51 protein-coding genes and 1 pseudogene (2 of these 52 cut by a window edge) are annotated in these 55,884 nt (G+C 71.4%); 29 read left to right on the top strand and 23 right to left on the bottom strand.

What is annotated here, in order from left to right:
* From ACWEF6_RS13465 to ACWEF6_RS13455, 3 genes and pseudogenes are all read right to left on the bottom strand, one after another.
* Positions 1-123: the 5' portion of an ABC-F family ATP-binding cassette domain-containing protein gene (locus tag ACWEF6_RS13465; protein WP_310977090.1), read on the bottom strand. Its footprint begins 1,506 nt before the window's first position; the window shows 123 of its 1,629 coding nt (coding positions 1-123); it begins with the start codon at positions 121-123; its stop codon lies beyond the left edge, outside the window.
* A gap of 138 nt (positions 124-261) precedes the next feature.
* Positions 262-798: pseudogene (locus tag ACWEF6_RS13460) on the bottom strand (acVLRF1 family peptidyl-tRNA hydrolase); the annotation flags it as partial.
* Positions 799-888: 90 nt separating this feature from the next.
* The gene (locus tag ACWEF6_RS13455; protein WP_449683170.1) at positions 889-1,188 is read right to left on the bottom strand and encodes an ArsR/SmtB family transcription factor; all 300 of its coding nucleotides are present in this window, start codon (positions 1,186-1,188) and stop codon (positions 889-891) included.
* 157 nt (positions 1,189-1,345) lie between these two features.
* On the opposite strand from ACWEF6_RS13455, the gene ACWEF6_RS13450 reads away from it, so the two are divergent.
* Positions 1,346-2,569 carry a glycoside hydrolase family 18 protein gene (locus ACWEF6_RS13450; RefSeq protein WP_449683169.1) on the top strand — a complete coding sequence of 408 codons (1,224 nt, stop codon included), beginning with the start codon at positions 1,346-1,348 and terminating at the stop codon, positions 2,567-2,569.
* Between the two features lie 38 nt (positions 2,570-2,607).
* On the opposite strand, the gene ACWEF6_RS13445 is transcribed toward ACWEF6_RS13450, so the two are convergent.
* A complete protein-coding gene (locus ACWEF6_RS13445) occupies positions 2,608-2,865 on the bottom strand; it encodes a hypothetical protein (protein ID WP_449683168.1) in 258 nt (85 codons plus the stop codon).
* Positions 2,866-2,962: 97 nt separating this feature from the next.
* On the opposite strand from ACWEF6_RS13445, the gene ACWEF6_RS13440 reads away from it, so the two are divergent.
* The 7 genes from ACWEF6_RS13440 to ACWEF6_RS13410 all read left to right on the top strand — a co-directional run bounded on the left by ACWEF6_RS13440 (position 2,963) and on the right by ACWEF6_RS13410 (position 10,985).
* Positions 2,963-3,628, top strand: a complete 666-nt coding sequence (locus ACWEF6_RS13440; RefSeq protein ID WP_310976319.1) for a DUF2461 domain-containing protein — start codon at positions 2,963-2,965, stop codon at positions 3,626-3,628.
* 90 nt (positions 3,629-3,718) lie between these two features.
* Complete coding sequence (pyk, locus tag ACWEF6_RS13435; RefSeq protein WP_449683167.1) at positions 3,719-5,143, top strand: pyruvate kinase; 1,425 nt, start codon at positions 3,719-3,721, stop codon at positions 5,141-5,143.
* A gap of 36 nt (positions 5,144-5,179) precedes the next feature.
* The gene (gene tesB, locus ACWEF6_RS13430) at positions 5,180-6,076 is read left to right on the top strand and encodes an acyl-CoA thioesterase II (protein ID WP_449683166.1); all 897 of its coding nucleotides are present in this window, start codon (positions 5,180-5,182) and stop codon (positions 6,074-6,076) included.
* 349 nt (positions 6,077-6,425) lie between these two features.
* The gene (locus tag ACWEF6_RS13425; RefSeq protein WP_449683165.1) at positions 6,426-7,328 is read left to right on the top strand and encodes a helix-turn-helix domain-containing protein; all 903 of its coding nucleotides are present in this window, start codon (positions 6,426-6,428) and stop codon (positions 7,326-7,328) included.
* A 13-nt stretch (positions 7,329-7,341) separates the two neighbouring features.
* Positions 7,342-7,545, top strand: coding sequence for a DUF397 domain-containing protein (locus tag ACWEF6_RS13420; RefSeq protein WP_310976315.1), 204 nt, complete (start codon positions 7,342-7,344; stop codon positions 7,543-7,545).
* 153 nt (positions 7,546-7,698) lie between these two features.
* Positions 7,699-7,899 carry a hypothetical protein gene (locus ACWEF6_RS13415; RefSeq protein WP_449683164.1) on the top strand — a complete coding sequence of 67 codons (201 nt, stop codon included), beginning with the start codon at positions 7,699-7,701 and terminating at the stop codon, positions 7,897-7,899.
* Between the two features lie 62 nt (positions 7,900-7,961).
* A complete protein-coding gene (locus ACWEF6_RS13410) occupies positions 7,962-10,985 on the top strand; it encodes a helix-turn-helix transcriptional regulator (protein ID WP_449683163.1) in 3,024 nt (1,007 codons plus the stop codon).
* Between the two features lie 121 nt (positions 10,986-11,106).
* Here the strand turns inward: ACWEF6_RS13410 and ACWEF6_RS13405 are convergent, their stop codons facing one another.
* The 3 genes from ACWEF6_RS13405 to ACWEF6_RS13395 form a co-directional block, all read right to left on the bottom strand.
* Positions 11,107-12,717: a succinic semialdehyde dehydrogenase gene (locus ACWEF6_RS13405; RefSeq protein WP_449683162.1), complete on the bottom strand. Its 1,611-nt coding sequence runs from the start codon at positions 12,715-12,717 to the stop codon at positions 11,107-11,109.
* Positions 12,718-12,819: 102 nt separating this feature from the next.
* Complete coding sequence (locus ACWEF6_RS13400; protein ID WP_449683161.1) at positions 12,820-13,704, bottom strand: hypothetical protein; 885 nt, start codon at positions 13,702-13,704, stop codon at positions 12,820-12,822.
* Positions 13,705-13,788: 84 nt separating this feature from the next.
* On the bottom strand, positions 13,789-14,406 hold the full coding sequence (locus ACWEF6_RS13395) for a TetR/AcrR family transcriptional regulator (protein WP_449683160.1): 618 nt from the start codon (positions 14,404-14,406) through the stop codon (positions 13,789-13,791).
* A 94-nt stretch (positions 14,407-14,500) separates the two neighbouring features.
* Here ACWEF6_RS13395 and ACWEF6_RS13390 point away from each other — a divergent pair, with 94 nt between their 5' ends.
* Together ACWEF6_RS13390 and ACWEF6_RS13385 are read left to right on the top strand one after the other, a co-directional pair.
* Entirely contained in the window at positions 14,501-15,652 is a 1,152-nt protein-coding gene (locus ACWEF6_RS13390; RefSeq protein WP_449683159.1) for an acyl-CoA dehydrogenase family protein, read from the top strand.
* A gap of 13 nt (positions 15,653-15,665) precedes the next feature.
* Positions 15,666-16,802: a CaiB/BaiF CoA transferase family protein gene (locus tag ACWEF6_RS13385; protein ID WP_449683158.1), complete on the top strand. Its 1,137-nt coding sequence runs from the start codon at positions 15,666-15,668 to the stop codon at positions 16,800-16,802.
* On the opposite strand, the gene ACWEF6_RS13380 is transcribed toward ACWEF6_RS13385, so the two are convergent.
* On the bottom strand, positions 16,799-17,329 hold the full coding sequence (locus ACWEF6_RS13380; protein WP_449683157.1) for a GNAT family N-acetyltransferase: 531 nt from the start codon (positions 17,327-17,329) through the stop codon (positions 16,799-16,801). The two genes, ACWEF6_RS13385 and ACWEF6_RS13380, sit on opposite strands and share 4 nt — an antisense overlap.
* 150 nt (positions 17,330-17,479) lie before the next feature.
* Positions 17,480-18,253, bottom strand: a complete 774-nt coding sequence (locus ACWEF6_RS13375; RefSeq protein ID WP_449683156.1) for a crotonase/enoyl-CoA hydratase family protein — start codon at positions 18,251-18,253, stop codon at positions 17,480-17,482.
* A 101-nt stretch (positions 18,254-18,354) separates the two neighbouring features.
* Between ACWEF6_RS13375 and ACWEF6_RS13370 the strand changes: the two genes are divergently transcribed.
* From ACWEF6_RS13370 to ACWEF6_RS13350, 5 genes are all read left to right on the top strand, one after another.
* Entirely contained in the window at positions 18,355-18,522 is a 168-nt protein-coding gene (locus tag ACWEF6_RS13370) for a hypothetical protein (RefSeq protein WP_014466828.1), read from the top strand.
* Between the two features lie 360 nt (positions 18,523-18,882).
* Positions 18,883-19,365 carry a hypothetical protein gene (locus ACWEF6_RS13365; RefSeq protein ID WP_013224355.1) on the top strand — a complete coding sequence of 161 codons (483 nt, stop codon included), beginning with the start codon at positions 18,883-18,885 and terminating at the stop codon, positions 19,363-19,365.
* A 123-nt stretch (positions 19,366-19,488) separates the two neighbouring features.
* A complete protein-coding gene (locus ACWEF6_RS13360) occupies positions 19,489-20,397 on the top strand; it encodes a lytic transglycosylase domain-containing protein (RefSeq protein WP_449683155.1) in 909 nt (302 codons plus the stop codon).
* A 64-nt stretch (positions 20,398-20,461) separates the two neighbouring features.
* Positions 20,462-20,854, top strand: a complete 393-nt coding sequence (locus ACWEF6_RS13355; protein WP_449683154.1) for a hypothetical protein — start codon at positions 20,462-20,464, stop codon at positions 20,852-20,854.
* A gap of 11 nt (positions 20,855-20,865) precedes the next feature.
* The gene (locus tag ACWEF6_RS13350; protein ID WP_043783479.1) at positions 20,866-21,207 is read left to right on the top strand and encodes a DUF3817 domain-containing protein; all 342 of its coding nucleotides are present in this window, start codon (positions 20,866-20,868) and stop codon (positions 21,205-21,207) included.
* Here the strand turns inward: ACWEF6_RS13350 and ACWEF6_RS13345 are convergent.
* The gene (locus tag ACWEF6_RS13345) at positions 21,185-22,609 is read right to left on the bottom strand and encodes an MFS transporter (protein ID WP_449683153.1); all 1,425 of its coding nucleotides are present in this window, start codon (positions 22,607-22,609) and stop codon (positions 21,185-21,187) included. The genes ACWEF6_RS13350 and ACWEF6_RS13345 overlap by 23 nt on opposite strands.
* Before the next feature lie 135 nt (positions 22,610-22,744).
* Between ACWEF6_RS13345 and ACWEF6_RS13340 the strand changes: the two genes are divergently transcribed.
* Positions 22,745-23,308: a TetR/AcrR family transcriptional regulator gene (locus tag ACWEF6_RS13340; RefSeq protein ID WP_310974780.1), complete on the top strand. Its 564-nt coding sequence runs from the start codon at positions 22,745-22,747 to the stop codon at positions 23,306-23,308.
* 18 nt (positions 23,309-23,326) lie between these two features.
* On the opposite strand, the gene ACWEF6_RS13335 is transcribed toward ACWEF6_RS13340, so the two are convergent.
* Together ACWEF6_RS13335 and ACWEF6_RS13330 are read right to left on the bottom strand one after the other, a co-directional pair.
* Positions 23,327-24,919: a solute symporter family protein gene (locus ACWEF6_RS13335; RefSeq protein WP_449683152.1), complete on the bottom strand. Its 1,593-nt coding sequence runs from the start codon at positions 24,917-24,919 to the stop codon at positions 23,327-23,329.
* Complete coding sequence (locus ACWEF6_RS13330) at positions 24,916-25,353, bottom strand: DUF485 domain-containing protein (RefSeq protein ID WP_449683151.1); 438 nt, start codon at positions 25,351-25,353, stop codon at positions 24,916-24,918. Before ACWEF6_RS13330 ends, ACWEF6_RS13335 begins: the two co-directional genes overlap by 4 nt.
* A 1,006-nt stretch (positions 25,354-26,359) precedes the next feature.
* Here ACWEF6_RS13330 and ACWEF6_RS13325 point away from each other — a divergent pair.
* The 4 genes from ACWEF6_RS13325 to ACWEF6_RS13310 are packed head-to-tail and all read left to right on the top strand — an operon-like array spanning position 26,360 to position 32,204.
* Entirely contained in the window at positions 26,360-30,439 is a 4,080-nt protein-coding gene (locus tag ACWEF6_RS13325) for a nitrate- and nitrite sensing domain-containing protein (RefSeq protein ID WP_449683187.1), read from the top strand.
* Positions 30,436-30,888 carry a roadblock/LC7 domain-containing protein gene (locus ACWEF6_RS13320; RefSeq protein WP_004561253.1) on the top strand — a complete coding sequence of 151 codons (453 nt, stop codon included), beginning with the start codon at positions 30,436-30,438 and terminating at the stop codon, positions 30,886-30,888. Before ACWEF6_RS13325 ends, ACWEF6_RS13320 begins: the two co-directional genes overlap by 4 nt.
* Before the next feature lie 7 nt (positions 30,889-30,895).
* The gene (locus tag ACWEF6_RS13315; protein WP_449683150.1) at positions 30,896-31,612 is read left to right on the top strand and encodes a DUF742 domain-containing protein; all 717 of its coding nucleotides are present in this window, start codon (positions 30,896-30,898) and stop codon (positions 31,610-31,612) included.
* Positions 31,593-32,204 carry a GTP-binding protein gene (locus ACWEF6_RS13310; RefSeq protein WP_033261921.1) on the top strand — a complete coding sequence of 204 codons (612 nt, stop codon included), beginning with the start codon at positions 31,593-31,595 and terminating at the stop codon, positions 32,202-32,204. The genes ACWEF6_RS13315 and ACWEF6_RS13310 overlap by 20 nt, the downstream gene beginning before the upstream one ends.
* A 39-nt stretch (positions 32,205-32,243) precedes the next feature.
* Here ACWEF6_RS13310 and ACWEF6_RS13305 read toward each other — a convergent pair whose 3' ends face one another.
* From ACWEF6_RS13305 to ACWEF6_RS13290, 4 genes are all read right to left on the bottom strand, one after another.
* Positions 32,244-32,804, bottom strand: a complete 561-nt coding sequence (locus ACWEF6_RS13305; RefSeq protein ID WP_449683149.1) for a dihydrofolate reductase family protein — start codon at positions 32,802-32,804, stop codon at positions 32,244-32,246.
* Between the two features lie 426 nt (positions 32,805-33,230).
* A complete protein-coding gene (locus tag ACWEF6_RS13300; RefSeq protein WP_449683148.1) occupies positions 33,231-33,881 on the bottom strand; it encodes a DUF899 domain-containing protein in 651 nt (216 codons plus the stop codon).
* Positions 33,878-34,318: an SRPBCC domain-containing protein gene (locus ACWEF6_RS13295; RefSeq protein ID WP_449683147.1), complete on the bottom strand. Its 441-nt coding sequence runs from the start codon at positions 34,316-34,318 to the stop codon at positions 33,878-33,880. The genes ACWEF6_RS13300 and ACWEF6_RS13295 overlap by 4 nt, the downstream gene beginning before the upstream one ends.
* Entirely contained in the window at positions 34,311-34,637 is a 327-nt protein-coding gene (locus ACWEF6_RS13290; RefSeq protein ID WP_310974788.1) for an ArsR/SmtB family transcription factor, read from the bottom strand. The genes ACWEF6_RS13295 and ACWEF6_RS13290 overlap by 8 nt, the downstream gene beginning before the upstream one ends.
* A 138-nt stretch (positions 34,638-34,775) precedes the next feature.
* Here ACWEF6_RS13290 and icmF point away from each other — a divergent pair, with 138 nt between their 5' ends.
* Positions 34,776-38,006 carry a fused isobutyryl-CoA mutase/GTPase IcmF gene (gene icmF / locus ACWEF6_RS13285; protein WP_449683146.1) on the top strand — a complete coding sequence of 1,077 codons (3,231 nt, stop codon included), beginning with the start codon at positions 34,776-34,778 and terminating at the stop codon, positions 38,004-38,006.
* Here the strand turns inward: icmF and ACWEF6_RS13280 are convergent.
* Positions 38,003-38,377: a CPCC family cysteine-rich protein gene (locus tag ACWEF6_RS13280; RefSeq protein WP_449683145.1), complete on the bottom strand. Its 375-nt coding sequence runs from the start codon at positions 38,375-38,377 to the stop codon at positions 38,003-38,005. The genes icmF and ACWEF6_RS13280 overlap by 4 nt on opposite strands.
* 34 nt (positions 38,378-38,411) lie before the next feature.
* Positions 38,412-39,101, bottom strand: coding sequence for a class I SAM-dependent methyltransferase (locus ACWEF6_RS13275; RefSeq protein WP_449683144.1), 690 nt, complete (start codon positions 39,099-39,101; stop codon positions 38,412-38,414).
* 77 nt (positions 39,102-39,178) lie between these two features.
* Between ACWEF6_RS13275 and ACWEF6_RS13270 the strand changes: the two genes are divergently transcribed.
* Positions 39,179-40,009: an LLM class F420-dependent oxidoreductase gene (locus ACWEF6_RS13270; RefSeq protein ID WP_449683143.1), complete on the top strand. Its 831-nt coding sequence runs from the start codon at positions 39,179-39,181 to the stop codon at positions 40,007-40,009.
* 208 nt (positions 40,010-40,217) lie between these two features.
* Here ACWEF6_RS13270 and kstR read toward each other — a convergent pair whose 3' ends face one another.
* Positions 40,218-40,844, bottom strand: coding sequence for a cholesterol catabolism transcriptional regulator KstR (gene kstR, locus ACWEF6_RS13265; RefSeq protein WP_103342918.1), 627 nt, complete (start codon positions 40,842-40,844; stop codon positions 40,218-40,220).
* A 141-nt stretch (positions 40,845-40,985) separates the two neighbouring features.
* Here kstR and ACWEF6_RS13260 point away from each other — a divergent pair, with 141 nt between their 5' ends.
* From ACWEF6_RS13260 to ACWEF6_RS13250, 3 genes are all read left to right on the top strand, one after another.
* Positions 40,986-43,040, top strand: a complete 2,055-nt coding sequence (locus ACWEF6_RS13260) for an acyl-CoA dehydrogenase family protein (protein WP_449683142.1) — start codon at positions 40,986-40,988, stop codon at positions 43,038-43,040.
* Positions 43,041-43,142: 102 nt separating this feature from the next.
* Entirely contained in the window at positions 43,143-46,085 is a 2,943-nt protein-coding gene (locus ACWEF6_RS13255) for a DEAD/DEAH box helicase (RefSeq protein ID WP_449683141.1), read from the top strand.
* Positions 46,085-47,245 carry an SWIM zinc finger family protein gene (locus ACWEF6_RS13250; protein ID WP_449683140.1) on the top strand — a complete coding sequence of 387 codons (1,161 nt, stop codon included), beginning with the start codon at positions 46,085-46,087 and terminating at the stop codon, positions 47,243-47,245. Before ACWEF6_RS13255 ends, ACWEF6_RS13250 begins: the two co-directional genes overlap by 1 nt.
* 47 nt (positions 47,246-47,292) lie before the next feature.
* On the opposite strand, the gene ACWEF6_RS13245 is transcribed toward ACWEF6_RS13250, so the two are convergent.
* Positions 47,293-47,976: a hypothetical protein gene (locus ACWEF6_RS13245; protein ID WP_449683139.1), complete on the bottom strand. Its 684-nt coding sequence runs from the start codon at positions 47,974-47,976 to the stop codon at positions 47,293-47,295.
* A gap of 1,114 nt (positions 47,977-49,090) precedes the next feature.
* The gene (locus ACWEF6_RS13240) at positions 49,091-50,329 is read right to left on the bottom strand and encodes an alpha/beta hydrolase (RefSeq protein WP_449683138.1); all 1,239 of its coding nucleotides are present in this window, start codon (positions 50,327-50,329) and stop codon (positions 49,091-49,093) included.
* A gap of 64 nt (positions 50,330-50,393) precedes the next feature.
* On the opposite strand from ACWEF6_RS13240, the gene ACWEF6_RS13235 reads away from it, so the two are divergent.
* On the top strand, positions 50,394-51,779 hold the full coding sequence (locus ACWEF6_RS13235; RefSeq protein ID WP_310974797.1) for a WS/DGAT/MGAT family O-acyltransferase: 1,386 nt from the start codon (positions 50,394-50,396) through the stop codon (positions 51,777-51,779).
* Here ACWEF6_RS13235 and ACWEF6_RS13230 read toward each other — a convergent pair.
* On the bottom strand, positions 51,763-52,260 hold the full coding sequence (locus tag ACWEF6_RS13230) for a nitroreductase family deazaflavin-dependent oxidoreductase (protein WP_449683137.1): 498 nt from the start codon (positions 52,258-52,260) through the stop codon (positions 51,763-51,765). The genes ACWEF6_RS13235 and ACWEF6_RS13230 overlap by 17 nt on opposite strands.
* A complete protein-coding gene (locus tag ACWEF6_RS13225; protein WP_449683136.1) occupies positions 52,260-53,111 on the bottom strand; it encodes an alpha/beta fold hydrolase in 852 nt (283 codons plus the stop codon). The genes ACWEF6_RS13230 and ACWEF6_RS13225 overlap by 1 nt, the downstream gene beginning before the upstream one ends.
* Positions 53,112-53,198: 87 nt before the next feature.
* On the opposite strand from ACWEF6_RS13225, the gene ACWEF6_RS13220 reads away from it, so the two are divergent.
* The 3 genes in view from ACWEF6_RS13220 to ACWEF6_RS13210 are tightly spaced (at most 5 nt apart) and all read left to right on the top strand, a layout consistent with a single transcriptional unit that may run on beyond the window.
* A complete protein-coding gene (locus tag ACWEF6_RS13220) occupies positions 53,199-54,248 on the top strand; it encodes an acyl-CoA dehydrogenase family protein (RefSeq protein ID WP_449683135.1) in 1,050 nt (349 codons plus the stop codon).
* A 5-nt stretch (positions 54,249-54,253) separates the two neighbouring features.
* Positions 54,254-55,408 carry an acyl-CoA dehydrogenase family protein gene (locus ACWEF6_RS13215; RefSeq protein ID WP_449683134.1) on the top strand — a complete coding sequence of 385 codons (1,155 nt, stop codon included), beginning with the start codon at positions 54,254-54,256 and terminating at the stop codon, positions 55,406-55,408.
* Positions 55,405-55,884, top strand: the 5' portion of a protein-coding gene (locus tag ACWEF6_RS13210; RefSeq protein WP_449683133.1) for a bifunctional MaoC family dehydratase N-terminal/OB-fold nucleic acid binding domain-containing protein. 429 nt of this gene lie beyond the right edge of the window; only the first 480 of its 909 coding nucleotides appear in the window; its start codon is at positions 55,405-55,407; the stop codon falls past the right edge of the window. The genes ACWEF6_RS13215 and ACWEF6_RS13210 overlap by 4 nt, the downstream gene beginning before the upstream one ends.

Here is a 55,884-nt window from a genome sequence, read left to right as displayed (position 1 = left end):
GGTCTTGCCCGCGCCGTTGCGGCCGACGAGACCGATGCGGTCGCCGGGCTGGATGCGGAGGGTGACGCCGTTGAGCAGGATGCGCGAACCCGCGCGCAGCTCAAGGCCGGTGGCCGTGATCAAGGGAAACTCCCGTGGAAAAGGGGCGTACGGAGGACAGCGTCAAGCGGCCGCTCGGGCCGCGGCGTCACTCCAGCTGAATATCCACGAAGCCCAGTGTACGGGGCAGCGTCGAGCACTTTTCCCCGGACGTGCGCAGGCTCACCCGTCGTGCAGCGTGATCAGCACGGACAGTGCCCGCACCGCGGCTTCGTCGAGGACGGCCCGGCTGGGCTCGCCGACGTCCAGGACCCGGGGCTCGGCGCGGGCGAACAGCGGCGCCAGCCGGCGGTCCTCCCGCAGCTCGTCGAGGGCCCGCCGGTCGCCGCCTAGCACCACGGCGTCCACTTCGGACAACCGCGGGACCAGCACCTCGAAGGCGTCTTTCGCCGCGTCCTGCAGCGCCTGCCGGACCTGCCCCGCGCGACGCCGGGCGAAGCGCTGCTGCGACCAGCCACCGGCCGCCGAGCGGCCCTGGACGAGGTGGCGGTCGGTGCGGGAGACCTCGATCCGGCCGTCGCGCGCGATGCCGACGCTGTGGCTTCTGCGCCGCACCACCACGAGCGCGAGGCGTCGCGGCACCAGCGCGTGGGCGACGAGCCCGGCCACCGACGGTTCTCCGAGGGGGCCGAACGGGACAGTGGCGGTCGCGGAGCTGCCGTCGGCCGCGATCACCCGGACGTGTGGCGTTCGGTGCGTCCAACGCACCCAATGTGGCGTTCGGTGCGTCCAACGCACCGAACGCCACATTGGGTGCGTTCAACGCAACCAACGCCACATTGGGGCGCTTCAGGTCTCGTCCAGCCGGCTTTCCAGCGCGTCCAGCCGGTCCGACCAGAACCGGCGGTAGGGCGCCAGCCAGGCGTCGACCTCGGCCAGGGGCTCCGGGCGCAGGGCGTAGCACCGCTTCTGCGCCGCGACCCGGACCGTCACCAGCCCGGCTTCGCGCAGCACCCGCAGGTGCTTGGACACCGCGGGCTGGCTGAGCGCCAGCTCGTCGACCAGCTCGCCGACCGAGCGCTCGCCGTCGCGCAGCAGGTCGAGGATGGTCCGGCGCCGGGGTTCGGCGAGGACGTCGAAAGTCTGCATCACCCCTGAAATGTGCTCCGCCGGGCATATTCCTGTCAAGGAATGTGGATCTGCCATGGTCTGAACCATTGACCTAGTGGTCTAGTCCACTTACGGTGAGTGTGGTCCCCACCACTCCGGCACCGTCGCCGTGAGTAATTCCCGGGAGGGAGAACGCATGTCCCGTTTGCGCAGGAAGAGCTTCTCGGCCCTGCTGGCCGTGGCGGCCGCCGCGGGCCTCGTCGCGGGCGGCGCGACCGCCCCGGTGGCCGCCGCCGCGACCGAGAACGCCCAAGCCTCCGTCGGCAAGGTGGTCGGCTACTTCACCGAATGGGGGGTTTACGACCGCAACTACCACGTCAAGAACATCGAGACGTCGGGTTCGGCGAGCAAGCTGACCCACATCAACTACGCGTTCGGCAACGTGACGAACGGCGGCTGCGCGATCGGCGACGCCTACGCCGACTACCAGAAGACCTACGACGCTGCGGGCAGCGTCGACGGCGTCGCCGACACCTGGGACCAGCCCCTGGCCGGCAGCTTCAACCAGCTCAAGAAGCTCAAGGCCAAGCACCCCGGCCTGAAGGTCCTCTGGTCCTTCGGCGGCTGGACCTGGTCGGGCGGCTTCGCGCAGGCCGCGAAGAACCCGGCCGCGTTCGCGAACTCCTGCTACAACCTGGTCAACGACCCGCGCTGGGCCGGCGTCTTCGACGGCATCGACATCGACTGGGAGTACCCCAACGCCTGCGGCCTGAGCTGCGACACCAGCGGCGCGGCGGCGTTCAAGAACCTCCTGGCGGCCCTGCGCGCGAAGTTCGGCTCGAAGCTGGTCACCGCGGCGATCACTGCCGACGGCACCAGCGGCGGCAAGATCGACGCGGCCGACTACGGCGGCGCGGCGCAGTACGTCAATTGGTACAACGTGATGACCTACGACTACTTCGGCGCCTGGGCCGCGCAGGGCCCGACGGCTCCGCACTCGCCGCTCACCAGCTACGCGGGCATCCCGACCGCCGGTTTCTACTCCGACGCGGCGATCCAGAAGCTCAAGAGCAAGGGTGTCCCGGCGAGCAAGCTGCTGCTGGGCATCGGGTTCTACGGCCGCGGCTGGACGGGCGTCACGCAGAGCGCCCCGGGCGGCACCGCGACCGGCCCGGCGCCGGGCAAGTACGAGCAGGGCATCGAGGACTACAAGGTGCTCAAGACGTCCTGCCCGGCGACCGGCACGGTCGCGGGGACCGCGTACGCCAAGTGCGGCAGCAACTGGTGGAGCTACGACACCCCGGCGACCATCGCGGGCAAGATCTCCTACGCGAAGACCCAGGGCCTGGGCGGCGCGATGTTCTGGGAGCTCTCGGGCGACACCACGAACGGCGAACTGATCACCGCCGTCGCGAAGTGACGACCCCCGGTGCGGCCGGCCGCCGGCCGCACCGGGGCTCATACCGCCCCCGCGGGTGGGTGCTCCGCCGTCGCGCGCAGCAGTTCGCCGAGCACCCCGATGTCCACATCGGACAGCCGCTTGAACCGGACGCAGCTCTTCCCGACCGAAACCTTCGGGCGGCCTCGCCCTAGGTTTCGGGGGCACGAGCCGACGTTCCGGCTGACCGGCGGCCGGACGGTCGCGTCCGCCGTCTTCGCGCCGGTCCCGCTCGAGCCCCGGACGTGCCGGACCCCGACGAGGCCGGAGTGGCGCACGCTGCGGGATCGGTGCGAGCAGGACGATCATCTCGTCGTGTCCGGCGCGGTGGTCCTCGTGCGGGAGTCGCCGGTGCCCCCGTTTATCGTCGTCGGCGTGAAGTTCAGCGGATTCGGCGAGTACGCCGTCGACTTCTTCGACGGCCTCGTGGAGGACAACTCCAAGCCCTACTGGGACGACCACGTCGAGACCTACAAGTCCGACGTCCGCGCGCCGATGGAAGCGCTGCTGGCCGAGCTCGCCCCCGAGTTCTCCGACGGCTTCGGCGAGCCCAAGGTGTTCCGCCCCTACCGCGACGTCCGCTTCGCCAAGGACAAGACGCCGTACAAGACCCACTGCGGCGGGGTGATCGAGCAGGGCCGCGGCGGCGGCGCCTACTACGTCGAGGTGGGTCCCGAGGGCCTGCGCGTCGGCGGCGGCTGCTTCTACCTCGCTTCCGACCAGATCGCCCGGTTCCGCAAGGCGGTCGACACGGAGCTGCACGGCGAAGCGCTGCGGAAGATCCTCGCCAAGCTGGAGCGCACGGGCTGGGAGGTCAAGGGCGACCGCCTGAAGTCGAAGCCGCGCGGGTTCGCCGAGGACCACCCGCGCCTCGACCTGCTGCGCTACCGCTCGGTGTACGCCGTGCGCGGCTGGGAGCCCGACGACGTCCTACACGAGCGAGGTGCCTTCGACCGCGTCCGCAAGGCCTGGCGGCAGCTGCGCGAGTTCAACGAGTGGGCCCGCGACCGGGTCGGCCCGAGTGAGCGGCCGCGTCGCTAGCGTGATCTGACGAGGCAGGTTCTGAACATCTTCTTGAACATTCGGGATCGGTACAGACGAACGCGCGAAGAGGGTCTACGCTATGTGGACGTGAGCCGACGCGCGAAGATCGTTTGTACCCTGGGCCCTGCCACCGCGACCCCGGAGAAGATGCGGGCCCTGGTGGATGCCGGCATGGACGTGGCCAGAATGAACTTCAGCCACGGCAGCCACAGCGACCACAAGCAGGTCTACGACCTGATCCGGGCCGCCGCCGCGGAGAGCGGGCGGGCGGTCGGCATCCTCGCCGACCTGCAGGGTCCGAAGATCCGCCTGGGCACCTTCGCCGGCGGGCCGGTCGAGTGGCACAACGGCGACATCGTCCGGATCACCGTCGAGGACGTCGCCGGCACCCACGACCGCGTCTCGACCACCTACAAGGGCCTGGCGAAGGACGCCAAGCCCGGCGACCGCCTGCTCGTCGACGACGGCAAGGTCGGCCTGGTGGTCAAGGGCGTCGAGGGCCCGGACGTCGTGTGCGAGGTCACCGAGGGCGGCCCGGTCAGCAACAACAAGGGCGTCTCGCTGCCCGGCATGGACGTCTCGGTGCCGGCGCTGTCCGACAAGGACATCGAGGACCTCGAGTTCGCGCTCGAGCTGGGCGTCGACTTCATCGCCCTGTCCTTCGTCCGCTCGCCGGCCGACATCGACCTGGTCCACCAGGTGATGGACCGGGTCGGCAAGGGCCGGCTGCCGGTCGTGGCCAAGATCGAGAAGCCCGAAGCCGTCTACAACCTCGAAGCCATCGTGCTGGCCTTCGACGCGGTGATGGTCGCCCGCGGCGACCTCGGCGTCGAGCTGCCGCTGGAGCAGGTCCCGCTGGTGCAGAAGCGCGCCATCCAGATCTGCCGCGAGAACGCGAAGCCGGTCATCGTCGCGACGCAGATGCTCGAGTCGATGATCAACAACTCCCGCCCGACCCGCGCGGAGGCGTCCGACGTCGCGAACGCGGTGCTCGACGGCACCGACGCGGTGATGCTGTCCGGCGAGACCAGCGTCGGCCGCTACCCGATCGAGACCGTGCAGACGATGGGCCGGATCATCGAGGCGGTCGAGACCGACTCGCCGATCGTGCCGCCGTTGTCGCACGTCCCGCGCACCAAGCGCGGCGTCATCTCCTACGCCGCCCGCGACATCGGCGAGCGGCTCAACGCGAAGGCCCTGGTCGCGTTCACCCAGTCCGGTGACACCGTGCGCCGCCTCGCGCGGCTGCACACCCGGCTGCCGCTGCTGGCGTTCACCCCCGAGGAGTGCGTGCGCAGCCAGCTGTCGATGACCTGGGGCACCAACACCCGGATCGTCCCGCAGGTCAGCTCCACCGACCAGATGATCCAGCAGGTCGACCACGCGATGCTGGAGATGGGCAAGTACCAGAAGGGCGACCTGGTCGTCATCGTGGCCGGTTCCCCGCCGGGCACCGTCGGGTCGACCAACCTGATCCGCGTGCACCGGCTCGGTGAAGACGACCACGCTTGAGAGACCGACCGCTCAGTATGCACGTATGGTCCTGACATGACTGAAATGGCCAGGACGGCCGCCACCGAACTGGAGCTTCCCGGTGGCGGCCAGCCGGTGCTCGACCGCCTGATCGCGCTGCTCGACCTCGAAAAGATCGAAGAGAACATCTTCCGCGGGGTCTCGCCGGCCCACTCGCCGGTGCGGGTGTTCGGCGGCCAGGTCGCCGGCCAGGCGCTGGTCGCGGCCGGGCGCACGGTCCCCGAGGAACGCCGGGTGCACTCGCTGCACGCGTACTTCATCCGCGGCGGCGACCCGAGCGTGCCGATCGTCTACGAGGTCGACCGGATCCGCGACGGCCGGTCGTTCACCACCCGCCGGGTGGTGGCGATCCAGCACGGCAAGGCGATCTTCTCGCTCTCGGCGTCGTTCCAGAAGGACGAACCGGGCATCGAGCACTCCGAGGTCATGCCGGAGGGCGTGCCGGCGCCGGAGACGCTGCCGACGCTGATGGAGCGCGCCGAAGGGTACGCGATCGGCGCGCACGCCCGGCCGCGGCCGATCGACCTGCGGTACGTCAACGAGCCGCCGTGGGTCACCCGGGAGACCGGCGAGCGGCCCGCGCGCAACCAGGTGTGGATGCGCGCCGACGGCAAACTGCCGGACCAGCAGCTGCTGCACGTCTGCGTGCTGACCTACGCCTCGGACATGACGCTGCTGGACTCGGTGCTCGCCCGCCACGGCGTCTACTGGGACACCGACAAGGTGCTCGGCGCCAGCCTCGACCACGCACTGTGGTTCCACCGGCCGTTCCGCGCGGACGAGTGGTTTCTCTACGACAGCGCCTCCCCGACGGCGTCCGGCGCCCGCGGCCTGGCCGCCGGCCGGTTCTTCGCCCAGGACGGCACGCTGATCGCCACGGTCGTCCAAGAAGGACTCCTGCGCGTGTTGTGAGGTTCGCCGGGAAATCACCCTCACGGGCGACCAATTGCCCGAATATCCGTCCCCGGAATAGGGCATTCGACCCGGGTGAGGAGCCCGGGACCGATCGGGGGACAGCCCCGGACTCCTCCGTCCGATGATCGCGCGGCACTCCGCGCGGTCATCGTCTACCCTGCTCAGAGGCCGGTCTAAGCCACGGCTGGCCGACTGACAGGCGCCCGACGCAGTGCAGGGTGCGAGGATACAAGAGCATTCTGCAAATTGCAGATCCGGCGCCGGAATCGACTCGTTGTTAATGCTCCACCGACTCCGCGCCCGGATGGTTGGATACAGGTAGCACTCGACATCCGGAGGTGCCGCGATGGCAAGGGGACAGAGCCCCACGGTCCGCCGCCGGCGGCTGGCGGGGGAGTTGCGCCGGCTCCGCGAGGCCGCCGACCTCACCATCGACGAGGTGGGCGAGAAGCTCGAGTGCTCGGCGTCGAAGATCAGCCGCATCGAGACCGGCCACGTCGGCGTCACCCCGCGTGACGCCCGGGACATGCTCGCCCTCTACGGCATCACCGGCGACGAGCAGGAGGCGCTCGTCCAGCTGGCCAGGGAGGCCCGCAAGCGCGGCTGGTGGCACGCCTACAACGAGGTGTTCACCGGCACCTTCGTCGGGCTCGAAGCCGACGCCAGCTCGCTGCGCGCGTTCCAGGCCCTGCTGGTGCCCGGGCTGCTGCAGACCGAGCGGTACGCCCGCGCGGTGATCCGCGCGCTGCGGCCGGACGCCGAGGACGCCGAGATCCGCCGCCGCGTCGCCGCCCGGATGGCCCGGCAGGAGCTGCTGTCCGAGACCCCGCCGCCGGAGTACTGGGCGGTGATGGACGAAGCCGTGCTCCGCCGCGTGGTCGACAGCCCCGAAGTGATGGCCGAGCAGCTCTACCGGATGGTCGCCGTCGCCGAGAAGCCGAACGTGACCATCCAGGTCGTGCCGTTCGGGGCCGGCGCGCACCCCGGCATGGAAGGCCCTTTCCTCATCATGGGCTTTCCCGAGCAGGCCGACCCGGACGTCGTCTACGTCGACGACAGCACGTCCAGCGGTCTTTACCTGGAGGAACCCACAGACGTGCGGCGCTACGGGCTGATGTTCGACCATCTGCGCGCCGCCGCACTGAAACCGGACGACTCGGTGAACCTGATCGCCGAGGCGGCCGGACGGTTCGCCGAACAGGCGGCCGTACCGGGTCCGGTGCACCATCCGGAACCGAGGACACAGTAAGGGAGTGGGGACCATGGAAGCAGAACTCTCCGGGGCGCGGTGGCGCAAGAGCAGCCACAGCGGCGGCGGCAACGACTGCGTCGAGGTCGCGTTCGTCGAAGGCGGAGCCGCGGTGCGCGACTCGAAGGACCCCGAAGGGGGTGCGTTCCGCCTGCCCGCGTCGGGCTGGCGGGGGCTGCTGGCCGCGGTGCGGACCGGCGGCCCAGCACGCGACTGAGCCCTCTGAAGAAGACCCCTTACCCCCGCCGAGCTGGGCTCGACCGGGAGTAAGGGGTCTTTTCGCGGCCAGGCGTACGTGATCACCCGATGCCCGGGGCGGCACCTCAGGACGAATCTGAGTGCTACCAACCGCCAGGGACAGGGGAACACGATGCACAGCGATCTGATGCTCGACGCAGTCCGGGCCGAAGCGGCCTACCGGGCCGAGGAACTGCGGAAGGCCGGGCGCAGCGCCTGGGCCGCCCGCGCCCGCCGCGTCGTCCGCCACGTGCGGGCCACGCGCACCGACGTCGACGTACCGAAGCAGGAGCGCCGGGAAGCCGCGCGGGCGACCGCCGAAACCGCCCGGTAAGGGGCGGCGAGATGGTGTCGATGGCGATAAGCGGTCGGAAACTGTCGGTGGGGTGAGCAACAATGCTCCTCGTGCCCCGACTCGGCTCCGGAATCCCGCTCGTCGCCCGTACCCACGAGATGCGGCGGCTCCGCGCCGCCTTCGCCAGGGCCGAACGTGGCGAAGCCGGCGCGGTGCTGCTCTCGGGGGACGCCGGGGTCGGCAAGACCCGGCTGCTGACCGCGCTCGCCGAGCACGTCGCCGGCGGCAGTGGGCTCGTGCTCACCGGCCGCTGCATCGACGTCCGCGAAGGCGGTCTTCCTTATCTTCCGTTCGCCGAGGCGCTCGCCCCGCTGGGCAGCGCGACGGATCCGGCGGTCGCCGCCGCGGTGCGGGCCCGGCCCGCCCTCGGGCGGCTGCTGCCGCAGGGGCAGGGCCTCGAGGAGCCCCGGGCGGCCGAACACCCGCCGATGACCTCCAACGACCGGGAAACCATGGTGCGGCCCCGGCCGGAGCAGGATCTCGGTCAGCTGCAGTTGTTCGACGCGGTACTGGGGGTGCTGACCGAGATAGCGCAGGCGCGCCCGGTGGTGATCCTCCTGGAGGATCTCCACTGGGCCGACGCCTCGACCCACAACCTGCTGTCCTTCCTGCTCAGCCGCCTGCGGGCGCAGCGGCTGCTGGTCGTGGGCAGCTACCGCGAGGAAGACGTCCACCGGCGGCACCCGCTGCGCGGCCTCCTCTCCGAACTGGTCCGGCTCGCCACGGTCGAGCGCGTCGACCTGCAGCCCTTCGGCGCGGCCGACGCCCGCCGGTTCGTCGAGGCGCTGGCGGACGAGCCGCTGCCGCCGGACGTCGTGGCCGACATCGTCAGCCGCTCCGAGGGCAACCCGTTCTTCGCCGAGGAGCTGCTCGCCACCAAGACCGAGTGCAACGACCTGCCCGCCGGGCTGGCCGAGGTACTGCTGTCCCGGCTCGAGCGGCTCTCGCCGGACGCCCGGCGGGTCGCGCGGGTGATCTCGGTGGCCAACGAGCCGGTCATGCACGGCGCGCTCGCCGAAGTCTCCGCGCTGGGGGAACTCGAACTCGACGAGGCACTGCGCGAAGCCGTCCAGCACCACGTGCTGGTCGTGCTCTCGGACGGCTCGTACACGTTCCGGCACGCGTTGCTGCAGGAAGCGGTGTACGGCGACCTGCTGCCCGGGGAGCGGTCACGCACGCATGCGGCGTACGCGGCGCGGATCAAGGCGCGTCCTCAAGGGCGCGGCCATGACGCGAAGCTGGCCTACCACTCGATGCAGAGCAGCGATCTCGCCACCGCGTTGCCGGCGTTGCTGCGCGCGATGGACGAAGCCGAGAAGCTCGGCGCGCCCGGGTCGGCGCTTCAGCACGTCGAACAGGCGCTGTCCATCTGGGACGCCGTCACGCCGGCGGACCGGCCCGAAGGGGTCGACGAGCTGCAGCTGCTGTACGAAGCGTCGTACTTCGCGGGGACGTCCGGGGAGCCCGAGCGGGCCGCCGCGTTCGCCCGCTCCGCCACCCAGGCGCTGACCGGCGAGATCCCGAACGACCGGGCCGCGAAGGTGTGGCGGCGGCTGGCGGACGCACTGCTGGCGTTGGAAGGCACCCTGGACGAGGCGGTCGCCGCCATCGACCGGGCCTGGGACCTGGTCAAGGACACCGAGCCCAGCTCCGCGCGCGCCTGGGTGCTCGCCAGCCGGGCCGGCTTCCTCCGGATCCTCGACCAGCCCGAGGCGGCGCTGGACAGCGCGCTCACCGCGGTCGCCGACGGGCAGGCCGTGGGCGCGACCGGAGCCGAGGCGTCCGCGCTGGTCACCCTGGGCACGCTGGCCGACTCGCGCGGCGATGCCGCCGAGGCCCGGGAGCGGCTGCGCCAGGCCCAGCGCAAGGCGCGTGAGGTCGGCGCGTACAACACCGAGATCCGCGCGACCTACTTCCTGGCGCTGAGCCACGACGACCAGGGCGACTTCGCCGCGGCGCTGGAGCACGCCTCCCACGGCGTCGCGCGGGCCGAGGAAGCCGGGCTGAGCTGGAGCGTCTACGGGCTCGAGCTGCGGGCGCGGCAGCTGATGCTGCGCTACCTGATGGGCGACTGGCCGGACGAGAGCGCCGGCCGCGCCGGGCGCGGGGTGTCCAGCGCGGTCGCCGCGCGGATCCTGGCCATCTGGTCGCTGTTCGTCGTCGCGCGCGGCCGGTTCGGCGAGGCCGAGAAGCTGCTGTCCGGGCTGCGGCAGCACTGGACGGCGGACATGCAGATCCCGCTGTCGGCCGGGGGCGCCGGCATCGAGCTGGCGTACTGGCGCGGTGACCACGCCGGCGCCGTGCGCCAGGCCGAAGACCTGATCGGCTGGCTGGAGCGGATCGAACCCGCCCTGCTGGCCGGCATCCGGGTCGCCGCGCTCGGCGTGTCCGCCGCGGCGAGGGTGGCCGCCGACGCCCGGCTCCACGGCGACCAGGCCGCCGCCGGAGCCGCGGTGGCGGCCGGCGAACGGCTGCTGGCGCACGGCCGGATGTGCTCGGTCGCCGGCCAGCCGCGCTCGGGGACGCTCGGGCCGGAGGGCCGCGCCTGGCTGGCCCGCCTGGAGGCGGCGGCGACCTGCCTGTCCGGTCGGGGCGACGCGGACAGGTGGGCGGCCGCGGCGGAGGCGTTCGGCTACGGCGCCGTCTACGAGCAGGCGATCTGCCGCTGGCACGAGGCGGAAGCCCGGCTGGCGGCCGACTCCGACGCCGGCACGGCCCTGGAGGCGGCCCACGCGGTGGCGGTCCGGCTCGGCGCGATCCCGCTGCGCGACGCGGTCCGCGACCTGGCCCACCGCGCCCGCATCGAGCTGGACGGCGTCGAACCGGCACCCCCGGCCCGCACGGTCACCGACCCCCTGACCGACCGCGAGCGCGACGTCCTCGAGCGCGTCGCCCTCGGCCGCACGAACCGCCAGGTCGGCGAAGAGCTCTACATCAGCGAAAAAACGGTGAGCGTCCACCTGTCCCGCGTGATGGCCAAGCTCGGCGCCAGTCGCCGCGCGGAAGCCGTCGCCATCGCCTACGACCGAGGCCTCCTCACCGCCCCCACCGCCGAACACGCGTGACGGAAGCCGGAACTCACGTGATTGGAGCCGGAACTCACGTGATTGAGGCCGGATCTCGCGTGATTCGGGCCGTTACGGCTTCAATCACGCGAGTTCCGGCTCGGATCACGCGAGTTACGGGTCAGCGGGGGAGGCGGCGGAGGGCCTTGAGGCCGAACGTCATGCCTCGGGACCACAGCGAACCCGGGACAGCGCGGGGCGGGCGGAGGGCGAGGCCGCGCTGGAGCGCGATCGACTGGGACTCCGTGTACTTCAGCAGGCCCTCGGCGCCGTTGCGGCGGCCGACGCCGGAGTCCTTCATCCCGCCCATCGGGACGCCGACGCTGCCGAACGTCGCCGCGTAGCCTTCGTTCACGTTGACCGTCCCGGCCTTCAGCCGCGCCGCGACCTCCCAGCCCGCGCGGCCGTTGCGGGACCACACGCTGGCGTTGAGCCCGAACGGCGTGTCGTTGGCCCGCTCGATCGCGTCCGTGACGTCGGTGTAGCCGTAGATCGACACCACCGGCCCGAACGTCTCCTCCGCGAACGGCAGCATGTCCGGGGTGACGTCCGAGAGCACCGTCGGCTCGTAGAACAGCGGGCCGAGGTCGGGTCGCGCGCGGCCGCCGGTGAGCACCGACGCGCCCTTCGCGCGGGCGTCCTCGACGTGCGCCGACACCGCCGCGAGCTGGTCTTCCGACGTCAGCGAGCCCATCTGGGCGTGGTAGTCCAGCGCGCCGCCGAGCCGCACCGCCGCGGTCCGGGCGACGAACGCGCGGGTGAACTCGTCGCGGATGTCCTCGTGGACGTAGATCCGCTCGACCGACACGCACAGCTGCCCGGCCGAGGAGAAGCACGCCGTCACCGCGCCCGTCGCGGCCTTCGCGACATCGGCGTCGGGCAGCACGACCATCGGGTTCTTGCCGCCGAGCTCCAGCGAGTACGACGTCAGCCGCTTCGCCACCTGCCCGGCCAGCTCCTTGCCGGTCGGCGTGGACCCGGTGAAGCAGAGGTAGTCCGATTCCTCGACCAGCGCGGTGCCGATCTTCGAGCCCCGGCCGAGCACGATCTGCCAGGTCCCGGCGGGCAGCCCGGCCTCCTCGGCGAGCTCGTGCAGCCACAGCGCCGAAAGCGCGGTCTGGTTGTCCGGCTTCTGCACGACGGCGTTGCCCGCGGCCAGCGCCGGCAGGACGTCCATCGCGGTCAGGGCCAGGGGGTAGTTCCACGGCGAGATGATCCCGACGACGCCCTTGGGGTGCCGGACCTCGCCCGCGCGGGTCAGGCCGGGGATGACGCCGGCGACCCGGCGGGGCGCGAGGATCTTCGCCGCGTGCTTGCCGTAGTAGGCCGCCACCAGCGCGGTCGCGCTGACCTCGTCGAACGCGTCGAGCCGCGCCTTGCCGGCTTCGACCTGGACCAGGTCGAGCGCTTCGTCCTGCCGCGCGAGGACGAGGTCGTGCAGCCGGGTGAGGACGCGGGCGCGTTCGGCGGGGGAGCGGTCCGCCCACGGCCGCTGGGCCGCCCGGGCACCGTCGAACACCGCGCGGACGTCGGCGTCGGTGGCCTGCGGGAGGGTGGCGATCGGCAGCCCGGTGAAGGGCGCCCGCATCCGGATCGGCGCCGAGTCCGCGCCGCCCCGGACGCGGGCGACGAGCTCAGCCGCCCGCTTCGAGCTCGGCGCTCCGGCGACGCCGCCGATCGTCGGCGGCAGCGAGGTGTCTTCGACCGCGTTCGCGGGGGTCGTGCTGGTCATGACGTCTCCGTTCCGCGGAGTCCGCGCGACGTCGCGCGGAGGTTACCGACGAGTACACCATACCGTCGGTACGTCAGCTGTCCAGCGTGATGTGAATAAAATTCACGTATTGGGTGGGTTCAGTGGCGGCAGCTGGTAGTTCGGCTCGGTCGGTTCCTGCCGGTCCGGGTGCGGCTGCGCCTGGGTGACGCCGCCGTAGGGATCGTCGGGCTGCGGCGAGGGAGACGCCGTGCTGCCGTACGAGGGCGGTGGCTGCGGGCCGGTCTGCGGCGGGGCCTGCGCGGGGAACGGCTGCGACGGCGGATATCCCTGGTACGGCTGTGCGAACTGCGGCGGCGCCGGGTACGGCCTCGACGGCTGCTGGTACGGCCCCGGTGGCGGCCCGGCGGGAGCCGCGGCGGGGGCCTGCCGCCCGGCCAGTGCCGCGGACACCAGCGCCAGCAGGGCGACGATCCCGCCGCCGACCAGCAGCCAGAACCCGATCCCGGTCAGATAGTGGGACTTGACCGTCCCTTCGTCGGACTCGTAGCTCAACGTCGCCGAGACGTCCATGCCGAGCATCCACACCGCCGCGGTCACCCCGGCGGCGCCCGCCACCAGGGCCGTCCGCGCGGCCGAGCGCACACCGGGTTTCGCGGAGCGGCGCGCGCCGGCGAACGCCAGCCCGGCCCCGGCCAGCAGCACGACCGAGGCGGCGGTCAGCGGGATGCCGTACCGGGCGACGTGCGTCTGCTCGTAGAACTTCTTCGCCTCCTCGCCGGGTTCGACGGCGAACGAGCGCGACCAGGCGCTGATCGTCTGGCTGCTCTCGGTCTTGCCGTCCACCACCTGCTCGAACGACGTCTGCGGCAGGAACGACCCGGTGATCACCAGCGCCGCGGCGAGGATGCCGAGGATCGCGGCGAACAGCCGGAAGACGGCACCCGGATCGGCCGGCGGCTGCGCGGGCGGCGGGCCGTAGGGGTACGGGTACGGGGCGGCGGTCATCGGAACTCCCCTCGTTCGGAGGGGATTGGACCACGAAATCGCCTGCGGGATAAGGGGCAAAGCGCCCTGGTGGGGCCGCGCTGGTCAGCTCGGCGCAGCGGTGGCGTCCTGGTAGAGCAGGACGGCGATGCGCTTCCACTCGTCCAGGAGCTGCCGGCGCCGGTTCGGGTCGCCGCCGAGCTCGGCGTCCAGCGCCAGCCCGCGGGTGAGGTTCACGGTGAGCCAGAACAGCATTTCCGCGCGTTCCGGCGGGAGTTCGCCGGCGACCTGCGTGACGTGCTCGAGCGTGGCGCGGCCGAGCGCGCGGTCGACCGGGCGGATGGCCGCGCGCAGCTCGGGATCGGTGCGGGCGGCGACCCAGAGCTCGGTGACGGCGGTCGAGAGCGTGCCGGAGTAGCCGGCCCACAGCAGGTCGATGGCCGCGGCGACCCCGTTGCCGCCGCCGGGCAGCTCGTCCAGCGACGCCGCGAGCTGGCGGCGCAGCTTCGTCGTCAGGTGCTCGACCGCGGCCGCCATCAGCTCGGCCTTCGCGGTGAAGTGGTGCTGCACCGCGCCCTTCGACACACCCGCGCGGGCGCAGATCTCCGGCACCGATGTGCGCGCGTAGCCGACCTCGACCAGGCAGTCGATGGTCGCGTCGAGCAGGGCGGTGCGGGTCTGCTCGCGCCGCTGCGCCTGGGTGCGGTGCGTCGTCTCGGTCACCGCGGCCTCCCACCTTTACCTACGGGCCGGTACGGATGTACATTCCGATCAGAACTTACATGCTGATCGGAATGTTTTCCAGCAGGAGGGTCCCGTGCCACTGCAACTGCCGAAGAGCTCGTGGAGCACGACCGAGCTCGACGACCTCCGCGAACTCGCGCGGTCCTTCCTGCAGAAGGAAGCCGTTCCGCACCAGGAGCGCTGGGCGGCGGAGAAGAAGGTCGACCGCGAGCTCTGGACGAAAGCGGGCGAGGTCGGCCTGCTCTGCCTGTCCATCCCCGAGGAGTACGGCGGCGGTGGCGGCACCTTCGCGCACGAAGCCGTCCTCTACGAAGAGCAGGCGCGGGCCGGGGACAGCGCGTGGGGCGTCACCGTCCACAACGGAATCGTCGCGCACTACCTGCTCGCCTACGCCTCGGACGAGAAGAAGCGCGCGTGGCTGCCGAAGCTGGCCAGCGGCGAGATGGTCGGCGCGATCGCGATGACCGAGCCCGGCACCGGCTCCGACCTGCAGGGCATCAAGACGCGCGCGGTCCGCGACGGTGACCACTACGTCATCAACGGCGCCAAGACCTTCATCACCAACGGCCTGCACGCCGACCTCGTCGTCGTCGCGGTGAAGACCGACCCGGACGCGGGCGCGCAGGGCGTCTCGCTGATCGTGGTCGAGACGGACACGCCGGGCTTCCGTCGCGGCCGCGTCCTCGACAAGGTGGGGCTCAAGGGCCAGGACACCGCGGAGCTGTTCTTCGACGACGTCCGCGTGCCGGCCGCCAACCTGCTCGGCGACGCCGAGGGCCAGGGCTTCTTCCAGCTGATGCTGCAGCTGCCCCAGGAACGGCTGATCATCGCCGTCACCGCGGTGGCCGGGCTGGAGGCGGCGGTCGACCTCACGCTCGAGTACACCAAGGAGCGCACCGCGTTCGGCCGGCCGATCTTCTCCTTCCAGAACACCAAGTTCACCCTCGCCGAGGCGGCGACCGAGGCCGCGGTGGCGCGCGCGTTCCTCGACCAGTGCATCGAACGCCACCTGCGCGGTGAGCTCGACGTCCAGGGCGCGGCGATGGCGAAGCTGTGGACCACCGAGCGCGTCAACAAGGTGATCGACGACTGCGTGCAGCTCTTCGGCGGCTACGGCTACATGACGGAGTACCCGATCGCACGTGCCTGGGCCGACGTCCGGATCTCCCGGATCTTCGGCGGCACCAGCGAAATCATGAAGGAAATCATCTCCCGCTCGCTCTGAAAGGGTCCCGCTCATGAAGGCAGGTCCGCTCGGCGGCCTGAAGGTGGTGGAGCTCGCGGGTCTCGCGCCCGGGCCCTTCGCCACGATGATCCTCGCCGACCTCGGCGCCGACGTCGTCCGCGTCGACCGCGCGCAGCCGGGGGAGGACGTGCTCGGCATCGGCACCGATCCGCTCGCCCGCGGCCGCCGGTCCGTCGGCATCAACACCAAGACGCCCGAAGGCGTCGAACTGGTGCTGAAGCTGTGCGACACGGCCGACGTCCTCATCGAGGGCTTCCGACCCGGTGTCGCCGAACGCATCGGGCTGGGCCCCGACGTCGTGCACGCCCGGAACCCGCGGCTGGTCTACGGCCGGATGACCGGCTGGGGTCAGGACGGGCCGCTGGCCACGGCGGCCGGGCACGACATCAACTACATCGGCATCGCCGGTGCGCTGGAGCCGATCGGGCGCGCGGGGGAGCGGCCGGTGCCGCCGCTCAACCTCGTCGGCGACTTCGGCGGCGGTGGCCTCGTGCTGGCGATGGGTGTCCTGGCCGCGCTGTACGAGCGGAACACGTCCGGCCGCGGCCAGGTCGTCGACGCGTCGATGGTCGACGGCGCGGCGCTGCTCACCACCAGCCTGCACGGCATCAAGGCGGCCGGGCTCTGGTCGGAGGAGCGTGGCGAGAACATGCTCGACGGCGGCGCGCCGTTCTACGACACGTACGAGACCGCGGACGGCAAGTACGTCGCCGTCGGCGCGATCGAGATGCGGTTCTGGGGCGAGCTGGTCAAGGTCCTGGAACTGGACCCGGCGGAGCTGCCGCTGCACATCGACAAGACGCAGTGGCCGCGGCTGCGCGAGATCGTCGCGGGCGCGATCGCCAAGCACACGCGCGACGAGCTCGTGGCGCGCGCGTCCGGCACCGACGCGTGCCTGACACCGGTGCTGTCGCCGTCGGAAGCGGCGTCGCACCCGCACAACGCGGCGCGCGGCACGTTCGTCGAGATCGGCGGCATGGTCCAGCCGGCGCCGGCCCCGCGGTTCGACCGGACCCCGCCGTCGACGCCGGAAGCCCCGCGCGCCAAGGGATCCGACACCGAAGCCGTGCTCGCCGAGCTGGGCGTCACCGACCTGGACGCCCTGCGTGCGGCGGGGGTGATCGCCTAGGTCTTCGCCAGGTCGGAGCGCACGACCGCGTAGACGACGTGGTCGCGCCACTCGCCCTCCCGGAAGCCGTAGCCGCGAAGCACGCCTTCGCGGGTGAAGCCGGCTTTCTCGAGCGAGCGCTGTTCGGCGCGGTTGCCGGTCTCGGTCGTCGCTTCGACCCGGTTGAGCTGGGTGTGGGCGAAGAGGTAGTCGACGAGCAGGCGCTGGGCCTCGGTGCCGTAGCCGTGGCCGCGTGCTTCCGGCGCCAGGACGAGGCCCATGTTCCAGCAGTAGGACGTCGGCCCGGTGCGGGTCCGGTGCCAGGAGACGAGCCCGAGGACGCGGCCGCCGAGCGTCGGCACGAGCATCCCGGTCTCGGCGGTGAGCATCCCGGTCTCCAGCCACCGGCGGCGCAGGTAGCCGGGATCGTGCCAGCCGAACCACTGGTGCTCCCCGGCGGCGACGGGATCGTTGGTCAGCTGTTCCAGCAGCCCGAGGTCGCTTTCGGCCACCGGCCTCAGCTCGACCCCGGCCCCGTCGTCATCCATCCGGCGACCTTATCGGCCGCTTGACCGGAACCGGCAAGCCCGAGCCGCCCGCATCGCCCGGTCGAAGCACCCCCGGTCACCCGGAGCCACCGCCCGCGGAAAGAGGCACCACCCGTGATCCGCGGGGCATCACCCGTGATGCCCGCCGGGTCACGTGAAGGTGCCGTGGCGGCCTTCGCCGCCGGCGAAGCGGGCCGCACCCTCGACCGCCTCCGCTGCCAGGGTGCCCGGGCCCATCGCCGTGGCGAACTCGGCTGCCAGCGCGTCCGGTTCGGACTCGCCCCACTGGGCCAGTACCGAACGGCGGTCGCCGCGCAGGCAGGCCTGGGGGAACGCCGCCAGCCGGCGGGCCAGCTCCTGCGCCGCCGTCACCGCCTCGCCCGCGGGGACCAGCCGGTTGGCCAGGCCGATCTCGAAGGCTTCCGACGCGTCGACCGGCCGGCCCGTCAGGATCAGGTCCATCGCGCGGGACTGGCCGATCAGGCGCGGCAGGCGGACCGTCCCGCCGTCGATCAGCGGGACGCCCCAGCGGCGGCAGAACACGCCGAACACCGCCGTCGCGTCCGCGACCCGCAGGTCGCACCACAGCGCCAGCTCGAGCCCGCCCGCCACGGCCGGACCGTGCACGGCCGCGATCACCGGCTTGCCGAGGGTCATCCGGGTCGGTCCCATCGGGCCGTCCCCGTCCGGGTGAGTGCGGTTCATCCGGTCGGTGCCGATCGCCTTGAGATCGGCTCCCGCGCAGAACGCGCCGCCGGCTCCGGTCAGCACCGCGACGGCCGCGTCCGGGTCGGCGTCGAACGCGCGGAAGGCGCCGGCCAGCTCCGCCGCCGTGGGCCCGTCGACGGCGTTGCGCGCCGCCGGGCGGTCGATGGTGATCGTCGTCACCGGGCCGTCCCGCTGCACCAGCACATTCGGAGACATCGCCGCTCCCGGGGTGATCGAGGTGTCTTCCACGCACGCCTTCCCTACAGTATTGGGGTGGCCACTCCCAGGACGGGGACGGCGAGCCGGGGAGGAAGCGCATGTCGGGCGGCGTCAAGAAGATCCTCATCGTGGGCGTGGTCGCGCTCGTGCTCTTCCTCCTGATCACCCAGCCCACCCAGTCCGCCGACTTCGTGCACCGCGTGCTCGGCTGGCTCAAGGACGGCGCCGAAGCGATCGTCACGTTCTTCCGGGCCCTCTTCTCCTGACCTGCTACTCCTCGGTACCGGGGCCGCCACGGGCGGTGCCGGTGACTACCGTGCGTGTTAACGGACGGTAAATCACCCAGTGTCACCAATCTCGGATTTCGGACTCGAACACTCGACCATCCGGGTGGATTGCGGCCGAAAACGCGCAGGTCGTCGAATTCGTACCACCCGGGGTCTGGCGAAGACGACCACCCCGGCCCTACGGTGCTCACATTGCGTGATCGGGTGGTTCGCCATCCCCCCGGAGAACCCCGGTACGCAGGCAGTTTCCACTCAGCAAGGTGCAGGTTGGTGCGTGCGGCACCACCGCGTGGGACAGGTGTCAGGGCCTGTCCGTCGGGGACCTACAAGGAGGCAGGGATGACCGGAGATCCCGGAGTGGACGCGTTGATCCGGCAGTGGGCCGCCGAGCGCGAGAGGACTCCCGAGGAGCAGGAGGTCGACCGCATCGCTTCCGCGTGGCTGGCCGACGCACCCGCGCAGGCCCCGGGCATCCCCGGCCAGCGCGCCCGGACCGGGCAGTCGCGGTTCGTCCCGGTGGAGTCGGCCGACCCCGGCTACCTCGCCGCGATGCGCAGCCGGCTGCCGGAGGTGCCCGAAGAACTCCTCACCGCCGCCGCGGGCTGGTGGCAGATGGTCGGCGGCGTCGCCGAGGCCGAGGAGTGGTGGGACGCCGGCATCAGCCCGCTCGACCAGCGAGCCCTCGACTACCGGGCGGCCGGTCTCGCGCCGTCCGACCTGAGCCGACGGCTCGGGCCGATGACCGTCCTGCAGCACCTGCGCCGCGGCAGCGCCCCGGCCTGGTGCGTCGCGCGCCTCGCGCGGCAGCAGAAATCCGCCTGACGAGTCGTTTTCCACTCGGCCGGGTGACCCGGCGTGGTGAGACGATGGCGACGGCCCGCGTAACGCTAACCTGCGCGGGCTCGTTGACAGTTCGTCGAGATCACGCTGGAGGACCGGAGTTTCGTGCGCACCAGGACCGGAAAGACCGAGGACGACCCGATCGGCGCTGATGCCGAGGAAGCCGTTCCCGCCCCACCGGCACCGCGCTCTCCGGGCGTGGCCGTGCTCACCCGGCTGCTCGTGGTCCTCGCCGTGCTGGCCGTGGCCGGCGGCGGGATCTGGCTGGTGACCCGCGCCTCGACGCCCGAGGCGAGCCCGACCACCACCGAAATCCCCGCGTTGCAGATCAAGGCGGCCGACGTCCGCCCGGGCTCGGTCGCCCCGGCCGGTGGTGCGGTGGCGGGCGGGGCCGAGCAGCAGACGTCGCCCCAGCAGGCGCAGAGCACGGGCCCGGCCACGCTTTCCCAGTGGGCGGCCCAGGTCGCGGCGGCCACCGGCGTCCCGGCGCGGGCCCTGCAGGCGTACGGCAACGCCGAGCTGGCGCTGCGCGCGGACCAGCCGGGCTGCAAGATCTCGTGGGCCACGCTCGCGGGCATCGGCCGCATCGAGTCCAACCACGGCCAGTACGCGGGCGCGGTCCTCGGCGGGGACGGCCGCCCGTCCAAGCCGATCATCGGCGTCCCGCTCGACGGCTCGGCGGGCGTCCAGGCCATCGGCGACACCGACGGCGGCCGCTACGACGGCGACGCCGGGGTCGACCGGGCGGTGGGCCCGATGCAGTTCATCCCCGGAACGTGGCGCAAGTGGGCCTCGGACGGCAACGGCGACGGCCTCGGCGACCCCCAGCAGATCGACGACGCCGCCCTGGCCGCGGCGCGGTACCTGTGCGCGGGTGGGCGGGACATGGCCGCTCCGAGCGGGTGGTGGGCGGGGATCCTGTCGTACAACAACTCGACGGAGTACGCGCAGAAGGTGTTCGGGCTGGCGGACGGGTACGCGAAGGCCGCTCAGGCGGCGCGCAAGCAGGGCTGAGAGCCCGGCCACCTCGTCCGCGACCGCGCGACGTCTCTCAGCAGGCCAGTGCTAGCGTCGAAGCGTGCCAGCCTCCGAGACCGCCTCCCCCTGGGGACGCCGGATCGCGATCGTCGCGGCCTGCCTGGTGAGCCTGCTCGTCTGCTGTGGGCTCGCCTGGTGGCAGTGGGACCGCTTCACGTCGGCGAACGGCACCTTCCAGAACCTCGGCTACGTCCTGCAGTGGCCGCTGTTCGGGCTCTTCCCCGCCTTCATGTTCTGGCGGATCCGCCGGCTCCGGCTGAAGGCCGAAGCCGACGGCACCGCGGACGAGACGCCGAAGGCCGCGGTGAAACCCGAGGTGCCCGCTCCGCGTCCCCGCCCGGACACCAAGCTCACGGACGAGGACGAGGAGCTGGCTGCGTACAACCGTTACCTTCGCGAGCTGCACGCTCGCGACGGGCAGACCGCAGAGTGAGGACGACCCCGATGACCACCAGCACCGAAGGCGCCCGGACAGCCGTGCCGCTCGCCGGCCCCCTGGCCCGGTTCCGCACCGCCGCCTACGTCACCGGTGTCGGCCTGCTCGGCCTGTGCTTCGTCATGGTGCTGCGCTACGGCTTCGACAACCCGACGCCGTCCGCGGTCTACTCGCCGATCCACGGCGTCCTCTACATGATCTACCTGGTGCTCACCATCGACCTGGCGATCAAGGCCCGCTGGTCGATCAAGGGCACCGTGCTCGTGCTGCTGGCCGGCTGCGTCCCGTTCGTCTCGTTCCTCGTCGAGCGCCGGGTGACGCACAAGGTCAAGGCCGGGCAGAAGCTGTAACCCGGCGGAACGTCAGCGCCACCAGCACCGAGCCGGCCGCGACCAGGGCGGCCGTCGCGAACGCCGCCGTCATGCCGTCGACCGTGAGCTGAGCTCCGGTCGTGCCCGCCGAGCGGGTGACCGAGCCGAACACCGTGATCAGGATGCCCAGCCCGAGCGTGCTGCCGACCTGCTGCATCGTCTGCAGCACGCCGCCCGCGGCGCCCGCGTCCTCGGCCGGCACGGTGGCCATCACGATCACGTTCAGCGGCGCGAACGCCAGCCCGACGCCGAGCCCCACCAGCAGCAGCGGGCCCAGCAGCGCCGGGAAGTACGCGCTCCCGGTCGTGAGCAGGGCGAGCCAGCCGACGCCGGCGACGATCAGCAGGGATCCGGTGATCGTCAGCGGCTTCGGCCCGTAGCGGGGGAGCAGCCGCGGCACGAGCCGGCTCATCGTGAAGATCAGCGCCGCCATCGGGAGGAACGCGAACCCGGTGGCCAGCGCGGCGTAGTGCCGGATGTCCTGCATGAACTGCGTCAGGAAGAAGAACATCGACATCATCGCCATCGGGCCGAGGAAGAAGTTCACGTAGGCCGCGCTGCGGTTGCGGTCGGCGAACAGCCGCAGCGGGACCAGCGGCGTGGCCGTGCGGGCTTCGATGGCGACGAACCCGGCGAGCAGGGCCAGGCCGCCGGCGAGCGAGCCGAGCGTCACCGCGTTGCCCCAGCCGTCGGACGCGGCGTGGGTGAAGGCGAACACCAGCGCCCCGACGCCGAGGGTGCCGGTGACCGCGCCCGGCAGGTCCAGGGGGGCGCGACGGCGTTCGGGTTCGGCCACGAACCGCGGGGCGAGCAGGGCGATCGCCAGTCCGAACGGGACGTTGATGAACAGCGCCGCGCGCCACGAGATCCACTCCGTCAGCAGGCCACCGACGATCAGGCCGATCGCGAAGCCGCCGCTCGACATCGCCGAGAACAGCGCCAGCGCACGGACGCGGGCCTTGGCTTCGGTGAACGTCGTCGTGATCAGCGCCAGGGTGCTCGGACCGGCCATGGCGGCGCCGACGCCCTGCAGCGCGCGGGCGGCGATGAGCAGCGCGGCCGAGTCGGCGAGGCCGCCGGCCAGCGAGGCCACCGTGAACACGGCGGTGCCCGCGACGAACATCCGCCGCCGTCCGAACAGGTCACCGGCCCGGCCGCCGAGCAGCAGCAGGCCGCCGAAGACCAGGCTGTAGGCCGTCATCACCCAGGACAGGCCGGTGGGGGTGAAGCCGAGGTCGGCCTGGATGCGCGGGAGCGCGACGTTGATCACCGTCGCATCGAGGACGAGCATGAGCTGGCAGGTCAGGATGATCGCGAGGACCAGCCCGCGGTGCCGGGGCGGCGCGGGTGTGGGCGCGCGGTCGAGCGTCTGGTGCGACAAGGGATACTCCCCCAAGGAGTAAGAGAAGAAGCGGAGAGGTTCTCCACTTGGGTGCGATCCGATAATATGGAGAGCGTCTCCGGATGCGCAAGTGAATTCGGAGAATCTCTCCGGTTAAGTGGCGAGGAGGCCGGGATGCCCGAGGCGGGTGAGCGTCCGATGCGGGCGGACGCGCGACGCAACTACGAGCGCATCGTCGCGACGGCGAAGGACCTCTTCACCACCCACGGCGCCGACGTGCCGCTGGACGACGTCGCCAAGAAGGCCGGCGTCGGCGCGGGCACCCTCTACCGGCACTTCCCGACCCGGGAGAAGCTGTTCGAAGCGGTCTACCGCGAGGAGATCACGGTGCTCGCCGACCGCGCCTTCGTCCTGCACGACGAGCTGCCGCCGTGGGAGGCGCTGGAAGCGTGGCTGCTCGCCCAGGTGACCTGGGTCGTCGAGCGGCACAAGCTGGCGACGATCCTCAAGGAGTCCATCGACTCCGGCTCGGAGACCTTCCAGTACTGTCAGAAGCGGCTTCGCGAAGCGACCGGAGTGCTCGTCGAAGCCGCGCAGGAGGCCGGGCTGGTCCGCCCGGACGTCGTCGGCGCGGACGTCCTGCGGCTCGGCCACGGCGCCGGGATGGCGGTGCGCAACTGCAGCCCGGAGGACGGCAAGCGCGTGCTGAACGTGATCCTGGACGGCCTGCGCGCCTGACGCAGGCCGTCCCCGGGATCAGCTGCCGATGCCGGTCATCGACCGGACTTCCATCTCCGCCTGCTTCTCCGCGTCCGCCTTCGGCCGGCCCACCAGCGTCCCGACGAAGCCGCAGAGGAACGAGAACGGGATCGACACCAGGCCCGGGTTCTTCAGCGGGAACCAGGCGAAGTCGATGCCCTTGAAGATCGAGTCCGGGGCCCCCGAAACGACCGGCGAGAACAGCACCAGCAGCAGGCACGCGATCAGGCCGCCGTACATGCCCCACAGCGTGCCGGCGGTGTTGAACCTCTTCCAGAACAACGAATACAGCAGTGTCGACAGGTTGGCCGACGCTGCCACCGCGAACGCCAGCGCCACCAGGAACGCGACGTTCTGCCCGTTCGCCAGCACCCCGCCGACGATGGCCAGCGCGCCGACCGCGATCGCGGTCATCCGGGCCACCCGGACCTCGTCGGCCGGTTCGGCCTTGCCGCGCTTGAAGATGTTCGCGTAGACGTCGTGGGCGAACGAGGCCGACGCGGTGATCGTCAGCCCGGCCACCACCGCGAGGATCGTCGCGAACGCCACCGCGGCGATCACGCCCAGCAGCAGCGTCCCGCCGATGTGCAGGGCGAGCAGCGGTGCCGCCGAGTTCTCCCCGCCCGGGGCGCTCTTGATCTCGTCCGAGCCGACCAGCGCGGCCGCGCCGAAGCCGATCACCAGCGTGCAGACGTAGAAGATGAGCATGCAGACCGTCGCCCAGACGACCGAGCGGCGCGCTTCCAGGGAGTTCGGCACGGTGTAGAAGCGCATCAAGAGGTGGGGGAGCGAAGACAGGCCGAGCACCAGGGCCAGCGCGAGCGACACGAAGTCGAGCTTGGTGGTGTCGTCCTTGCCGTAGGAGCCGCCCGGTTCGAGCAGGTGCTCGCCCAGCGGGCTCTTCTCGGTTGCGGCCGACAGCAGGTTCGAGAAGTCGAAGCCGTACTTGCCGAACAGGAACACCGCCATCAGCACCACGGCGAGCATCAGCACGCCGGCCTTGATGATCTGCACCCACGTGGTGCCCTTCATGCCGCCGACCAGCACGTAGACGACCATGACCAGGCCGACCACGCCGATCACCAGCGCCTGCCCGAGCCGGGTGTGGATGTCGAGCAGCAGGGCGACCAGGCCGCCGGCGCCCGCCATCTGCGCCAGCATGTAGAACAGCGAGATCACCAGCGTCGACGTCGCCGCCGCGGCCCGGACCGGGCGCTGGTTCATCCGGAAGCTGATGACGTCGCCCATCGTGAACCGGCCGGTGTTGCGCAGCAGCTCGGCGATCAGCAGCAGGTCGACCAGCCAGGCGACCAGGAAGCCGATGGAATAGAGGAAACCGTCGTAGCCGTGGACGGCGATCGCGCCCGCGATGCCGAGGAACGACGCCGCCGAGAGGAAGTCGCCGGAGAGCGCGATGCCGTTCTGGCGGCCGGTGAAGGCGCTGCCGGCGGCGTAGTAGTCCGACGTCGAGGAGTTCCGGCTGCCGGCCCGGTAGACGACGTACAGCGTGATCGCCACGAAGAGGGCGAACACCACCGTGTTGACGACGGGGTCGCTGGCGGTCAGGCCGCCCGCCGCGAGCGCGGTCATCGGCGCTTCCCTTCCGCCAGGCCCGCGCGGGCCCGCAGTTCGGCGACTCGAGGGTCGAGCCGGCGGCGCGCGTAGCGCAGGTAGAGCCAGGTGATCAGCGCGGTGCTGACGAACTGGCCGAGGCCGAGCAGGATGGCCACGTTGACCTGGCCGAACACCTTGCGGCTCATGAAGTCGTGCGCGTACGCGGCCAGCAGCACGTACGTCATGTACCAGGCGAAGAAGGCGAAGCTCAGCGGGAAGACGAACCAGCGGAACCGGCGGCGCAGCGAGACGAACTCGGGGCTGGCCTGGATCGCGGTGTAGTCGGGGCCCGAGGGGGCGGCGGACCGGCGGGGCAGGCCCCCGGCGGGGTCGGGCCCGGCGGGCAGGACCGGGATCCGGCTCGTCTCCTCGAGGGCGTTGCCCGGCGTGGGCCGCGCTACGTCGTACATGGGTGCCTCCGGCAGGTGCCTCCGTGGCGGCGGGCCCCGGGCGCCTGCGAGCAGGGCGCCGGGCCGCCCTTGCGGACTGCGAGGGCACATCGTAACTACGCCATCCGGCGGTAGGTGAAGGCGCCCGGACCGTCCGGTCGGTCCGGACGGCGGTATTCGTTTTCCTCTCGATCGCGTCGAATGGGTGACCGGGGAGAACGCACCGCGGAGAACGTCCGCAATGCCGAAAAGAATTGTGACGGGACGTTGTCGAGGACCAAGCGGACTGCGGCAAACGGGGGAATGACGCTGGTCGTCTCGCCGAGCTGGTCACTGAAAGTAGCCGGATCGCGGGCTTGATCCTGCTCGCGGGTGTCTTCCGATGTGGGAGCGGCGGCGAAGATCCACTGGTCAGCGTAGGGTTCCGAAAGAAATCACCAGGTCGGGGCCGGGGAACGCGCAACGCCACAACATCGGGCACATCTTGAGACTTGACCCACCCGTTGGTGGTACGCAGTGTAGATCGACCGAGGGATGCTGCTACCCTGCCTGGGCTAATCGGGTGACGGCCGGATGCGAGGGGCCCACAGTCCGGTAACCGGAATTCCCTCTTCGGGGAACGGTGGGACGGAATGTCCACGCCGGTGGTCGGTCGTGAAAGCACTTTTCGCAGGTCAGCGCCCGAACGGGGAACACAATTGACCGGCAGGACTCCGGGGGTACGATTCTTTGGCCCAGCTGACCGCAGCGATCGATTGGCGCCGATAAAGTTGATCTCGATCACCGTGCACAACGCAACTTGCGACATGCACGTGCAGAGTCCCGGGCACGGGATGCGGTGCCGGCCCGGTGACGGGCGCGCGGACGGCGGGGCGGCCGGGGACGAGCGAGGGCGCCGGGGAAGCGGTAGGGCAGGGGCGGCACGGCCGGCCGGACGCCCGTCGCGATCCGGGACGCCGCGCCGCCGACGCGGATCCATGACGCCGGACAGGGAGTCACTCACGTGACCGTTGCAGGAGAAGGTCAGGTGCCCGTCGGGGAACTGCTCGGCCGAGCGCCCCGGCAGTCGAAGGGGAAGGCCGTGTGGCGCGCGCTGGTGCAGTGGCGCGACTGGAGCCTGCCCGTCAAGCTTTCGGCCGTCACGGTCGTGCCCATCGTCCTCGCGCTCGTCCTGGGCGTCGCGACGATCGCCGCGCAGGTCGGCCGCTCCGACGAGTACCAGCGGCTGGACCGGCTCGTCGCGCTCGGCGGCGGGGTGCGCAGCCTGACCGCCGCCCTCCAGCAGGAGCGCACGGTCACCGCGGCGATGCTGACCGAGGGCACCGTCGGCGGCACCCCCGAACTGGCCGCCGCGCGCAAGGCGACCGACGCCGCGACCGGCCCGTTCACCGCGGAGCAGGCCCGCGCGTCCGAAGCCGAGCCCGGTGTCTCCGGGGCCGCGGGCACGGCGTCCGCCCAGGTCGGCAACCTCGCCTTCCTGCGCCGCCAGGTCGACGGCGGCCAGCTCGACCCCGGCCAGGCCATCACGGCGTACTCCGCGCTCACCGGGTCGCTGATCAGCCTCGACACCGCGGCCACCGCGGGCGCCGGCGACGGCACCCTCGGCGGCCTGCCCGCCGGGCTGCACGAACTGCTGGTCGCCGGCGAGCAGGTGTCGCTCAGCCAGGCGCTCGTCTCCTACGGCATCGGCCGGGTCGGGCTGACGCCGAGCGAACTGGCCACCCTGCGCGCCGCCGAGCTGCGGCTGGCCGACCGGCTCGTCGACTTCCGTTCCGCGGCGGGCGACACGCTGCAGCGCGACTTCGCGGCGATCGCCGAGGGCACCCAGGCGCAGAACCGGGCCCGGATGGTCGAGACGGTGCTGAACGCGCAGAGCGGCCAGGTGGACGACGCGTTCCGCGCGCTGCCGGCCGCGGACTGGACCACCGCCTCGACGGCGATGCGCACGCAGATCGGCTCGATCTCCGACCGGCTCGGCGGGTCGGCCTCGCAGACCGCGGCGGACCTGGTCGACCAGGCCAGCAGCGGCGCCGGGCTGCTCGCGGTGCTGCTGTTCGCCGCGATGGTGCTGGCCGTCGCGGTCGTCTTCCTCATCACCCGGCAGCTGCTGCGCTCGCTGAAGGTGCTGCGCCGCAGCGCCCTCGACGTCGCCGAGACGGCGCTGCCGGAAGCGGTCCGCAACATCCAGGAGGGCCGCGCGCAGGGCACCGACGTCCGGCCGGTCCCGGTGCACACCGACGACGAGGTCGGCGAGGTGGCGCGGGCCTTCGACAAGGTGCACCACCAGGCGCTGCGGCTGGCGACCGAGCAGGCCGCGATGCGCACCGGCTACGGCAGCGTGTTCGTCAACCTGTCGCGGCGCAGCCAGAGCCTGGTGCAGCGGCAGCTGCAGCTGATCGAGCAGCTCGAGCGGGACGAGGAGGACGCCGACCAGCTGGCGACGCTGTTCCAGCTCGACCACCTCGCCACCCGGATGCGGCGCAACAACGAGAACCTGATGGTGCTTTCCGGCGCCGAGCCGGGCCGCCGGTCCGGGAAGCCGGTCGGCACCACCGACATGCTGCGCGCGGCGGTGTCGGAGATCGAGCAGTACCAGCGCGTCCAGGTGCAGCCGCCGCCCCCGGCCCGGATCGTCGGCTACGCGGCGAGCGACCTGATGCGGCTGGTCGCCGAGCTGCTGGACAACGCCACGGCGTTCTCCGCGCCGGAAACCTCGGTCACCGTGGCCTCGCGGCTGGGCGAGAACGGCTCGCTCGAGATCGACATCCTCGACAAGGGCATCGGTATGAACGAGGCCGAGGTCGCCGAGGCCAACACCCGGCTGACCGAGGCCGGGTCGGTCGACCTGGTGACGTCGAGGCGGATGGGCCTGTTCGTCGTCGGCCGGCTGGCCAGCAGGCACCGGATCGGGGTGTCGCTGCACGGCGGCAAGGACATCGTCGGCGTCCGCGCCACCGTCGTCGTCCCGGCGGAGCTGGTGATGCCGGTGACCGACGGCCCGGTGACCGGCCCGATCGGCGCCCTGCAGCAGCACCCGGCGAGCCCGGCGGCGGGCAACCAGCTGCCGCGCCGTCCGGTCAACGGCGCGAACCGCCCGCGGCCGGTGGTCCCGCAGCAGCCGGCGATGGGCGAGGAGCGGTGGCCGTCGGCGAGCGACCTCGCCGGGCTGTCCGGCGGGCGGCCGCCGTCGGATCTGGAGATCTCCGGGACGGCCCTGTTCGCCCCGATCGAGAAGGACGGCGACGTCCCGCCGCAGCGCCCGGCCCTCCCGCCGGTGCCCGCGGTGCTGCCGCTGCCGCCGCAGCCGCCCCGGGCCGACGACCTGCCGGCGGGCAAGGACCTGTTCACGGCCAACGAGACGACGCTCAGCGACTGGTGGCAGGAGGCGACGGCGGGCTCGGAACCGCCCCCGCCCGCCCCGGCCCCGGTTACGGACCGGTCCGAGACGACGCCGATCTTCGACGAGATGCTGTCGGCCTGGTTCCGCGAGGACAAGCCGCCCGCGGAGGAGGAACCGACGGCGGCCCAGGAGGTGCCCCCGGAGGAGCGCCGCAGCTGGGACTTCGCGAGCGACGAGAACTTCCGCACGGTCCAGGAGCGCACGAAGGCCGAGCCGACGGCGTTCACGGAAGCGGGCCTCCCTCGCCGCCGTCGCGGCGAGCAGTTGCTCCCGGGAAGCGCAACGCCGCAGTCCCCGGCGGCCGCCCCCAAGCCGGCCCCCCGCCCGGACCTCCCGGTCCGCGACCCGGCCGACGTCCGCGGCCGGTTGAGCAGCTTCCAGCAGGGCGTGACCCGCGGCCGCCGCCAGGCCGCGGCCCAGCGCCCCGGCATCGGCCAGCGCGGCCCGGTGCAGCAGCAGCCGGCGGAGGGCTCGCCGGTGCGGGGCCTCGGCACCGCCCAGGACGCAGCGGAGGCCGTGGGTGTCCAGCAGCCCGCGGCGCCTGGCGGACAGCCGCAGCCCGAGGTTGAGCAGGGTGTGGGGTCGGCGCAGCAGGTGGCTGGTTCGGCCGCCGCGCCGGCGGCCGGGCTGGGTGCGGGTTCGGCGCAGGAGGTGGCCGGGCCGGGCCAGCAGGCGGCGGGCTCGGCGGCCGCGCAGGGTTCGGCGCAGGCTGATCCGGAGGCGTTCGGGCAGCAGGCGGCTGGTTCCGCGGCCGCGCCGGCGGCCGGGCTGGGTGCGGGTTCGGTGCAGCAGGTGGCCGGGTCGGGCCAGCAGGCGGCGGGTTCGGCGGCCGCGCAGGGTTCGGCGCAGGAGGTGGCCGGGCCGGGCCAGCAGGCGGCCGGTTCGGCGGCCGCGGAAGGTTCGGCGCAGGTTGCTCCGGAGACGGCCGACCAGCAGGTGGCAGGTTCCGCGCAGGCTCCCGAGGCCTCCGGGCAGCCGGTTCCCGACTCAGCGGCGAACTCAACCGACGCGGGCCAGCCCGGCGCCGCCGGTCAAGCCGCCCCGCAGCCGGGCCGGCCCGCAGCACCGCCGGCCGCCGCAGCACCGTCGGCCGGGGCGCCGGAACCGAAACTGCAAGGCGACATCTTCGCGACCGGCACCCAGCCGCCCACCGAAGAGCTGCCGGCGACCTCGGGCCCCCTGCCGCAACCCACCCCCAAGCCGGCCCTCCCGCAGCCGAGCCGGCCCGCGAAGCCGGGTGCGCTCCCGCAGCGGTCCGTTCCCCTCCCGCAGCCCGGCAACCGGCACCCCGGCGTCTTCCAGGAGTCCGGGCAGCTGCCGGTCGCCAACGGCCGTCCCGCCGTTCCGCCCGCCTCGCTGCCCAGCCGGAAGGCGCCGGAGACCCCCGTTCCGCGCCACGAAGAGACCGCCGTCGAAGCCACCGCCGAGTGGAACTTCGGCACCGATGACGGCTGGCGCGCGGTGCAAGCGGTGTCCCAGTCGACACCCTCCACCTTCACTTCGGCAGGATTGCCCCGGCGCCGTCGCGGGGAGCAGCTGCTTCCGGGCAGCGCCGGACCGTCCACCGGGGCCACGGCCCCCCGACCACAACGGGACGCACACGACGTGCGCGGCCGCCTGCGGAGCTTCCAGCAGGGCATCGAGCGCGGACGCCACCGCACCGCACAGGCGGCCGAGAACAACCACGAGACCTTGGAGGGTGAATGACCTCGCCGAGTAGCGCTCAGCCGACGCAGAACCAGTTCGGCTGGCTGGTCAACGACTTCGCGGAGCGGGTGCCCGGCGTGGCCCACGCCGTGGTCGTCTCGGCGGACGGCTTGCTGCTGACCGCGTCGAACCGGCTCCCGCTCGACCGGGCCGATCAGCTCGCCGCCGTCGCGTCCGGCCTGGTCAGCCTCACCCAGGGCGCCGCCCGGTGCTTCGAAGCCGGCGCGGTCAACGAGACCGTCGTCGAGATGGAGCTCGGGATCATGGTGCTGATGTCGATCAGCGACGGGTCCTGCCTCGCCGTCCTCGCCGCCCCCAACTGCGACATCGGCCAGGTCGCCTACGAGATGACCATGCTCGTCGACCGCGTCGGCCAGATCCTCACCCCGGAGCTGCGCGCCCAGCTTCAGGGCTCCGGGGGGTCGCTGATCGGCGAACCGGTGGGATGATGGCGCGATGAGCACGGGGTCCGGATTCAACGGCGAACCACCCGACGGGCGCAGCCCCGCCGGGCGTGGGGACGACGGCACGTTCGCCGACGTCCTCAACGGGTTCACGCTGGATTCCGGCCGTGCCCGCCGGAAGCGCAAGAAGAGCAAGGAGTCCCCGCAACCCCCGGCCGCCGGTGCGCACGCGGCCGCGGATCCGCCGGCGTCCGCGCCGTCGGCCGACCAAGGAGATCGTGTGACCTCTTTAGTCTCGCCACCCGGCAGTACCGACGGGGACAGCCCCAGACCAGGCGGTTTGTTCGATCCCGGGCCGCCGAGCGGCGAATTCGTCATGCCCGCGGTGTTCGAGCAGCCGCCCGCGCCCGAGGAACTGACGGCCATCGTCCGGCCCTACGCGCTGACCGGCGGCCGCACCAAGGCCAATTACGCCCTGGAGCTGGAGACACTGATCTCCGCGAAGGACTACGCTGCCACCGGTGGCTTCCCCGAAGTGGCCGCGGAGCAGATCGAGTGCATCTCGATCATGGAAGAGTGCCGGACCCCCCGTTCGGTCGCCGAGATCGTTTCGGCGCTGCGGGTGCCTCTGGGGGTGGCCCGGGTGCTGATCAGCGACGCGGCCGACGCGGGGCTGGTCACGGTGCACAAGACGATTACGGGCAATGACGGCGCCGAGGCACATCTGGTGTTGATGGAAAGGGTTTTGAGTGGACTCCGTCGGCTATAAGGCACCGCGGGACACCGCGCCCCCGACCATGACATCGGCCAAGATCGTGGTGGCCGGCGGCTTCGGCGCGGGGAAGACGACCTTCGTCGGGTCGGTGTCGGAGATCGTGCCGCTGACCACCGAGGCGATGATGACCGACGCCAGCGTGGGCGTCGACAACCTCGATCACACGCCGGGCAAGTCGACGACGACGGTGGCGATGGACTTCGGCCGCGTGTCGCTGGACGCGGACCTGATCCTCTACCTGTTCGGCACGCCCGGGCAGCAGCGGTTCTGGTTCATGTGGGACGACCTGGTCCGCGGCGCCATCGGCGCGGTGGTGCTGGCCGACACGCGCCGGCTGGCCGACTCGTTCGCGCCGATCGACTTCTTCGAGGACCGCGGGCTGCCGTACATCGTCGGCATCAACACGTTCGACGGCGTGCTGGAGCACGACATCAACGACGTCCGCGAGGCCCTGTCGATCGACCCGAACATCCCGATCGTCCGTTGTGACGCCCGGGACCGCGAGTCGACCAAGCAGACGCTGATCACGCTGGTCGAGTACGCCATGCGGCAGTGGATCGCGCTGCGGGCGGCCAACGCGCGCTGAGGCCGGCGGGGCCCGGGGAGTGCCCGGGCCCGGCGCCGCTCACGCGCGGCGGTAGCGCAGCAGCACGACCTCGTCGTCGAACATGCGCGACTGCGCCAGGGTGAGGCCGAGCCGCGCGGTGCTCTCGGCGAACGGCCGCTTGCCGCCGCCGAGAACGACCGGGTGCACGAAGATCTGGTACTCGTCGATCAGGCCACGCGCGGTGAGCTCGGCGGCGAGTTCCGCGCCGCCCATGAGCAGCAGGTCCCCGCCGGGCTCGGCCTTCAGGGACGCGACCGCTTCGGTGAGGTCACCGCCGACGACCCGGGTGTTCCAGTCCGCCTTCTCCAGCGTCCGCGAGAAGACGACCTTCGGCGTCTCCCGCCATACGGGCGCGAAGGCGAGGTCGTGCGGGTCGTCCGAGATCGACTCGGCGGCCGGCCAGTACGCGGACATCATGTCCCAGACCTTCCGCCCGTAGGCGAACTCACCGCAGCGCGAGCTCAGCCCCCGCGAGTAGGCGGACAGCTCGGGGCCCATGACGGGCCAGTCGAACTCGCCGTTCGGGCCCTCGACGCAGCCGTCGAGCGAAGTGTGGACCATGTAGACGATCTCGCGCATTTCCATCTCCTCCTGGTGGGTCTGACGGGAGGAGGTCGGAGTCGCGGACGCGGACCGGACACGGGCGCGGAAAAATTCTCAGTACTCGTCGTGGCGGTGCCCTCCTGCGAGCTTGGTCGCCTGCGCGCGGTGGCGCCCCGCTGCCCGGTCGGTCCTCCGGGACGCCCCCACCTTGCCCAGGTCACCGTCGGAAACGTGCGCCGGAGGTGGCTCGCGGTCCGAGTTCTTCAGGTCGTCGTCGTGCCGCCACCGGGGGCCGGGGCCGTCGTCGCCGCGACGGGCCCGCCGCCCGGTTCGAGCTTCCCGCGGCGCCCCCGCGTCGCCCGGCTTGGTCGCTGCGGCGCCCCGCTGCCCGGCTCGGTCCTCCGGGGCACCCACTTCCCCCAAGGCCAACCCGGGCTGGAAGTGGCTCGCCGTCCGAGCGCTTCAGTACTCGTCGTGGCGCCGCCACCAGGAGCCGGGGCCGTCGTCGCCACGGCTCTCTTCCTCCCAGGCCTCCTGGCGGCCGAGCGGCGTCACATCCAGGTACCGGTGCGACGCGAGGAACATCTCGCCGCCCCGGCCGCTGGTGAAGTACGTCCGGTACACCTCGTCGCCATCACGCAGGAACACGCTCACGCCGAAGCCCCGTCCGACGCCGCAGTCCTCGGTGAAGTCGCTGCCGTGCGCGGACACCCACGGCACGTCCCAGCCCATCCGGGTCTGGTACCGCTCGATCTCCGCCAGGGTCGCCGGCGCCACGACCTTCAGCGTCACGTCGCGGGCGTGCAGGTGGGCCAGGTGCGGCAGGTTGTCGACGACCAGCGAGCAGCCGGGGCAGCCCGCCTCGTCGCCCGGGTGCAGCATGAAGTGGTAGACGATCAGCTGGCGGCGCCCGTCGAACAGGTCGAGCAGGCTCTGCTCCCCCGACGCCGACTCGAACGCGTACGGCTTGGTGAAGGGCACCATCGGCAGCCGCCGGCGTTCGGCGGCGAGGCGGTCCGCCGCCTTCATGAGCTCCTTCTCCTTGACGAGCAACGCGTCGCGCGCGGTCTGCCAGTCCTCCGGCGAGACGATCTGGGGCAGGGTGGCGGTCATCGGGCGTCCTTTCTGCGGATGAAGCCGGTCAGGTCTTCGAAGCTGGAGGTCCAGCCCTCGTCGTGGCCGTCGCGGTCGGCGGTGGTCGGGAAGCCGGCCTGGACGAACGTCATCTCGGTCTTGCCGCCGAGGTCGGCGAAGCCGATCGTCACGAGCGTCTCGGTGCGCAGGTCGCCTTCGGTGTCCCAGGCGAAGGTGAACACGAGCCGCTCGGGGGCGGTGATCTCGCGGTAGACGCCGTGCATCCAGTGCTCGTCGCCCTCGGGGGAGCGGATGCACGCCCGCCAGGCGCCGCCCGGCCGGGTGGCGAGGGTGACGGCGGAGCCGGTGTAGCCGTGCGGGCCGAGCCAGCTCGCCAGCTGGTCCGGGTCGGTCCACGCGGCGAAGACCAGCTCGCGCGGGGCGTCGAACACGCGCGTGATGGTGAGGTCAGGCATCGCCGGTCAGCCTCCTCAGGTGGTCCTCGAGGCGGTCGAACCCGCCCTCCCAGAACCGGCGGTAGGTCGCGACCCAGTCGGCCACGTCCTCCAGAGGTTTGGCCTCCAGGCGACAGGGCCGCCACTGACGGGTGCGGCCCCGGGTGATCAGCCCGGCCTCCTCGAGCACCTTGAGGTGCCGGGACACCGCGGGCAGGGTCATCGGGAGCGGCTCGGCGAGCTCGTTCACCGTCGCCTCGCCGGCCGAGAGGCGCGCGAGGATGGCGCGCCGGGTCGGATCGGCGAGAGCCGAGAACGTCCGGCTCAGCGTGTCGGTCATTTCACCATCCTGTTAATTAACGGACTCGTTAAATATAGGCCCGAGCTCGCGGAAGTCAAGCTTCTCGCGGGGTGCCGTGAGAGCCGCGTCACTGGTCCTCGGGTTTCCAACAGTAGGAAGCCAAAGTATTTTGGAGGGATGAGCAGCGAGCTGTACCGCCCCGGGCACCCCGTCCGCTTCGTGACCGCGTCGAGCCTCTTCGACGGCCACGACGCGTCGATCAACATCATGCGGCGGATCCTGCAGTCCCAGGGCGCGGAGGTGGTCCACCTCGGCCACAACCGGTCGGTCGACGAGGTCGCCACCGCGGCCATCGCCGAGGACGTCCAGGGGGTCGCCATCTCCGCCTACCAGGGCGGGCACGTCGAGTACTTCTCCTACCTGGTCGAACTCCTCCGCGAGCGCGGCGCGGGCCACATCAAGGTCTTCGGCGGCGGGGGCGGGGTGATCGTGCGCGAGGAGATCGAGCTGCTGCACTCGCGCGGCGTCGCCCGCATCTTCTCGCCCGAAGACGGCTACGAGATGGGCCTGCCGGGCATGATCAACACGATGATCAAGGCCTGCGACGTCGACCTCGCGGCCGAAGCGCCCGCGCTGGACAAGGTGCTCTCCGGGGACGTCGCCGCGCTTTCGCGGGCCATCACCCAGCTGCAGGCCGAGAAGCTGCCGGGTGACCTGCTGAGCGGCATCACCGAGGCCGCGGGCAAGCGCGAGGTCCCGGTGCTCGGCATCACCGGCACCGGCGGCTCGGGCAAGTCGTCGCTCACCGACGAGCTGATCCGCCGCTTCCGCCTCGACCAGGAGGACAAGCTGCGGATCGCGGTGCTCGCCGTCGACCCGTCGCGGCGCAAGGGCGGCGGCGCGCTGCTCGGCGACCGCATCCGGATGAACTGCCTCGACGGCTCCCCGGTGTACTTCCGCTCGCTGGCCACGCGCACGACGTCGGGGGAGATCCCGGCCGGGCTGAGCGAGTCGATCCTGGCCTGCAAGGCCGCCGGGTTCGACCTGGTGATCGTCGAGACGCCGGGCATCGGCCAGGGCGACGCCGGCATCGTCGACTTCGTGGACGAGTCGCTGTACGTGATGACGCCGGAGTTCGGCGCCGCGTCGCAGCTGGAGAAGATCGACATGCTCGACTTCGCCGACGTCGTCGCGATCAACAAGTTCGAGCGCCGCGGCGCCGAGGACGCCCGCCGCGACGTCGCGCGCCAGCTCGTGCGCAACCGCGAGGCCTTCTCGGAAGGCCCGGAGGACATGCCGGTGTACGGCACGAGCGCGGCGAAGTTCAACGACGACGGCGTCACCGCGCTCTACCAGCACCTGCGCGGGCTGCTCGCCGAGCGGGGCCTCGGCGTGTCCGCGGGCACGCTGCCGCTGGTCGAGGGCAAGGTTTCGACCGACGCGTCGACGATCATCCCGGGCAACCGGGCCCGGTACCTGGCCGAGATCTCCGAGACCGTGCGCGGCTACCACGTGAAGACGCAAGCGCAGGTCGCGGCGATCCGCAAGCACGAGGCCCTCTCGACCGCGCGTGCGGAATTGGCGAAGGTGGACGCGTCGACCGACGCGCTGGACGGCCTCCTCGCCGCCGAGTCCGATGTGGACGGCGAATCGACAAAGCTCCTCGCGCGGTTCCGCGAGCTGGCCGAGGAGTACCGCCAGGACGAGCTGGTCGTCAAGATCCGCGACAAGGAGATGCGCACGCAGCTGTGGCGCGACACGCTGTCGGGCAACCGGATCCCGCGCGTCGCCCTGCCGCGGTACGCCGAGTCCGGCGAGCTGCTGTCGTTCCTGCGCCGCGAGAACCTGCCGGGCTACTTCCCCTACACCGCGGGCGTTTTCCCGTTCAAGCGGGACGGCGAGGACCCGGCGCGGATGTTCGCCGGCGAGGGTGACGCCTTCCGCACCAACCGCCGCTTCAAGCTGCTGTCGGCCGACTCGGAAGCCAAGCGGCTCTCGACGGCGTTCGACTCCGTGACGCTCTACGGCCACGACCCCGACACGCGTCCCGACATCTACGGCAAGGTCGGCACGTCGGGCGTGTCCATCGCGACCCTCGACGACATGAAAGTCCTCTACGACGGCTTCGACCTGACCGCGCCGAACACGTCGGTGTCGATGACCATCAACGGCCCGGCGCCGACGATCCTCGCGTTCTTCCTCAACACCGCGATCGACCAGAAGGTCGAGGCGTTCCGGGCCGAGCACGGGCGCGAGCCGTCCGACGCCGAGGCCGCCGAGCTGCGCGAGTGGGTGCTGAAGAACGTCCGCGGGACGGTGCAGGCCGACATCCTCAAGGAGGACCAGGGCCAGAACACCTGCATCTTCTCCACCGAGTTCAGCCTCCGGATGATGGCCGACATCCAGGAGTGGTTCATCGACCACGGCGTCCGCAACTTCTACTCGGTGTCGATTTCGGGCTACCACATCGCCGAGGCCGGGGCGAACCCGATCTCGCAGCTGGCGTTCACGCTGTCCAACGGCTTCACCTACGTCGAGTCGTACCTCGCGCGCGGCATGGACATCGACGACTTCGCGCCGAACCTGTCGTTCTTCTTCTCCAACGGCATGGACGCGGAGTACTCGGTGCTCGGCCGGGTGGCGCGGCGGATCTGGGCGGTGGCGATGCGCGAGCGCTACGGCGCGAACGAGCGCTCGCAGAAGCTGAAGTACCACGTGCAGACGTCCGGCCGGTCGCTGCACGCGCAGGAGATGAGCTTCAATGACATCCGCACGACGCTGCAGGCACTGTGCGCGCTGTACGACAACGCGAACTCGTTGCACACCAACGCGTTCGACGAGGCGATCACGACGCCGTCGGAGTCGTCGGTGCGCCGCGCGATGGCCATCCAGATGATCATCAACAAGGAGTGGGGCCTGTCGAAGAACGAGAACCCGCTGCAGGGTTCGTTCGTCATCGACGAGCTGACCGACCTGGTCGAGGAGGCCGTGCTGGCCGAGTTCGACCGCATTTCCGAGCGCGGCGGCGTGCTGGGCGCGATGGAGACGGGCTACCAGCGCGGCAAGATCCAGGACGAGTCGATCCTGTACGAGCGCAAGAAGCACGACGGCTCGCTGCCGATCATCGGCGTCAACACGTTCCGCAACCCGCGTTCGGGGGAGGACGAGGTCGAGGTGGAGCTGGCGCGGGCGACCGAGGACGAGAAGAAGTCCCAGCTCGACCGCCTCGCGGACTTCCAGCGCCGCAACCACGAGGACGCCGAGCAGGCGTTGAAGGCCCTGCGCGAGGCGGCCACCCGCGGCGGCAACCTGTTCGGGGTGCTGATGGACGCAGCGCGGGTGTGCTCGCTGGGCCAGATCACGGAAGCGTTCTTCGAGGTCGGCGGCCAGTACCGGCGGAACGTCTAGCGGCGCCAGAAGGTCGGCCGCCACCAGTAGAGCGTTCCGGGGGCGGTCGGCCACGGCGCCAGGGCGACGCCCTGGGGCTCGAAGTGGTCGACGGCGGGGTCGATGGGCCGCCAGCCCTCGTCGAGCGGTTCGTCCGGGGCGGCCGCGCGCACGATCCCGGTGAAGCGGTACTCCATCGCGCCCATCTCGGCGTAGGCGCGCTGGGCATCGATCAGCGACAGGGAGTTCGCGCCGCCCGGCAGGTCCGGCCACCGCAGCTGGAGGTCGTCGTCCTCCCAGAAGCACACCGGGCAGATGTCGTAGCTGCCGGAAGGTCTTTCGAACGTGCGGTGCCCGCAGCACGGGCACGGGTATTCGGCCGGGGTGTCCACGAGTGATCACTCTGGACACCCCGGCCGTCGCGGGTCAACTCGATCGGCGGACCGCCTTCAGCTGCCACACCGGGACCAGGACCCGACCGTCGGCGTCGGTACCCAGCCGCGCCAGCCGGCCGGGGTCCTGGTCCAGCACCACCCGGACGCTCTCCCGCAGCTCCTCCGGCGTCATCGACGTCGTGTACAGGGTCGGCTCGAGGCGCTCGATCGTCCAATCGCGACCGACCGTCTCCCGCAGGTCGGCCTCGCTGATCAGGTACGGCGCCGGGAAGCCGTCCGGGATCTCCGGCGAGAAAGCGAACAGGTGCAGCGTCGCGCCCGGCCGCGTCGCGCGGGTCAGCGCCGCGAGGTACGCGCGCCGCTCGTCCTCGCTCAGGCAGTGGTACAACGCGCTGTCGAGGACCGTGTCGAACCGGCCTTCGTAGCCTTCGAGCTCGGTCGCGTCGGCCACCGCGAACGTGACGCCCGGCGCGCGCGTGCGGGCCTGCTCGATCGCCGACGGAGCGCCGTCCAGGCCGGTGACCCGCAGGCCGCGCGAGGCGAGGAACGCGGAGTTGTCGCCCAGGCCGCACCCGATGTCGAGCACTTCGCCGGTGAACTCGCCGGCGTCGGCCAGCGCGACGACCGCCGGCTGGGGCGCGCCGAGGTCCCACGGCATCTTGCGGCCCATCGGCGTCGAGCCTTGGTACAGCTCTTCGAAGTCGACGTCCTGTACGTCCATGGCCACCCCTTTATTCAACGGATGATGAGATCACTTCATCCTGCACCCGCTGTCAACCCGGTGGTAGTCCTGGAGACATGAAATTCGGGATCTCGACGTTCGTGACCGACGAGGGCATCCGCCCCGACGTGCTGGGTGCCGCCCTCGAAGAACGCGGCTTCGACTCGCTGTTCCTCGCCGAGCACTCGCACATCCCGGTGAGCCGGGAAACCCCGTACCCGGGCGGGGGCGACCTGCCGCGCGTCTACTACCGCACCCTCGACCCCTTCGTGGCGCTGACCGCCGCGGCGACCGCGACGTCGGAGCTGCTGCTCGGCACCGGGATCGCCCTGCTGATCCAGCGCGACCTGATCCACACGGCCAAGGAGGTCGCGTCGCTGGACCTGATCTCCGACGGCCGCGCGCTGTTCGGCGTCGGCGTCGGCTGGAACCGGGAGGAGATGCGCAACCACGGCACGGACCCGAAGACGCGCGGCGCGCTGATCGACGAGCAACTGGCCGCGCTCAAGGAGATCTGGACGAAGGACGAAGCCGAGTTCCACGGCGAGCACGTCGACCTCGACCCGATCTTCAGCTGGCCGAAGCCGGTGCAGAAACCGCACGTCCCGATCTACATCGGCGGCGAGAGCGAAGCCGCCCTGAACCGCCTGGCCAAGTACGGCGACGGCTGGCTGCTCCGCGGCTACACGAAGTACCAGGAGGCCCAGCGCGTCCGCGGCTGGCTGGCGGACCAGGGCCGCGAGGACGTCCAGTTCGCGGTCTTCGGCGGCCCGACGACGCCGAAGGTGATCGACGGCTTCCGCGAGGCCGGCGTCGAGCGGTACACGTTCCTGCTGGACACGCTGCCGGAGGCGGAGACGCTCAAGGCGCTCGACGAGCTGGCGGAGGTGGCCGCCGCCCACCGCTGACGCCCGGCCACGGGCCCAGCTCCGGGAGGTCGCCGGCGAGGCCGTCGCCGGCGGTCCGTCCCGTACTGGCCGGCTTGCCGTCGCGGTAGTCGACGGGCTGGTCCCGGTCGCGGACCCGAGCCCAGGCGTCCTCCAGGCGGACGGAGTGCCGCAGCAGAGCTCGCCGGTGCTAGCCGGCGGTGCGCTTCGGCGACCGCCGCGACCGGGATCACTTGTCCAATAGCAGGTGCACCGACAGTTCGAGGCGGTTCGCGACGTCGGCCGCCGACGCGCGGCGGGTCACCCAGGCGACCAGGTTCGCCATCCAGACGTCCGCGACGACGTGGAAGATGTCGCGGTCCGCCTCGGCTGGCTCGGCGATGCCCATCGCCTTGGCGAACATGTTCTCCATCAGCCGCCCGACCTGCTCGACCTCGGCCGCGGCGGAGGTGTCGGCGAACATGAACGCGCGCACCATCGCCTCGGTCAGGTGCGGGTCGCGCTGCATCATGCGCGTGTTGCGGCCGAGCACGAACATCAGCCGCTCGGCGGGCGTGTCGCCGGGGATGGCCTGGCGCTCGAGCTTCTCCTGCGCGCGCTCGAACTCGCGGGCCAGGCCGGAGACGAGCAGGTGGATCTTCGAGGGGAAGTACCGGTAGAGCGTGCCGAGGGCGACGTCGGCCTTCTCGGCGACGGCCCGCATCTGGACGGCGTCGTAGCCGCCCTTCGACGCGAGCGCGAGGGTGGCGTCGATGATCCGGCGGCGGCGGTCGCGCTGGGCGGCCGAGCCGAGTTCGTCGGCCCCGATCGCGCTCAGGCCGTTGCCGCGGGCCTTGGTCTTGCCTGGCATCGGCATTCCCCCGTCCTTCGGAACTTGTTCCAGTTCACGACGTAGATTACCTGTCCTGGCGAACCTCGCGACAATTGACCCACTGGCCGAAAAACTATAACACGTTCTACACTCGCGAGTAGTTTGCCGATCCCGCGAGGAGGCCCCATGCCGGTCGCGCTCACCGAGGAACAGGCCGCGCTGGCCGAGGCGATCCGCGCCTGGTCCGCGGCGCACCACCCGCGGGAGGCGGTGCGCGCCGCGGAGACCGGCCCCGGCGCGGGCATCCCGGCCGGCTTCGCCGCGCTCGGCCTGCTCGGTGTCGCGCTGCCCGCGGCGGCCGGCGGGGCCGACGGCAGTGTCGCCGACCTCGCCGCCGGGCTCGCCGCGGCGGCGGAGGAACTCGTTCCCGGGCCGCTCCTGGGCACCGCGCTCGCCGGGCTGCTGCTCGCCGACGTCCCCGAAGCGAAGGAGCTGCTCCCGGCCCTGGCCGAGGGAGAGGCCACCGTCGCGGTCCTGCTGGACGTCGTGTCCCTCGAGAACGGCCTCAGCGGGCCCGTGCCCGGGGCGCACCCGGACGCCTGGCTGCTCGTCCCGGTCGAGGGTGGCCACGTCCTGCTCGCGCCCGGCACGCCCGGGGTGAGCGTCGAGCCGCTGCCCGCGTTCGACTTCTCGCGCCCGCTCGCGCACATCCGGTTCTCCGGGGTCCGGGCCGACCTGCTCACCGTGCCGCCGGTCGCCGACCTGGCCGCGACGCTGGCGGCCGCCGAGGCGGCGGGCGTGGCGCGGCGCTGCCTGACCATCGCCGTCGAGTACGCCCGGGTCCGCGAGCAGTTCGGCAAGCCGATCGGGGCGTTCCAGGCGATCAAGCACCTGTGCGCCGAGATGCTCTGCCGCGCCGAAGCCGCCGAAGCGCTGGCCTGGGACGCGGCGTCCGGGCAGCACCCGCTCTCGGTGGCGAGCGCGGCCGTCGTCGCCCTCGACGCGGCCGTCGCCAACGCCAAGGACTGCGTCCAGGTCCTCGGCGGCATCGGGTTCACCTGGGAGCACGACGCGCACCTGTACCTGCGCCGGGCCGTCGCGCTGCGGCAGTGGCTCGGCGGGTCGTGGCGGCGGCGGGCGGCGTCGCTGGCGCTGTCCGGAAGCGAGCGCACCCTGGGTGTCGACGTCGGGGACGACCCTGCCTTGCGGGACGAGGTGGCGCGGATCGCCGCGCTGCCGGCTGCCTCCCAGCGCGTCGCGCTGGCGGACGCGGGTCTGCTGACGCCGCACTGGCCGGCACCCTACGGCCGGGGTGCCGACGCCGCGGAGCAGCTGCGGATCGACGCCGAGCTGGCGTCGGCCGGGGTCCGCCGTCCGGACCTGGTGATCGGCGCGTGGGCGGTACCGACGATCCTCGAGCACGGCAGCGACGAGCAGCGGGAGCGGTTCGCCCGGCCCACCCTGCGCGGCGAGCTCACCTGGTGCCAGCTGTTCAGCGAGCCCGGCGCCGGATCCGACCTGGCGGCGCTGCGGACGTCGGCCCGGCGCGTCGACGGCGGCTGGCGGCTGTCCGGGCAGAAGGTGTGGACGTCGCTGGCCCGCGAAGCCGACTGGGGCATCTGCCTGGCCCGCACCGACCCGGACGTGCCCAAGCACAAGGGGATCACGTACTTCCTGGTCGACCTGCGCACCGCGGGGATCACGACGCGGCCGCTGCGCGAGATCACCGGCGAGGCGGTGTTCAACGAGGTGTTCCTCGACGACGTGTTCGTGCCGGACGCCGACGTCGTCGGCCCGCCGGGCGGCGGCTGGCGGCTGGCGCGCACGACGCTGGCGAACGAGCGGGTGGCCATCGGCAGCGGGTCGGCGGTCGGCGAGAGCGTGCAGACTCTTGTGTCTACTGTGGACGCTTCGGCGCTGGACGACGTGGCGCTGGACCGGCTCGGGGCGTTGGTGGCCGACGGCGTCGCGGGTTCGGTGCTGGACCTGCGGGCGGCCCTGCGGCGGCTGGAGGGCCAGGATCCGGGCGCGGAGTCGAGCGTCCGGAAGCTGCTCGGCGTGTCGCACCGGCAGGCGGTGGCCGAGTTCGCGCTGGAGCTGGCCGGCGCGGGCGCGTTGCTCGCCGACGGCCCGGCCCAGCACGAGTTCCTGCTCACCCGCTGCCTTTCCATCGCCGGCGGCACGACGCAGGTCCTGCGTTCGCTGACGGCCGAACGCCTCCTCGGCCTGCCCCGCGGGTGATGCCCTTCGGCGCCCGGGTGAGTTGCGTTGGGCAACGGTGCGAAAGGACCGTTCGCGCCGCCGGGGGCCGAACTGTCGGTGCCGTGTTCTAGCGTTGCGGTCGTGGAGTTCAGCGCAGACACCCAGGCCACCTACCTCCCCGCGGATCCCCCGCGGGACGGGGTGCTGGCCTTGTGGGGCGAGGACGTGGCCGGCGGGACCACGATCGAGCTCGTGCTGCCCCGCGGAGCCAAGTTCGCGCGGACGAAGGTCGAAGCCGAGCTGGTTCCCCTGGAGCGGGCGCTGCCCCGGCTGCTGTCGGTGGGGGAGGAGGCCAGCCCGGCGGTGGCGGCGTGGTCGGCGGCAGTCAACGCCGGGGTGAACCTCGTCGCGCGGGGGCGGCTGCGGCCGGCGGCGTCACCGGGCGGGGCGGCGGCCTGGCGGATCGGCCCCCTCGATGCGGCCGACGAGGAACTGCTGCGGGGGCTGGCCGGCGCCTTGCCCCCGGAGGCGTACGCGCTGCCGCTGACGGGCCTGAAGCGCATCCGCCTGCACTCGCCGGATTCCTTGGTCCGGGCGCTTTGGGACGCCACGGCCGACCTGCTGGTCCGCAGCCCGGCGGCCCCGGTCGGCGCGGGCGACCCGGCATTCGCGGCCCGCGAACCGGCGCTGCTCGGCCCGGATGGCGCGGCCTGGCTGGCGGAGCTGGAGGCCCGCGAGCCCCGCGGGGTCCAGGTGCTCCTGCGGGTCGAGGGCGCCGACGACGAGTCGTTCGCCGGAGTGCTGGCGGTCCGCAGCATGGCGGAGCCGAGCCTGGTGGTGGAGGCGGCCACGCTGTGGGACGCCCCGGACGCGGTGCTGAACCGCCTCGGCGACCAGGTCGAGACGCAGTTGCTGCTGGGCTTGCGGCGGGGAGCGAGGGCGTGGGCACCGCTGGGCCGCGTGCTGACCCAGGCGGCCCCGGCCTCGCTGGCGCTGTCCGACGACGAAGTGGTCGACCTCCTCACCGACGGCGCCCGCGAGCTGGGCGGGGCCGGCATCGAGGTCCTGTGGTCGAAGGGCCTGTTCGCGGGAGAGGTGAAGGCCCGGGCAAGCGCAACCCAAGCGCCGGCGAGCGTGGCGGAGGCGGAGTTCGCGCTGCGCTCCCTGCTGGAGTTCCGCTGGCAGCTCAGCCTGGGCGGAGAGCAACTGACCGACGCAGAGGTGACGGCCCTGGCCGAAGCCAAGCGGCCGTTGGTTCGCTTGCGGGGGCAATGGGTGCGGGTGGATCCGCAGCTCCTGGCCCGGGTGCGCGGCCGGACTCGCACGTTGGACGCGGGCGAGGCCCTGGCGGCGGCGTTGACGGGCGAGCTGGAGGTGGACGGCGAGCGCGTGGAGTTCGCGGCACCCCCGGCGCTGGGCGGCCTGGCCGCGCGGATCCGGGACCGCGCGGAGTCCCCGATGGCCCCGCCGCCGGGGTTGGAGGCGACGCTGCGCCCGTACCAGCAGGCAGGGCTGTCCTGGCTGGCGACGATGACGGGCTTGGGCCTGGGCGCCTGCCTGGCGGACGACATGGGCTTGGGCAAGACGATCCAGCTGATAGCGCTCCATCTGCACCGGCGTGAACTGGCGAGGTCGGGCGAGTTGCAGCGGGTCTCGGCGCAGGCCGCCGAGGCTGCCGAATCCGTGGTCGAGCCCGCGCCCGGCGAGCGGCAGCCCGGCGAGGCTGCCCGTGCGGCGGTCGAGCAGCCGCCCGAGGCCGAGGTTCCGCCAGTCGGCGATGGGCCAGTGCTGGCCGAAACCTCCTCGGGCGGTGTCGAGCCTCCGCGCACCGGCGGCGGCCCCACCCTCGTGCTCTGCCCCACCTCCCTCCTCGGCAACTGGGAACGCGAGTTCGCCCGCTTCGCGCCCGACATCCCCGTCCGCCGCTTCCACGGCGGCCGGCGGCACCTCGGCGACCTTGCCCCCGACGAAGTCGTCCTCGCCACCTACGGAGTCCTCCGTCGGGATCGCGAGACCCTGTCCGAAGTGGACTGGGGGCTCGTCGCCGCCGACGAAGCTCAGCACGTCAAGAACCCGCTGTCCGCCACCGCCAAGGAACTGCGCAAGGTTCCCGCGCAAGCCAAGGTCGCCCTCACCGGGACGCCCGTCGAAAACCGGCTCACCGAGCTTTGGTCCATTGTGGACTGGACGACGCCCGGCCTGCTCGGCCCCCTCGATCGGTTCCGGCGCACCGTCGCGCGCCCGATCGAACGCGACCGCGACAAGGCGGTCACCGAACGGCTGGCCGCTACCGTCCGGCCGTTCCTCCTCCGGCGGCGCAAGACCGACCCGGACATCGCCCCCGAACTGCCGCCGAAGACCGAGACCGATCGGTTCGTCCCGCTCACCGCCGAGCAGACCACGCTCTACGAAGCCGTCGTGCGGGAAAACCTCGCCGAAATCCGGGAAACGAAGGGCATCGAACGCCGCGGGCAGGTTCTGAAGCTGCTCACCGAGCTCAAACAGATCTGCAACCACCCCGCGCAGTTCCTCAAAGAACCGCACGGCGCGCTCACCGGCCGCTCCGGCAAGCTCGCCGCCTTCGAAGAGCTCCTCGACGTCATCCTCGACGAAGGCGAAAGCGTGCTGGTCTTCAGCCAGTACGTCCAGCTCTGCCGCCTCCTCGAACGGCGCCTCCAGGACCGCGGCCTGCCCACCGAACTGCTCTCCGGCGACAGCTCCCCGGCCAAACGGCAGGACATGGTCGACCGCTTCCAGGCCGGCGAGATCCCGGTTTTCCTGCTCTCGCTCAAAGCCGGCGGCGTCGGGCTCAACCTGACCCGGGCCACCCACGTGATCCACTACGACCGCTGGTGGAACCCGGCCGTCGAAGACCAGGCCACCGACCGCGCCTACCGGATCGGGCAGGACAAGCCCGTCCAGGTGCACCGGCTGATCGCCGAAGGGACGCTCGAGGAACGGATCGCGCAGGTCCTCGAAAAGAAACGGGGCCTCGCCGAGTCGATCGTCGGCGCGGGCGAAGACTGGATCACCGAACTGTCCGACGACGAGCTCGCCGACCTCGTCCGGCTCGGGGGCGGGTGATGCCACCGAGGCGCAACTTCGGCACGACGTGGTGGGGCCGCGCGTGGGTCGAGGCCCTGGAGCAACGCGCGAAGCTCGACCCGAACCGGCTGCCCCGCGGGCGGACGTACGCGCGGAAAGGCACCGTCAGCGAGCTGCACTTCGGCGCCGGCGTGATGACGGCACGGGTGCGCGGCAGCCGGCCGCAGCCGTACAAGGTGACCATCACCATGCGCACCTTCACCGACGGCGAGTGGGACACCCTGCTCGGCGTGGTCGGCACCCAGCTCGGCCACGCGGCCGCGCTGCTCGACGGCGAGCTTCCCGGCGCGCTCACCGAGCAGGCGCGCGAAGCGGGTGTCGACCTGCTGCCGGGCCCGGGCGACCTGCGGCCGCGGTGCTCGTGCCCGGACTCGGCGAACCCGTGCAAGCACGTCGCCGCGGTGTACTACCTGGTCGCCGACGAGGTCGACCGCGACCCGTTCACGCTCTTCCTGCTGCGCGGCCGCCCAAGGGCGGACGTCCTGGCCGAACTCCGCGCCCGCCGCTCGCCCGCCCGCGGCGAGAAACCGAAGCTCCCCAAGCCCGCCGACGAGGGCTTGACCCCCCGGGCCGCCTACGCGCGACGGCCGGGCGCGATCCCCGCCGTGCCGGCACCACCACGGGTCCCTGGGCCCCCGGCGGTCCTGGACCTCGACCCGCCCCCGGGCACCGGCTGGACGGCGGCGGCGCTCTCGGCCCTCGCGGCGGACGCGGCCGCCCTCGCCCGCGACCTCCTGACCGGCGGCCCGACACCGGCGGAGCTGACGTTCGAGGAAGACCTCGCCCGCCGCGCGGCCGGCCGCACCAGCGCCGAGATCACCGCCCTCGCCACGGCGGCGGGAGTACCCCCGAAGGACCTGACCCGCTGGGCCGAGGCCTGGCGCGAAGCAGGCCGCGGCGGCTTGGCGGCCCAACGGGAGACCTGGCAACCCGGCCCGGGCCCGCTGGCCGAAGCGCAGCAAACCCTGGCCGACGCGGGTCTCCCGGGCAAGCCGAAGCTCTGGCGAAACCGCCTCACACAAGGAGACCTGCAACTGCGCTACGGCCGTGACGCCCGCTGGTACCGCTTCGTCCGCAAAGGACCGGAGTGGCGCCTCGACGGCCCACCTTCGGCCAGCCCGCTGGACCTCGCCTATTGACCCGATATCAGTGCTTACTGATCCAGATAAATTGGAGTAAGTGTAGATCAATTGTTGACAATCAAGTTTGCATAGTGACGTTTACTTAGCCAGGGGAGAAGTCCTCTTACTGGAGACGAAGCTCGAAGAATTGCATGGTCGGAACCTGGATAGATGTTCACGCAGGGACCTGACTCTGCTTGATGGCGATAAACTGCGAGCTCTTCAAGGATATGTTGACTCAAAGTTCTGAAATGAACTTCGGAAGACGTTTGGAGTCTGCGTCGCCTCAAGAATTTTGCCACATCGTGGTGGATCGCGCAGCGAAAGTCGGCGCTATTCGCGTAGCGGGTCGCTTCGATATCTAGAAAATTTTGAACGTCGGAAAGATTCATCCAGTCTGACCAGCGGTGTATCTCGTACCTTTCGTGACCTAAGCGGCTTTCAATTAGTGTCAGGTTCTCCTTCAGCCATATGTCGCCTTCTTCGTTGCTGACCGCCCGAGCCTCATTTATGGACAATTTTCCCCAATGTGGATGTCCAATTGTGGCATAATTGTACATGTTTAACTGGTCGCCAATGGAGAAAGAGTAAGTCGAGAAGTGTGATTGAGCCCAGGTGATCTGCAGTGAAAGAAAATCGTTGCTGGATCGCGGATTTCCAACGCTTATTTCGAACGAAGCATGTCGGTCAGCGATTGGAAGACTTTGCCAGTCGGACTGCTTGCCTATTCGTACGCTACCGGTGGTCATTCGGGTAAGACCTTTTCGAATCTGAGTAAGTAGAGTGACGACGGGTGCATGGTGGACCATGAGGCTTCGCAGCGAGACTTTCGCGAGACTATCTTGGGTTGCACCTTTGCGCGATTTCGTTTTCCGTCCGAAAGCTCCTCGAGTACAATGTTCTCCAACTGTAAGTCGGAAGACAATGTACAGGAGTATCGGTCGATGCCTTGCGCTGCGAATATTGACCAGGATGAAAAGACGTAGTCAACTTTTCTGGCGCGAGGAAATGTTCCGGCCCATCTCAATGAGAGTGATATGTGGAACTCGTCGCCTTGGGCTAATGGTCGATCAAATTCGATCCTTAGAACTTTAAGATATGGATCGTCTCTGATGAAGGTGACACTCAATGGTCGCTCGGTTTGTCTGTCGGTGGCCTCGGCGGACATAGTGCTTGCATCTGCGGGTGTGTCGCCGCTGACTTTAATCATAAGTCCGGAACCGGATCCTTCGAGGACTCGACGTCCGCGAAGTTCATGTAGGTAGGTCGCGTCGTCTTGGTCAATCCTGTAATTATCTACTACCTCATGGTAGTGATTTTCCGCATCTACAGCTGGGGCCTGCGTAAGCGTGTGTGCAAGTGCGACCATTCCGTCGGCTAGATCGAAAGAATAACTTAGGTCTTCGACCCTTTGGGCTAGACTATTATTCTCTGATCGTACCTGGTGGAGTATTCTCGCTGTGCGGATATTACGATCGACGGATTTGGCTAGAATAAATATAAGAATGAGGATGGCGAGGCATGGGATTTTTGCCGAGTATGTCCAGGGTAAGGACCAGATGCCGACTACGAGGCCGGTGTATCCGGTGGCGGAAATCAACCACTTGCTTGCCTCGCTGACCTCATCGTGCACGTCGGCTCCGGTCCGTGTGTTCTCCTGTGCAGTGATCGATGTCCTGCTGGGTTGTTCTGACTGTACATCTTCAGCGCTTAACTCGGAAAACGCAAATGCTGGCGGTGGAGGCGCACTGTTGTTCGAATTTTGCCCCAGGAAGGCCGTGACGTACTGTCAGCGGCTTGTTGACATGGTGGTAACTTACCCACGAATCAGGAATATTCGCCGGCCAGCCCGCTGGACCTCGTTTACTGAGCCCGCTCGGCCTTCCAGGCGTTGTACGTGTGATCCAGGAACCGCGCCACCCCGCGGACCACGTGCGCCGACCGGACCGACGTGAACACGTCGAACGCGTGCTGCGCCCCCGCCAGCTCCGCGTACGCCACCGGCTGCCGCGACTTCTCCCGCAGCCGCGCGACGAACTCGCGGGCCTCGCGCACCGGGACCAGTGAATCGTCGCGGCCGTGGATCACGAAGAACGGCGGTGCGTCCGACGTGATGCGGTCCAGCGGGGACGCCGCGATGTAGTCGTCCAGGTGGGAGACCGGGTCCCGGTCCGGCGCGAACACCCGGCGGGCGATCAGGCTCTCCAGCCGGTACTTGCTCGCCGGGGCACCGGACGTCGCCGCGAAGTCGTACACGCCGTAGTGCGGGACGCAGGCCTGGACGCTCGTGTCCACGTCCTCGAACGACGGCTGCAGCGCCGGGTCGTTCTGCGACAACGCCAGCAGCGCCGACAGGTGCCCGCCCGCCGAGCCACCCGTCACCGCCACGAAATCCGGGTCGCCGCCGTACGACACGATCGAAGAGCGGATCCACGCCAGCGCCTGCTTCGCCGCGACGATGTGCGCCGGCCACCGATGCGCCGGCGAGAGCGGGTAGTTGATCGCGACGCACACCCAGCCTCGACGCGCCAGGTAGCGCATCAGCGGCCGGCCCTGCTCCTCCTTGTTGCCGATCACCCATGCGCCGCCGTGGACCTGCAGCAGCACCGGGGCACCCGAGACCGGCGCAGCCGGCCGGTACACGTCCAGCAGGAACCGCTTGCCGCCCGGGGCGTAGGCGATGTTGCGGTCGACGCGGACGTCCGGGGCGCCCATCCGGAACGGCAGTGCCAGTTCGCCCCACGGCAGGCCCAGGTCGGACCGGCCCAGTTCCGACGCGTAGTCCGGACCCAGCGCCGACGTCAGCGCGTTTTCGATCTCCTCGCGGGCGCCGTGGCCGGTGCGGACCAGCGCGGCCAGCCCCGCGGCGGAGGCCGCCGCCATCGCCAGGCCCGCCTTCGTCGATCGGTCGTGGACGCCGTGGCGGGCCACGTGGAGCAGCGAATCCGCCGCCGTCAGCGCCAGGAACTGGGGCGCCAGCTCGCCGGTCAGCCACCCGGCGAAGAACACCGGGATCGTCGTGGACCGGGCCCGCAGCGGGCGCAGGGCGTTGGCGGTGAGACCGAGCTGGACCGCGCGACGGATCAGGAAATTCGGCTGCACCACCGCGATGATACCGGCGAGTAGGGTGACGCGCCGCTCACCGGACGTGGCCTACCCTGACGCCATGCAAAGACTGAGCGGCCTCGACGCGAGCTTCCTCTACCTCGAGACGTCGTCGCAGGTCCTGCACGTCTGCGGATTGCTCGTCCTGGACAGCGAGACCGTCCCCGGCGGCTACACCTTCGCGAAGCTCCACGAGAAACTCGACGAACGCGTCCGGCTGATCCCGGCGTTCCGCCGCAAACTGCACAATCCGCTGTGGAACCTCAGCCACCCCGTCTGGGTCGAGGACGAGGAGTTCGACCTCGACCACCACGTGCACCGCATCGGCGTGCCCGCCCCCGGCGACCGCGCCGAGCTGGCCGCGCTGTGCGCGCACATCGCCGGGCAGCAGCTCGACCGCGCGCACCCGCTGTGGCAGCTGTACGTCATCGAAGGCCTCGCCGACGGCCAGCTCGCCGTGCTGCTCAAGATGCACCACGCGAGCGTCGACGGCGTCAGCGGCGCCAGCCTGATCACCTACCTGGCCGGGCTCGAACCCGACGGCCCGATGCCGGAGATCGACGAGCACCGGAACGCCGGGCTGCCGTCGCCGCTGGACCTGATCCGCTCCGGCGTCGAAAGCGTCGTGAAGCGCCCCGCCGAGGTCGCGCGGCTGCTGCCCGACCTGCTCGGGCTGATGCCGCGCTGGGTCGGCCGGGCGTTGCGCGGCAAGGGGATGCCGGTCCCGTTCACCGCGCCGCGGACGTCACTGAACGGCACGATCACCGGGCACCGCAGCGTCGCCTTCGCCCAGCTCGACCTCGCCGACGTCAAGGACGTCAAGAACGCCTTCGGGGTCACGGTCAACGACGTCGTGCTCGCGCTCGTCGCCGGGGCGCTGCGCGAGTTCCTCGCCGAACGCGGCGAGCTGCCGGAAGACCCGCTGGTGGCGACCGTCCCGGTCTCGGTGCACGACCGCACCGAACGCGACCACGGCAGCAACAAGGTCTCGGCCTTCTTCGCCTCCCTGCCGACGCACCTGGCCGACCCGGCCGCGCGGGTGTTCTTCCTCGCCGAGGCCAACCGGCGCTCCAAGGACCACCACCACGAGATCGACGCCGACATGCTGCAGGACTGGGCGCAGTTCTCGGCCGCGACGGCGTTCGGGCTCGCCGTGCGCGCGTATTCGGCGCTGCGCCTGGCCGAGAAGCACCCGGTGGTGCACAACCTGGTCGTCTCGAACGTGCCCGGCCCGCCGATGCCGCTGTACTTCCTGGGCGCGCGGATCACCGGCTTCTACCCGCTCGGCCCGGTCTTCCACGGCGCCGGGCTGAACGTCACGGTGCTGTCCAACGCGGGCAAGGTGCACGTCGGCCTGCTCGGCGCGCGGGAGCTGGTCAAGGACCTGTGGCCGCTCGCCGACGCGCTCCCGGACGCCCTCGCCGAGCTCGTCAAGGCCGCGGGCTGAGCACCACCACCGGGATCTCCCGCTCGGTCCAGGCCTGGTACTTCGCGAAGTCCGCGTACAGCTCGACCAGCCGCGGCCACAGCTCGGCGCGTTCGGCGCCCTCGGCGACCCGGGCCGTGACCGGGACGCCGCGCCGGCCCTTGAGGTCGATGCGCGTCTCCGGGTGCGCCAGCAGGTTGCGGTACCACTGGGGGTGCCGCGGCAGCCCGCCCTGCGAGCCGACGATGACGACGTCGTCGCCCGAGCGCAGGTAGAGCAGCGGGGTGGTGAACAGCCGCCCGGACTTGCGGCCGCGGTGCTCCAGCAGCAGCGTCGGCACGGGCTTGCGGAACCCCGCCCCGACGCGCCACTTGCTGCCGACGCGGCCGCCGGTCAGCCGGAAGACCGCCACCTGCGCCTTCGCCAGGTACTTCATGGCCTTCGCGGTGACGGGCGAGTCGAGGCCGTCGGGTTTGGTGTCGGGCAGGCTGAAGCGTCCCATCATGGCTTCCTTCCTCGGAGGGATCCGACCGCGGCGAGCAGGGCGGGCACCCAGCGGTCGGCCGCCAGCACGCAGGCGGCGTGCCCGGCCGCGACCTCGTAGGTGGCCGCGCCGGGGAGCCGGCGGGCCAAGGACCGCTGGTGGGCGGGCGCGATGAACCGGTCCCGGGCGGTCACCACGACCGCGGCCGGCTGCCGCAGCGTGTGCAGCCACGGCCGCGAGTCGAACCGGCCGATCTCGTCGACGGCGACCGCGACCGCCCACGGCGTGGTCGAGCGGAACTCCCGCAGCCCCCACCGGTGGTCGGCGAGGCGGGCGCGGGGGAGCGCGCCGGGCAGGGCCGGCGGCGGCACCCGCTCGCGTAGCCGCCGCAGCGTGCGGCCGAAGACGTCGAGGGCGGCGCGCTGCCGCAGCCCGCGGCCGAAGTGGCCCGCGGTCGAGCACAGCACGAGCCCGGTAACACGTTCTGGTTCGGTGCGGGCCACGAGCTGCGCGACCAGCCCGCCCATCGAGTACCCGGCGAGCGCGAACCGGCCGACGCCGAGCGCGTCCGCGACCGCCGTGACGTCCTCGGCGCAGTCGGCCAGCCGGAACTCCGGCGAGCGGATGCCCCGGCCGTGCCACCGCTGGTCGAACACGACGACGCGGTGCTGCCGCGCCAGCCGCATCAGCGCCGGATACCAGGTCAGCAGGCCCGTGCAGGCCACCGAATGCAGCAGGACGAGCGCGGGCGCGTCCCGCGGGCCGATGTCGGTGACCACCGTGCGGCCGCGGCCGGGCAGCTCCAAGGGGACCGGCTCGGGCACGCCCGCGGTCGGCGGCACGGTGATCCGCCGCCGTGTCCCCGCCATTGCGCCACCCCCGGGGGTTGCCGTGCCCGCCCTTTCCGGTTAAGACTAGAACAGGTTTCAATATTGCGCCCGATCCGGAGGACAGGCGTGGACTTCGCCCTTGACGATACGCAGACCGAGATCGCCGCCCTCGCCGCGAAAGTGCTCGGGTCCGAGGAAGATCCTTGGCGCGCGCTCGCCTCGGCGGGCCTGCTCGCCCTGGCGCTGCCCCCGGAGCTGGAAGGCGACGGCCTGGGCGTCGCCGAGGTCGCCCAGGTCCTGACCGAGGTGGGCCGGGTGGCGGCGCCGGTGCCCGCGTACGCCGCGCTCGCCCTCGGTGTCCTGCCGATCGAGTCGCTCGGCACCCCCGCCCAGCGCGCGGAGTTCCTGCCGCCGGTCGCGGCGGGGGACGCGCTGCTCACCGCGGCCCTGCACGAGCCGTCCGCGCCCCTGGTCGCCGAGCCCGCCGCGACCGCGCGGCCCGGCGACGGGAAATGGCTGGTCAGCGGCGTGAAGACCGCTGTCCCGCACGCCGCCGGGGCCACCCGGATCCTCACCCCGGTGACCACCGCGCACGGCAGCGCCGTCTACCTCGTCGACCCGCACGCCGACGGCGTCACGCTCGTCCCGACCCCCACCTCGTCCGGGGCCCCGGAATTCACCGTCCGGCTCCACGACGTCGCCGTCGAAGAGGCCGATCTGCTGTTCGATCGCGGTGCCGTCGCGGCGCTGCACCGGTTCGCGCTGGCCGGTGCCTTGGCCGTCGGCGACGGCCTGCTGGCCGGGGCGCTCGCGCTCACCGTCAAGCACGTCGGCGAGCGCACCCAGTTCGGCCGGCCCCTGGCCGCCTTCCAGGCCGTGGCGGGCCAGATCGCCGACGTCTACGTGGCCGCGCGGACCGTGCACCTCGCCGTGACGTCCGCGGTGTGGCGGCTGGCTGCCGGGCTCGACGCGGACGCCGAACTGGACGTCGCCGCCTACTGGCTCGCCTCGCAGGCGCCGCAAGCGCTGGCGACCTGCCACCACCTGCACGGTGGCCTCGGCGTCGACGAAACCTATCCGCTGCACCGGTATTCGTCGGCGATCAAAGACCTCGGCCGGACGCTCGGCGGGGCCGCGCACCGGCTCGGCCGGCTCGGCGAACGAGTGGCGGGGTGAAGCGGATGCACGTCGAACTGACCAGCGCGCAAAAGCAGCTGCGCGCCGAACTGCGCGAATACTTCGCCGGCCTGATCAGCCCCGAGGAACGCCGGGCGATGCTGCGGGAGCGGCATGGCCCGGTGTTCCGCGAGATCGTTCGCCGGATGGGCCGCGACGGCCGGCTCGGCGTCGGCTGGCCGGTCGAATACGGCGGCCAGGGCTTCGGCGGCATCGAACAGCACCTGTTCGTCGACGAGGCCGCGCGCGCCGACGTCCAGCTGCCCTCGGTCACGCTGCAGACGGTCGGGCCGACCCTGCAGGAATTCGGCACCGACGAACAGAAGTCGTTCTTCCTGCCGAAGATCCTGGCCGGGGAGATCCACTTCGCGATCGGGTACAGCGAACCGGAAGCGGGCACCGACCTCGCGTCGCTGCGGACGACGGCGGTGCGCGACGGCGACGAATACGTCGTCAACGGCCAGAAGATCTTCACCACCGGCGGCCACGACGCCGACTACCTCTGGCTCGCCGTGCGGACCGCGCCGGACGCGCCCAAGCACAAGGGCATCTCGATCCTCATCGTCGACACGAGCGACCCCGGCTACTCGTGGACGCCGATCATCACCTGCGACGGCGCCCACCACGTCAACGCGACCTACTACTCGGACGTCCGAGTGCCGGCGAACCGCCTGGTGGGGCAGGAAAACGCGGGCTGGCGGCTGATCACGACCCAGCTCAACCACGAGCGCGTCATGCTCGGGCCGGCCGGCCGGATCGGCGGCCTGTACGACCGCGTCCGCGCCTGGGCGAGCGCGCACGGCCTGCTGGACCTCGCCGACGTGCGGGCCGTGCTCGCCGAAGCGCTGGCCGTGACCCGGGTGAACGAGCTGCTGAACTGGCAGGTCGCGGTGTCCTCGGCGAACGCGCCGGTGGGCGTGGCCGACGCGTCGGCGACCAAGGTGTTCAGCTCGGAGGCCATCCAGCGGATCGGCCGGAACCTCGAGGAAGTCGTCGCTCGCCACGGCGACCTCGCCGATCCGGACACCGCCGAGCTCGCCGAATGGCTGGACCTCACCGCGAAGCGCAACATCGTGCTGACCTTCGGCGGGGGCGTCAGCGAAATCCAACGGGAGCTGATCGCCTCGATCGGCCTGGGCCTGCCGAGGGTGCCGCGATGAACATCGAAGAGGCCGCCGCGGAGATCGCCGCACGCGGGGAATGCGCGCCGCGCCTGGCGCGCGACCCCGTCAACCAGGCCATGGTCAACAACTGGGTCGAAGCGATCGGGGACCGCAACCCGGTCTACACCGACCCGGAGTACGCCGCCACGAGCGTCCACAAGGGACTGGTCGCGCCACCCGCGATGGCGCAGGTGTGGACGATGGGCGGCCTGAACGTCCCGCGCGGCTCCGACGACCCCCTCGGCCTGATGACGGAGCTCCTGGACGAAGCCGGGTTCACCTCGGTCGTGGCGACGAACTCCGAGCAGACCTACCACCGCTACCTGCGGCCCGGCGAGCAGGTCGAGGCGCGGACGCGGCTGGAGAACGTCGTCGGGCCGAAGAAAACCGCGCTGGGTGAGGGCTGGTTCGTCACCACGCGGATGACCTGGTACGTCGGAGCCGAGGCCGTCGCGGAAATGATGTTCCGCGTC

It is taken from the genome of Amycolatopsis sp. NPDC004772 (genome assembly GCF_053601215.1).
The sequence above is the reverse complement of the archived record's forward strand: the minus strand, read 5'-3'. Positions and strand labels throughout refer to the sequence as shown.

Excerpts from the sequence above, each read along its gene's own strand:
- ACWEF6_RS13405 (WP_449683162.1), bottom strand. The coding sequence starts at position 12,717 with ATGACCAGCACGACCCCCGCGAACGCGGTCGAAGACACCTCGCTGCCG.
- ACWEF6_RS13305 (WP_449683149.1), bottom strand. The coding sequence starts at position 32,804 with ATGCGCGAGATCGTCTACATGGTCCACACTTCGCTCGACGGCTGCGTC.
- ACWEF6_RS13455 (WP_449683170.1), bottom strand. The coding sequence starts at position 1,188 with ATGCAGACTTTCGACGTCCTCGCCGAACCCCGGCGCCGGACCATCCTC.
- ACWEF6_RS13235 (WP_310974797.1), top strand. The coding sequence starts at position 50,394 with ATGCAAAGACTGAGCGGCCTCGACGCGAGCTTCCTCTACCTCGAGACG.
- ACWEF6_RS13350 (WP_043783479.1), top strand. The coding sequence starts at position 20,866 with ATGACCACCAGCACCGAAGGCGCCCGGACAGCCGTGCCGCTCGCCGGC.
- kstR (WP_103342918.1), bottom strand. The coding sequence starts at position 40,844 with ATGCCGATGCCAGGCAAGACCAAGGCCCGCGGCAACGGCCTGAGCGCG.
- ACWEF6_RS13215 (WP_449683134.1), top strand. The coding sequence starts at position 54,254 with ATGCACGTCGAACTGACCAGCGCGCAAAAGCAGCTGCGCGCCGAACTG.
- ACWEF6_RS13420 (WP_310976315.1), top strand. The coding sequence starts at position 7,342 with ATGGAAGCAGAACTCTCCGGGGCGCGGTGGCGCAAGAGCAGCCACAGC.
- ACWEF6_RS13250 (WP_449683140.1), top strand. The coding sequence starts at position 46,085 with ATGCCACCGAGGCGCAACTTCGGCACGACGTGGTGGGGCCGCGCGTGG.
- ACWEF6_RS13340 (WP_310974780.1), top strand. The coding sequence starts at position 22,745 with ATGCCCGAGGCGGGTGAGCGTCCGATGCGGGCGGACGCGCGACGCAAC.
- ACWEF6_RS13375 (WP_449683156.1), bottom strand. The coding sequence starts at position 18,253 with ATGTCTCCGAATGTGCTGGTGCAGCGGGACGGCCCGGTGACGACGATC.
- ACWEF6_RS13370 (WP_014466828.1), top strand. The coding sequence starts at position 18,355 with ATGTCGGGCGGCGTCAAGAAGATCCTCATCGTGGGCGTGGTCGCGCTC.
- ACWEF6_RS13410 (WP_449683163.1), top strand. The coding sequence starts at position 7,962 with ATGCTCCTCGTGCCCCGACTCGGCTCCGGAATCCCGCTCGTCGCCCGT.
- ACWEF6_RS13335 (WP_449683152.1), bottom strand. The coding sequence starts at position 24,919 with ATGACCGCGCTCGCGGCGGGCGGCCTGACCGCCAGCGACCCCGTCGTC.
- ACWEF6_RS13330 (WP_449683151.1), bottom strand. The coding sequence starts at position 25,353 with ATGTACGACGTAGCGCGGCCCACGCCGGGCAACGCCCTCGAGGAGACG.
- ACWEF6_RS13450 (WP_449683169.1), top strand. The coding sequence starts at position 1,346 with ATGTCCCGTTTGCGCAGGAAGAGCTTCTCGGCCCTGCTGGCCGTGGCG.
- ACWEF6_RS13260 (WP_449683142.1), top strand. The coding sequence starts at position 40,986 with ATGCCGGTCGCGCTCACCGAGGAACAGGCCGCGCTGGCCGAGGCGATC.
- ACWEF6_RS13315 (WP_449683150.1), top strand. The coding sequence starts at position 30,896 with ATGAGCACGGGGTCCGGATTCAACGGCGAACCACCCGACGGGCGCAGC.
- ACWEF6_RS13275 (WP_449683144.1), bottom strand. The coding sequence starts at position 39,101 with ATGGACGTACAGGACGTCGACTTCGAAGAGCTGTACCAAGGCTCGACG.
- ACWEF6_RS13290 (WP_310974788.1), bottom strand. The coding sequence starts at position 34,637 with ATGACCGACACGCTGAGCCGGACGTTCTCGGCTCTCGCCGATCCGACC.
- ACWEF6_RS13270 (WP_449683143.1), top strand. The coding sequence starts at position 39,179 with ATGAAATTCGGGATCTCGACGTTCGTGACCGACGAGGGCATCCGCCCC.
- tesB (WP_449683166.1), top strand. The coding sequence starts at position 5,180 with ATGACTGAAATGGCCAGGACGGCCGCCACCGAACTGGAGCTTCCCGGT.
- ACWEF6_RS13320 (WP_004561253.1), top strand. The coding sequence starts at position 30,436 with ATGACCTCGCCGAGTAGCGCTCAGCCGACGCAGAACCAGTTCGGCTGG.
- ACWEF6_RS13365 (WP_013224355.1), top strand. The coding sequence starts at position 18,883 with ATGACCGGAGATCCCGGAGTGGACGCGTTGATCCGGCAGTGGGCCGCC.
- ACWEF6_RS13415 (WP_449683164.1), top strand. The coding sequence starts at position 7,699 with ATGCACAGCGATCTGATGCTCGACGCAGTCCGGGCCGAAGCGGCCTAC.
- ACWEF6_RS13225 (WP_449683136.1), bottom strand. The coding sequence starts at position 53,111 with ATGGCGGGGACACGGCGGCGGATCACCGTGCCGCCGACCGCGGGCGTG.
- ACWEF6_RS13295 (WP_449683147.1), bottom strand. The coding sequence starts at position 34,318 with ATGCCTGACCTCACCATCACGCGCGTGTTCGACGCCCCGCGCGAGCTG.
- ACWEF6_RS13385 (WP_449683158.1), top strand. The coding sequence starts at position 15,666 with ATGAAGGCAGGTCCGCTCGGCGGCCTGAAGGTGGTGGAGCTCGCGGGT.
- ACWEF6_RS13300 (WP_449683148.1), bottom strand. The coding sequence starts at position 33,881 with ATGACCGCCACCCTGCCCCAGATCGTCTCGCCGGAGGACTGGCAGACC.
- ACWEF6_RS13400 (WP_449683161.1), bottom strand. The coding sequence starts at position 13,704 with ATGACCGCCGCCCCGTACCCGTACCCCTACGGCCCGCCGCCCGCGCAG.
- ACWEF6_RS13245 (WP_449683139.1), bottom strand. The coding sequence starts at position 47,976 with ATGACCACCGGTAGCGTACGAATAGGCAAGCAGTCCGACTGGCAAAGT.
- icmF (WP_449683146.1), top strand. The coding sequence starts at position 34,776 with ATGAGCAGCGAGCTGTACCGCCCCGGGCACCCCGTCCGCTTCGTGACC.
- ACWEF6_RS13230 (WP_449683137.1), bottom strand. The coding sequence starts at position 52,260 with ATGGGACGCTTCAGCCTGCCCGACACCAAACCCGACGGCCTCGACTCG.
- ACWEF6_RS13380 (WP_449683157.1), bottom strand. The coding sequence starts at position 17,329 with ATGGATGACGACGGGGCCGGGGTCGAGCTGAGGCCGGTGGCCGAAAGC.
- ACWEF6_RS13425 (WP_449683165.1), top strand. The coding sequence starts at position 6,426 with ATGGCAAGGGGACAGAGCCCCACGGTCCGCCGCCGGCGGCTGGCGGGG.